The following is a 57,671-nucleotide window of genomic DNA, read 5'->3' as shown; positions in this document are numbered from 1 at the left end:
CGGACGGCAAGATCGTCTGCTGCCCGGGCGACGAACCGCTGAACCCGCTCTGCGAAGAATTTGCCAAAGGCGCCGACTGGCTCTTCCACGAAGCCTTCTGCCTCTACCGTGACCGGGAAATCTTCTCCCCTTATGAAAAACACCACAGCACCGTCAAAGATGCCTGCGAACTCGCCGAACGCCTCGATGCGCGGCATTTGATTCTGTGGCACACTGAAGATAAGACTTATCCGGAACGCGCTGCTTTGTACCGCGCTGAAGGGGAAGCCTATTATCACGGGGATTTGCTGGTACCGGAGGATGGGAGTGTGATAGAGCTGTGATTGTATCTTGCAGCTCTACCTCCTCCTCAAATGATAATACGTCATCGTCGCCGATGCCAGCAGCGTCTCCTTATCATCATAAATCTTGCATTCGCACACCGAAAATGCATAACCATTCTGTATTTCCTGCGCCCGGGCGATGATTTTGGATGTGTTTTTTCCAGCTTTCAGATAATGGATCGTGCCATCCACGGTCGGGACTGCGTAGTCGCGCCCGGTCATCGCTGCGGTGCCGCCCACGGTATCCGCCAGTGAATACAGGACGCCGCCGTGCACGATACCTAAGATATTCATATGCCACGGTTTCAATACAATCTCTCCAACTGCATAGCCCGGGCGTGCCTCGGTGATCTCCATCTCGATTTTCTTCCGGAAATCATTGGCTGCATCCGTCTCCTGTCCGCGCTTGTCCCAGACTTCTGAGAATGAGCCGGACGGCTTTTTCTTTTCTTCCTTCTTTTCCATTTCATGTACCTCCTTGTATATATGATTTACTCTCTTTTTTATTTCTCTGCAGGTCATCTATTATTTTCTTCTATTTTTTCTATCACTTTTCTCTCTGATATAATCTGTTTGTATAATCTGTTTGCCTGAATCAGCCCATCCTTTTTCCTCGCCTCAAACGCTTTTTCTCATATTTTTCCAAAGATGGACTCATACTTTCTCCCATCCTCTCATACAATCTTATCAGATTGCAAAAATGTTATTGTTCACGCATACGTGCCCAGTAACGGAATTTGCCGTGGCTTCGCATTTAAATACTATCGCACAGGAGGGATCTGTCTTGAAACGAAGTTCTGTTATCATTGCACTGGAAATCTGCGCCATTGCGGCGCTCTTTGTCAGCTGGTCCTTCCAGCGTCCGAACAGCCGTCAGGTCACGGTCGGGAATGCGTCGGAACATTTTATCCGCTGGGTGGATTTCGATGTAACCGCCGACGCCATGACACAGGCGTTCCGCTATGATGTTGATACCTGCCAGCAGGATCTCCACCTGAACTGGGTCGATCTGCTCGCCTACCTGGGGGCGCGCTACGGGGGCGATTTTTCACATTATCAGGCGTCCGATATGACGGAAGCTGCCGAACAGCTCCAAAATGGCGTTACAGTGGAAGAATTGACGAAAAATATGACCTCTTTTGCCTATTATCGTGAGGCTTACGGCGCGGTTCTGGATGGAATGGTCGGACTGTATGAAATTGAGATTCCGAAATCGGAAGCACCGGCTTTTGCACTGGCGGACGCGCAGATACAGGAAGGGGATCCGGCTGCCAATACTTCCTACGCAACGACACCAACAACAACAACAACAACAACAGCAACCACAACAGCAACCACAACAGCAACCACAACTGGTACAGACACAATCGACTCAGCCAGTCAAGCTTCACCAGAAACTTCAGCCTCATCCAACACACAAACTTCTCTCGAAACCCCAGCCCCCACTCTCTCCGATCCCGACGCTGTCCCCCTGACTCCCTCCGGTGAGGAAAAAGTCTGGGTTACCAAATATGGTCTGAAAGCGTTTCTCCCACTGGCGAAAAACTTTCCCTACAGCCACTATGACGATTTCGGTGTCTCCCGCAGCTACGGTTACCGGAGACGGCATCTCGGGCATGATATGATGGGGCAGACGGGAACGCCTGTGATTGCTGTGGAATCCGGGCGCGTCGAGGCGCTCGGCTGGAACCAGTACGGCGGCTGGCGCATCGGCATCCGCAGCTTTGACGGGAAACGATACTACTATTATGCACATTTACGCAAAGACTACCCCTACCAGTCAAACCTGAAAGAGGGCAGTCTCGTCACCGCCGGGGACGTGATCGGTTATCTCGGGCACACCGGCTACAGCAGCACTGAAAACACCAACAACATCGCTGAACCGCACCTGCATTTCGGATTGCAGCTCATTTTTGACGAATCCCAGAAAGAAGGAAACAACGAAATCTGGATTGACTGCTATGAACTGATCCGTTTTCTGGCGATAAACCGCTCCGAAACTGTCAAAAAAGATGGCACTAAGGAGTGGACGCGTGTTTATGAAATGAAAGATCCTAGTATCGATCAATTTTTCACCCCATGACAAAGTTTTCTTACCAAGTCAATCCTGTCGCTTAATATAACCCGCCACTGACAGTTTCTCACCAATATATACATATAATTATCACGTTAAAAAGCCATGCAGAGATTCTTCAATAAAAACATTCTGCAATCCATAAAAATACAGCCGGAAAAGGTGCACCCAAAACCGCACTTTCTCCGGCTGTTTTCAATAAAACTTATTATTTGATCACGCGCACGCGCATCATACCCTGAATAGCTTTCAGCTTCTCAATCGTCGCCGCGTCTGCCTTGGTCTCCAGATCAACCAGCGTATAAGCGTATTTATCACGGCTCTTGTTCGTCATGTTTGCGATGTTCATGTCAGTCGATGCCAGGATCGAGGAAATCTGTCCGATCATGTTCGGCACATTCTTATGAAGAAGTGCAAGACGACCTACGGTTGTGCACACGCCCATATCGCAATTCGGGAAGTTGACGGAATTCTTGATATTACCATTGTCCAGGTAATCCATCAGCTCTTTGACTGCCATCACGGCACAATTATCCTCGGATTCTTCTGTGGATGCGCCCAGATGTGGGGTTGCGATGACGTTCAGCATCTGCATTACTTTTGCATTCGGGAAATCGGTGATATAGCGTTTTACACGACCGGAAGCCAGCGCCTCTGCCATATCGTCGTCATTTACCAGAAGGTCACGCGCAAAGTTTAAGATAACCACGCCGTCCTTCATCTGTCCCAGGCTGTCTTTGTTGATCATCTGGCGGGTGCTGTCAAGCAGCGGTACATGAACGGTGATGTAATCGCATTCCTGATAGATCGTATCAACCGATGTGATGTGCTTTACGTCTCTGGAAAGCATCCACGCTGCCTTGACAGAAATAAACGGATCATAGCCGTATACTTCCATGCCGAGCGCTGCAGCTGCGTTTGCAACCTCTGCGCCGATGGCGCCCAGTCCGATAACACCAAGCTTTTTGCCGCGGATCTCATGACCGGCAAATTTCTTTTTCGCCTTCTCCATATCTTTGGAGATATTTTCATTGTCCTTCTGCTCCTTGCACCAGTCGATGCCGCCGACTACGTCTCTGGCTCCCAGCAGCATGCCAGCCAGCACCAGCTCTTTGACACCGTTTGCATTGGCGCCCGGTGTATTGAATACGACAACACCAGCTCCGCACACTTGTCAAGCGGAATGTTGTTGACGCCCGCTCCGGCACGTGCAACGGCACGCAGTCCCTTCGGAAGTTCCAGATCATGCATGGCAGCGCTGCGGACCAGAATGCCCTCTGCCTCCGCCAGGTTGTCAGTCATCTCATAATTTTCGGTCAGTAAACCGGTTCCCAGCTTGGAAATCGGATTCAGGCAATGGATTTTTCTCATTTTTTAACTCTCTTTTCTTTCAAAATTTCAAATCTTCCCATACGCGGGCTGTTTTTGTTTTAAAAAGTCCACTGCTGCAGCAGAAAGGAACGGATTCCCCCTCCCTTTCGCCGCAGCAATGGCATAAATTTTAAAATTGATTAATTTGTATGTTTTTTCTCAAATTCGCGCATGAAAGCAACTAATTTCTCAACGCCCTCGATCGGCATTGCATTATAGATGCTAGCACGCATACCGCCGACGGTACGGTGACCTTTTAAGTTCACAAAGCCTGCCTCTTTGGCTTCCTTGACAAACAGGGCATCCAGATCTGCATCGCCGGTGACGAACGGTACGTTCATCAGGGAACGGTCCTTTTTCTCAACGGTACCCTTGAAGAGCTTGCTCTCATCGAGGAAATCGTAAAGGATCTTCGCCTTCTTCTCGTTGCGCTCCTTCATGGCACTTAAACCACCCATTTTCTTGAGCCATTTAAATACCTTGCCGCACATATAGATGGTGTATGTAGGCGGTGTGTTGTACAGAGAGTCATTGTCTGCGTATGTTTTGTAGCGCAGCATGGTTGGTGTTCCCGGAAGAACATCCTCAGTGATCAGATCCTCGCGGATGATGACGATCGCCATACCAGCCGGACCTACGTTCTTCTGGACACCGCCCCAGAGAATACCAAACTTACTCACATCCAGCGGCTCTGACAGGAAACAGGAGGAGATGTCTGCTACCAGTGTCTTGCCCTTGGTGTTCGGAAGCTCGTGGTATACGGTTCCGTAAATAGTGTTATTTAAGCAGATATACACGTAATCTGCGTCCTCATCCACTGGAAGGTCCGAACAATCCGGGATGTAGGAAAAGGTCTTGTCAGCGCTGGATGCAATCGCGTTGGCGGTACCAAACATCTTTGCCTCCTGATATGCTTTCTTTGCCCACTGTCCGGTGATGATGTAATCCCCCACCTTATTTTTGAACAGGTTCATCGGAACCATGGCGAACTGCATATTGCCGCCGCCCTGTACGAATAATACTTTGTAATTGTCCGGAATCTGCATCAATTCGCGCAGATCCTTCTCTGCATCATCAATGATGGCCTGGAAATCCTTGGAGCGGTGGCTCATCTCCATGACGGACATGCCGCTGCCTGGTAGTCCAGCATCTCTGCCGCTGCCTCTCTCAGTACCTCCTCCGGAAGTACTGCCGGACCTGCCGAAAAGTTATAGACTCTGCTCATAATAAATCTCCTCCTGTCTTACACAAAAATGTGATAATTGCCCCCATTTTACAACTATTCGATGCGTAAGTCAATCTCATCAAACGCTTCCTCGATCGGTTTTCCAGCCGGAACCATCGGGAATACCTTGTCATCGCTGCCGATCTGGCACTCGATCATAACCGGGATATTTAAGCTGATCGCCTCGCGCAGCACCGGCTCCACATCCTCTTTCTTCGTGATACGGTATGCTTTCGCGCCCATGCCCTCTGCCACCTTGACGAAATCCATCTGATCGTAAAGCTCCGTCTGGGAATAGCGTTTTCCATAGAACAGGGTCTGCCACTGGCGCACCATACCCAGAACATGGTTGTTAAATACAACCTCGATAACCGGAATATTGTAGCGAGTTGCCGTCGCAATCTCGTTCATGTTCATACGGAAACAGCCGTCTCCGGCAATATTGATAACCGTCTTATCCTTACAGCCCATCTTCGCACCAATCGCTGCACCCAGACCGTAGCCCATGGTGCCCAGACCGCCGGAGGTCAGAAGCTGTCTCGGACGTTTGTATTTATAATACTGTGCCGCCCACATCTGATGCTGTCCGACATCGGTACAGATGATCGCATCGCCGCCGGTTACCTTGTAGATCTCTTCCATGATATACGGACCGGTCAGAACTTCCTTATTGTAGCGGAGCGGGTACATATCTTTCAGACGCTCAATGTGACTCAGCCACTCGTCATGGTTCATCGGATCCAGACGCGCGTTTAACTTACGCAGAATAATCTTGACATCGCCAATAATGCTCGCATCGGTCTGGATATTTTTGTTGATCTCCGCCGGATCGATATCTATGTGTAAAATCTTTGCATTGGTTGCAAAATGGTTCGGATCGCCCACAACACGGTCACTGAAACGCGCGCCTACAACGATCAGCAGATCGCACTCTGCCACACCGAGGTTGGATGTCTTGGTTCCGTGCATACCGATCATACCGGTATAAAGGACATCGGTTCCGTCAAATGCACCTTTACCCATCAGGCTGTCACCCACCGGTGCCTGAATTTTATGTGCAAATGCACTTAATTCATTGGCAGCATCTGACGCCACTGCACCGCCGCCGACAAAAATAAACGGTTTTCTCGCCGCCTTGATCATCTCGATCGCCTTTTCCATGTCTTCCTCACGGATCAGCTCTGTCTCGCGCTCGATCGGCTGCGGTTCCTTCGGCTCGTACTCGCAGGCCGCTGCCGTCACATCCTTGGTGATATCCACCAGAACCGGACCCGGACGGCCACTTTTAGCAATCACGAACGCACGACGGATCACATCTGCCAGCTTCGTGACATCCTTTACGATAAAATTATATTTCGTGATCGGCATGGTAACACCCAGAATGTCGATCTCCTGGAAGCTGTCTTTTCCAAGAAGCCCTGTCGTTACATTACAGGTGATAGCTACCATCGGAATGGAATCCAGGTTAGCCGTTGCAATACCCGTAACCAGGTTTGTAGCTCCCGGACCAGATGTCGCCATACACACACCGACCTTGCCGGTTGCTCTCGCGTAGCCGTCTGCCGCGTGGGACGCTCCCTGTTCATGAGAGGTCAAAATATGGGTGATTTCATCCTTGTGTTTATAAAGTGCATCATAAATGTTGAGGATCGCGCCGCCCGGATAACCGAACACCGTGTCTACCCCCTGCTCTTTCAAGCATTCAATGACAATCTCTGCTCCTGTCAATGTCTTCATCTGTCTAACCTGCTTTCCTTCCTTAAACCATTTTAAATGCATATCAAGCAGTACTTTTCGTCTCAAAAGCACCTGTCTGAAGCCCGCAATGATTACTTCTGTGTCTTCGGAACCTCCAGGATTGCGCCCCGGTTTCCGCTTGTTACAAGCGCTGCGTAACGTGCCAGGTATCCGGTCGTAACCTTCGGTTCTCTCGGCTGCCATTTCTTTCTTCTCTCTGCCAGCTCCTCGTCGGATACGAGTACGTTCAGGGAGTTATTGTTGATATCGATGGAAATAATATCGCCTTCCTCAACCAGCGCGATCGGTCCGCCGACTGCCGCCTCCGGAGAAACGTGTCCGATGGATGCACCTCTGGATGCGCCGGAGAAACGTCCGTCTGTGATCAGAGCTACGCTGGAACCAAGTCCCATACCTGCGATGGCAGAAGTCGGGTTCAGCATCTCACGCATGCCCGGACCGCCCTTCGGTCCCTCGTAACGGATGACAACAACATCGCCAGCCACGATCTTGCCGCCCTTGATCGCTGCAATCGCGTCTTCCTCACAGTCAAATACACGCGCTGGTCCCTGATGTACCAGCATCTCCGGTGCAACGGCAGAACGTTTTACAACGCCTGTATCCGGTGCCAGGTTTCCTTTCAAGATCGCAATACCGCCAGTCTGGCTGTACGGATTGTCGATCGGTCGGATAACCTCCGGATTCTTGTTGACACAGCCCTTGATATTCTCGCCAACGGTCTTGCCGGTTACGGTCATGCAGTCCAGATTCAGAAGGTTCTTCTTGGACAGCTCATTCATAACCGCATACACGCCGCCTGCCTCGTTCAGATCCTCCATATAGGTCGGACCTGCCGGTGCCAGATGGCACAGGTTCGGGGTGCGCTTGCTCATCTCATTGACCAGCTCCATGTTCAGGTCTACGCCTGCCTCATGTGCAATCGCCGGAAGATGCAGCATACTGTTGGTAGAACATCCGAGTGCCATATCCACGGTCAGTGCATTTAAAAATGCCTTTTCTGTCATAATATCTCTCGGACGGATGTTTTTCTCATACATCTCCATAACCTTCATACCAGCGTGTTTTGCCAGTTTGATTCGCTCGGAGTAAACTGCCGGGATCGTACCGTTGCCCTGAAGGCCCATGCCGAGTACCTCTGTTAAGCAGTTCATGCTGTTGGCGGTGTACATACCGGAACAGGAACCGCAGGTCGGGCAGACCTTACATTCGAATTCTTTCACATCTTCTTCCGTCATGGTGCCTGCTGCGTAGGAACCAACTGCCTCGAACATGCTGGAAAGACTTCTCTTCTGTCCCTTTACATGACCGGCTAACATCGGACCGCCGCTGACAAATACAGTCGGTACATTGACGCGGGCTGCTGCCATCAGAAGTCCCGGTACGTTTTTATCACAGTTTGGAACCATAACCAGCGCATCGAACTGATGTGCCAGCGCCATACATTCGGTGGAATCTGCGATCAGATCACGGGTAACCAGAGAATATTTCATGCCGACATGTCCCATAGCGATACCATCACAGACTGCGATCGCCGGAAATACAACCGGTGTGCCGCCAGCCATGGCTACACCCAGCTTCACGGCATTTACAATCTTATCCAGGTTCATGTGTCCCGGAACAATCTCATTATAAGAACTTACGATACCGACGAGAGGTTTGTTCATCTCCTCTTCCGTCATACCGAGTGCATTAAACAAAGAACGGTGAGGTGCCTGCTGCATCCCTTTTCTTACTGCATCACTTTTCATCTTTTCGTCTCCTTCTATCTCTTTCGACGACCTCCGCCCCTGGTGACAGGGGCGGTTTTTACGTTTATCTTTGATTTTATCGCATTTATGAAATTTTTGCAATCTTTCTATTTAATTCTCTCACAGATCAGCCTGCCCATCTCAACGGTTCCAACCTGCTTGCAGCCATCCGCCATGATATCCACGGTACGGTAGCCCTCGGTCAGTACCTGCTGTACGGCATCCTCGATGGCTTTTGCTTCCTTATCCAGATCGAAGGAATAGCGGAGCATCATCGCTGCGGAAAGAATAGTTGCGATCGGGTTTGCGATGTCCTTGCCCGCGATGTCCGGTGCGGAACCGTGGCTCGGCTCGTAGAGACCAAATTTGCCCTCGTTTAAGCTGGCCGAAGACAGCATACCGATGGAGCCGGTAATCATGCTTGCCTCGTCAGAAAGGATATCGCCAAACATGTTCTCAGTCAGGATCACGTCGAACTGTCCCGGATTCATGACAAGCTGCATCGCGCAGTTATCAACCAGCATATGGGTCAGGGTAACTTCCGGATAATCTTTAGCAACTTCCTCGACTACCTTTCTCCACAGGCGGGAGGAATCCAGTACGTTTGCCTTATCGACGCTAATAACGCTCTTGCGGCGCTTCATCGCGATATCGAATGCCTTGATTGCGATCCGGCGGATCTCATTTTCATTGTAGGTCAGGGTATCTACCGCGGTCGTCACGCCATCAATCTCCTTCGTGTAACGGTCACCGAAGTACAGACCGCCGGTCAGCTCACGCATGATAACCATATCGAAGCCGTCGCCGATGATCTCTTTCTTTAACGGGCAGGCATCTGCCAGCTCTTTGTAGAGGTATGCCGGGCGGATATTCGCGAACAGTCCCAGACCTTTACGGATGGCAAGAAGACCGGCCTCCGGACGCAGGTTCGGAGCTACATCGTACCAGCGGGAATTTCCCACGTTGCCGCCGACTGCACCGAGCAGGACGGAATCACTCTTTTTCGCGGTCTCCAGTGCCTCATCGGTCAGCGGTACGCCGTACTCGTCGATGGAACAGCCGCCCATCAGGATTTTTGTATAATTAAATGTATGACCGTAGACGGCGCCCACCTTGTCCAGCACGCCGCATGCCTCTCTCACAATCTCCGGTCCGATTCCGTCGCCCGGAATCACAGTAATATTGCAATTCATAATAAAATACCTCCCTTGTTTCAAACGGTTACTTTTTATCATATCGGATTCCGTCCTATTTTGCAATCTTCTGACGAAGGAAAACCGGTATTCCCCATATAGTAATTTGGAATTTATTCTATAACCTGGGGTTATCTGTAAAATAAAAAAGAATGTGCCTTGGCACATTCTCGCGCCGAGCGCGGTCGCTTGCGACATGTTTCTGCTTCGCGCGAGTGCGCATCATTGGCACGTTAGTGCCTTTTTGTGTAATAGGGAATTCCAAGGAATTTCCTGTTACACAAAAAAAGGACCGCCGCCCCCATCGGGAGCTGCGATCCTCTCACTTTCTTACCGTTCTTCTTAGACTTCCGGTTTCTCAACCTGAACGATTGCATCCTTACGCATCGGGATGCGGCAGTTCTTGTTGCTTCCGAACTCTACGATTACAGTATCATCGGTCATATCGATAATCACGCCGTAGAAGCCGCTGGATGTCAGAACGCTGTCGCCTACTGCTACGGTTGCCATCAGTTCTGCCTGTTTTTTCTTTTCCTTGGACTGTGGACGGATTGCCATAAAATAGAAGATGGCAATGATAAATACAAGGTAAACGATCATTCCGCTTGTGCTGCTCATGTGGTATATTTCCTCCTTTAGTTCGATTCACCCATCATGCCTGCAAGTTTCTTTGCTTTATACTCAGCATAACAGTGATGTTCGATCGCGTCGCGAATCTCTTCCATCATTTTATTATAAAAATACAAATTATGCAAGACGCATAATCTCATCCCCAGCATTTCCTTCGCCTTAAACAGGTGGCGGATATATGCGCGGGAGTAAGAACGGCATGCCGGGCAGCCGCAGCCTTCCTCGATTGGGCGCGGATCCAGCTCATATTTGCTGTTCAGGAGATTTAATTTGCCATGGTTCGTGTATACATGGCTGTGGCGTCCATTCCGGGACGGGTACACACAGTCAAAGAAATCGACGCCCCGGTCTACCGCTTCCAGGATGTTTGCCGGTGTGCCAACGCCCATAAGATAAGTCGGCTTGTCCTCCGGCAGGTGCGGAACGACTGCATCCAGAATCCGATACATTTCCTCATGGCTCTCGCCAACTGCCAGACCTCCGACCGCATAGCCATCGAGGTTCATTTTGCTGATTTCCTTCGCGTGTTCGATACGGATATCCTCGTAAATCGCACCCTGATTGATACCAAACAGGAGCTGTTCCCGGTTGACCGTATCCGGCAGTGCATTGAGGCGTGCCATCTCATCCTTGCAGCGCGCCAGCCAGCGCGTCGTGCGCTCCACTGATTTCTGTACATAGTCCCGATCGGCAAGACTCGGCGGGCACTCATCAAATGCCATCGCGATCGTCGAACCTAAGTTGGACTGAATCTGCATACTTTCCTCCGGTCCCATGAAAATCTTGTGACCATCGATGTGGGAGTTAAAATAAACGCCCTCTTCTTTAATCTTCCGCAGTCCCGCCAGGGAAAACACCTGAAATCCGCCGGAATCCGTGAGGATCGGGCGATCCCAGTTCATAAATTTGTGCAGACCGCCAAACTGTCGGATCAGCTTGTCGCCGGTACGGACATGGAGGTGGTAGGTATTGGAAAGTTCCACCTGCGTGCCGATCGTGCGGAGATCATCAGTCGAAACCGCGCCCTTGATCGCCGCCACCGTGCCGACATTCATGAAAACAGGCGTCTGGATGGTTCCGTGGACCGTTTTCATTTCCGCGCGTTTTGCGCGGCCATCTTTGTATAAAATCTTGTATTCCATCTTTTTTCCTATACTTTTTACTTCTCTGCCTTTGCCTTCTTGCCATCCGGTTTGGCATTCTTCTCCATGCGCTTTTTATTCAGCACATACCAGACAGAGCCGGACAGGCATACGGACGAATACGTACCGCAGATCAGACCTACCATCAGCGGAAGAGCAAACTCACGGATGGAAGATACACCCAGGATGTAAAGAATCAGGACCATGACGAAGGTCGTCAGCGTCGTGTTGATGCTTCGCGTCAGGGTCTGGCTGATACTGGTGTTGACGATCGTCTCAGCGGACTCTTTATTGCCCAGAAGCTTCATATTCTCACGGATACGGTCGAAGATAACGATCGTCGCGTTGATTGAGTAACCGACAATCGTCAGCATGCAGGCGATGAACGTCGAACCAACCGACCAGCGCAGCATCGCATAGCAGGTCAGGACAACCAGTACATCGTGCATCAGGGCAAGAACCGCGCCCGCCGCGAACGTGATATTGCTGAAACGGAACCAGATGTAGATCAACATGCAGATCGTCGCAATCGTAACCGCCACAATCGCATCGCGCTTCATCTCCTGGCTGACTGCACCGGAGATACTATCGGCTGTGATCTTCTCTTTATCCACACCAAACTGATCCGCCAGCGCCTGGTTTAACTCTTCGCGCTCGTCCATGTTCAGGGTACGTGTCTTGATGATAACCTCGTTGCTTCCGGCTACCTTCTGAGTCTGCGTACCAGCTTCGCCGGTAATCTTCTCTACCACTGGAACCACCTGGGAGGAAATATCTTCCAGAGACATATCCTCGTTAAAGGTAACATTTGTGGAGGTACCGCCTCTGAACTCCATGCTGTAGTTGAGCGGCACACCCATCGAAGACTGATTGTGAACCATGCTACCGACGCCTGCCAGAATGATCACGAGCGACAGAGCAAAGTAAAGCTTGCGGAATTTCAGGAACGGACGCGTCTTCATATCCTTGCGGCATCCGTAGAATTTCGCATCCTCAAAGCCCATCTCATAGAAGCAGTTCAGGCAAATTTGGTTACAAACAGCGCCGTGAACATAGAAAGCACGATACCGATTGCCAGCGTCGCCGCAAAGCCCTTGACGGTACCGGAACCTCTCCAGAACAGAACCGCTGCCGCAATCAGGGTGGTTACGTTTCCGTCGATGATCGCGGAAAGTGCCTTGGCGAAACCTGCCTTGATCGCATTCTTGACGGATGTTCCCAGACCGATCTCCTCTTTGATACGGGTGAAAATGATAACGTTCGCATCCACCGCCATACCAATCGACAGGATGATACCAGCCACGCCCGGAAGCGTCAGAGTCACCTCAAATGCAACTAACAGGATCAGGATCAGACCGACATACAGGCACAGAGCCAGAGATGCAGCCAGACCCGGAAGCAGATATACGGCAATCATAAATACAATGACAATGGCAAATCCGATCAGACCTGCCTTTAAGCTGGTGGAGATCGCCTCCTGGCCCAGCTTCGCGCCAACTACGTTGGAACGCAGCTCTTCCAGCTCCAGGGACAGGGAACCGATACGGATCGTGGACGCAAGATTATTTGCCTCTTCATAATCCGCCATGCCGTCGATCTGGCACTGTCCGCCTGTGATCGCCTCACGGACGGTCGGAGCAGAAATAATCTGGTTATCATAAATGATATAAATTGGTTTTCCGACGCCATTCGTGGTCGCCTCAGCAAATGCCTGTTTACCTTCCTCGGTAAAGGTCAGAGAAACGACATACGCCTTGGAACCGGTCGCCTTATCCTCGGTCATGCCGGCTTTCGCGCTGGCAACCTGTTTACCATCAAGGATCTGATTTCCTTCAGAGTCCACGAAAATCAGGGAACCCGGTTTTCCTAACTCTTCCAGAATCGCGTTGGCATCCGATACACCCGGAATATCTACGTTGATACGGTTATTACCCTCCTGGTAAACCTCCGCCTCGGTACTGTAATTCTGTACACGCTGCTGGAGCTTGTAGATCGTATCCGCCATATCCTCGGAAGACGGATTTTCTTCTTTCGCCTGATAGGTAATGCTGACACCGCCAGCCAGGTCAAGACCCAGCTTGATCTGATTCATCGTCGAATAGCCGAAATAGCCGAATACGCCGATGGCAATCAGAAGGAGCAGCATCCCCAGGAAGCTTTTTCCTTTTTTGTTCTTCATTCCTCTCTCTCCTTGTTCTCTACTCGTCAGAGCCGTCTGCAAGAGCAGCTTTTATCATGATCGCGCACTCGATACGTTTTTTCTGCATCTCGCACCCGATATCATACGCATCCGTGATGGAACCGTGGAAGTTGTAGGAATTGGCCGCACAGCCGCCACTGCAGTAAAATCTGGCAAAGCAATCCCGACATTTGTCTTTCGCATAGACATTGCAGAGCTTGAACTCGTCGCGGACTGCCGTGTTGGTCACGCCCGTATCCACGTTGCCGAGCAGGAAATCTTCGTTTCCTACAAACTGATGGCACGGATAGAGGTCGCCCCACGGGGTAACTGCCAGATACTCAGTTCCTGAACCGCATCCGGACAGACGTTTTGCCACGCACGGTCCCTGTGTCAGATCGAGCATAAAGTGGAAGAACGTGAAGCCGCGTCCCTCTTTGTGTCTCTTGACATACTCTGCTGCCAGACGGTCATATTCCTCGAGAATCTGCGGAAGATCCGCCTCTTTGATCGCGTAAGGCTCTTCATCCGGTGCTACGACCGGCTCAACCGACATTTTCTTGAATCCAAGATCGGCAAAATGCAGAACATCTTTGCCAAAATCCAGGTTGTTGTGTGTGAAGGTACCACGCACGAAATAATCGCGGTCTCCGCGCTTCTCTGCAAATTTCTGGAACTTCGGCACGATCAGGTCGTAGCTTCCGGTTCCGTTGCGGAATGGGCGCATCTTGTCGTTGACCTCTTTTCGTCCATCCAGACTGAGCACGACGTTTGACATCTCGCGGTTGCAGAATTCCATAATTTCATCGTTTAACAGAACGCCGTTGGTGGTCAGTGTGAAACGGAATTTCTTGTTGTGCGCCTCTTCCTGGGAACGTCCGTACTCGACTAACTGTTTAACCACCTGCCAGTTCATCAGCGGCTCGCCGCCGAAGAAATCGACTTCCAGGTTCCGGCGGTTTCCAGAATTGGCAATCAGGAAATCCAGCGCTTTCTTGCCGACCTCAAATGTCATCAGCGCTCTGCGTCCATGATACTCGCCCTCTTCTGCAAAGCAGTACTGACAGGCAAGGTTGCAGTCATGCGCGATATGCAGGCAGAGTGCCTTGACAACCGTCTGGCGCTTCTTGAAATCCATAACGAAGTTTTTGTAAATGTCAGCGGTAAAGAGTTCTTCCTGATCGATGAGCTCCTGAATGTCCTCAAACGCCTCTCTGATCTCTTCCTGGCTGTATTTCTCTTTTAATGCTGCCGCCGTCTCGTCTTTCAGGGACTGGGCAATCTGAAACGGCTTCTCGCTATCCGGAATCCGCTCCGATAAAAAGGAAATCACATCGTACAGAAGCGGATCGACCGAATGGACGGAGCCACTGTTGACATCCAGTACGATATAATATCCATTATTTATATACTGATGAATCACTGTCTTTCTCCTTCTATAAGACATAGGCAGGCAGACAACCCGGAACATATGCAGTCCTCTCCTCGGACCGCGCTCCGTCTTGTCTGCCTCCCTGTGTCAACTCTGCGTTTTCTCAGACTCCAGCTCTCCCACTCATGAAAAGCTCTGATTTATCAGAAAACGCCTCATTTGTTTTGTACTGCCAATTAGCGGTTCTGGTTCTCGCAGCTCTGGTTACCTACAGTACAGGATGTCTTACATGCAGACTGGCAGGATGTCTGGCACTCGCCGCAGCCGCCTTTCTTCATGCTGTTCTTCAGTGTGCTTGCGCTCAGTGTCTTTACGTGTTTCATCTCTATGTCCTCCTTCATTTTTTTAGTATATAAAGTCCTACAGATTATATCATATGTTGCCCACTTGTGCAAGCATTTCAATTTACCGTGTTTCTCACAGATTCCGGCTTTTTTGGAACTGTTCACGGGTAGGCACTTTTGGAACCGAAAGTGCCGTAGAAAACGTGGTGGCAGCAGGAATTTGCCGTATTGAGATGCGAAGCCACGGCAAATTCCGTTACTGGGCACGTATGCGTGAACAGTAACGCTTGTTTGTAACAATGTTTCATTCTGCAGGCATATTTGTCCTTCTTTGTTCATACGAATAGAAAAAGAATGCACACAGGTATTTTATCATGGAAAAATCAGCTATCCAGATTCTGCTCCGTTCTTCCCTCTTCTCCTACGCGGCAACCGCTGTCTTTCTGCTTCTGCTCGCGTTTGGGATGTACCGGTTTCAGTGGGGTGAAAAGGAAATCACGCTAGGAGTGCGCGGCATCTACATTCTCGCCTGCTTTCTGGCAGGACTCGTCGCCGGAAAGAAAGCAAAAAGGCGCCGGTTCCTCTGGGGATTCTGTGCCGGCGCCCTTTATTTTCTTATTTTTCTAGCCCTGTCTTTTGCGATCCGACAGTCCCTCAAGGAGACTGCCTCATCCCTGCTGCTTTCCTTCGCCCTCTGCGCCGGAAGCGGCACCATCGGCGGTATGTTTAGCTAACGCCGCCTCCGACGGGCTTAACAGGTACAGATGAATCTTATCGATCCGGTTCTTATCCACACATTCGACGACGAGGCGGACGTTTTCCACCACAACCTCTTCTTTTTCCTGTGGAAGATGGTTCAAAAGTCCGATCACCAGTCCGCCAATGGAATCATATTCGTCTGACTGGAGTTCCAGATTCAGGCGTTCATCCAGATCGTCAAGTTTGACCGAACCGTCTACCATGTATTCCCGCGGGGCGATGCGCTGTATGGACTTTTCCTCGTCTCCATCGTACTCGTCCCGGATATCTCCGACAATCTCCTCCAGCATATCTTCCAGCGTGATAAGACCGACCGTCGAACCGTACTCGTCGAGCACGATCACGATGCTGATCGCTGCTTTCCGCATCTCGCGCATCAGCTCAGCAACCTTCTTAAACTCATATGTATAGAGAGGTTTCCGCAGATATTTCCGGACAGAAAAGCCCTCTTCCCCGCCTTTTAAGAAAATATCCTTGATGTTCAGAACACCGATGACATTGTCCGTCGTCTCCTCATAGACCGGGTAACGCGTGTATTTCTCACTGCGGAATACCTCCATCAGCTCGTCATACGTCGCATCCACGTCCACAAACGTCATGTTGACCTTCGGAAGCATGACATCGCGCGCCACGGCGTCCCCAAAATCAAACACATTGTTGATCATCTTCTTCTCTTCGGACTCGATGACGCCCTCTTCGTGGCTGACCTCCACGATCGTCCGCAGCTCATCCTCCGTGATGGACTCGCCCTTTGCCTTCACATCCACGCGAAGCAGCTTCAACACTAAAAACGAGAGCTGGTTGACCACAAAAATGACCGGTGTCAGCACCGTCATGATATAATAAATGATTTTAGCGAACCGAAATGCAATCCGCTCAGCCTGTATAGTCGCAACCGTCTTCGGCGTGATCTCGCCGAAAATCAGGATTAAAAGCGTCAGAATGCCCGTCGCAATCCCTACGATCTTGTTACCCCAGATGTGGGTGGCAAGAACCGTCGCAAGAGAAGACGCATACAGGTTTACCACATTGTTGCCGATCAGAATCGCACTCAGCATTTTGCTCGGATCCTCTATGATCTTCAATACATACTCTGCCTGCTTATCGCCATTCTCCGCCAGCGTCCGCACCCGGATCTTGTTGACCGTCGTCAGCGCCGTCTCCGTCGAAGAAAAGAAAGCCGACATCAAAAGCAGAAGTATCAAAATCAATAGCTGTATCCCATCACCAGAACTCAAAAAACTCAACTCCTATCTCCCCATGTAGGGGATTACTCTTTTTTAAGGTTGATTCTACCGTATTTCATAGGTTCTGTCAATAAATACAGGCTTGCATTTCCATACTTCTGCCGTCTCCGGGAGTTTGACCGTTGAATAATAGAAAAATACCTTGCAGGCCGCATAGAACCTGCTTTTTTTTGTGTCAAAAAAATTCGGAGTCTTTTTATATTGCAAAAAGCTATATTAATAACGAGGGAAAAAGTACATCTGTTAATGTGCGTAAACTGGGAACACTTAAAGAACTCCTTATTAAACATGGACCTCATACTCTCTGCTCCACCATGCCTGATATCCCGTATTTTCGGTCACTATTTCCTTATCATTAAAGCATATTTCAGTCTCTGCCGGAATCTCAACAAAGCTTGGGCGTGACATATAAATCTTTATGTTATCCATTTGAAATATCATTTTAAGAACATTCGGACCACATTCTTCCATTGCACTTTATTTTACTTTACCCTATAATGTTTATAAAAACAATCCAATTCTTACAGTCATAAAAGATACAAACCAGCGTTACTGTTCACGGATAGGCACTTTTGGAACCGAAAGTGCCGTAAGGAAACGCGGTGGCAGCAGGAATATCATAAAGGAGATAAGCAAATGAATTTATCCCTCGGAATCGACATTGGCAGTTCCAGCACCAAGGCGGCGGCGCTGGATGAGCATGGCACTCTGCTTGGTACGCTTCAGGTTCACGCGGATGACCCGCGCACCTCGGCTTACGGTGTTCTCGGGCGTTTCCTGGATCAGCAGGGCGCTTCGTTTGACGATGTTGAAAAAATCGTCCTGACCGGGCTCGGTTCGACGTATTTCCATGAAAATATCTTCGGCATCCCGACCATCCATGCCCTGGAGCTGGATGCCATCGGGCGCGGCGGCTTATACCTGTCCGGGCTTGATGAAGCGCTGGTGGTCAGCCTTGGAACCGGCTCTGCCTTTATCCGCGCTTCCAAGACAAACGGCTTCCGTCATCTGGGCGGAAGCGGTGTCGGCGGTGGGACACTTGTCGGCATGGCGGAGCGTTTTCTCGGCGTCACCGACATTTTTCCCTCTCAGAGATGGCGCTGCGCGGCAATAAGGCCATGGCAGATCTCCGCATTGCCGACGTGCAGGAGGAAGATGTCCCGGGACTTGCCGCCGACTTAACCGCTGCCAATTTTGGGCGAATCAAAAGCGGCGCCTCGGATGCTGATCTGGCTGCCGCTCTTTTCAATATGATTTATGAAAATGTGGGTGTGATGGCGTCCCTAGCGCTCAGCCAGGACACCACCCGGAATGTCGTCCTGACCGGTTCTCTCGCCAGCCTTGCACCTGCTGCAAAGACCTTTGACATTTTCAATCAGATGCACGATGTCTTTGGAATCGACTATATCATTCCGCCTCATCCGTCTTTCGCCACGGCAGTCGGAGCGCTTTTATGTGATCCTCTGCCGGAGAACTAAGATCACGGACGGCTCCCAGCAGATCGGAGGCTGCGATCAGGGCGCTTCCTGCGAAGATGAAAAAGTCTCCCAGATTAAAGACGACCTTTTCCAGATATTTACACCGGATGCTGAAATAATCTACCACATAACCGCGTTTGAGGCGGTCATACAGGTTACTTAAACCACCCGCCGTGATGAGGGCAAAACCGATCCGATCGGCTTTTCTGCCTTCGTCCCGGCACAATAACCATGTCAGAATGCCCGCTGCCGCCGAGGTAAAGACAACCGGCACCATGCGGACCAGTTCTTTCTTTTCTTTTTTTACTCCAAAACAGAAACCGTCGTTGTGATTGCGGTACAGGCGGATCTTTCCATGGCTTTTTTCCATGTCGCGCGGAAAATCTTCCGGTTTCTGGGCTTCTATGTTTTCCTTGCAGAAATAATCGATACCGAACAGGGCAGCTATCATATACAGATATTTTTTCATAAGGGCACCTCCTCATATAAATGTCATTATCTAACTTATATTTATTATAACAAGTTTTTCCGACAGAGTATAGGGAAGCTTTCGTATTTTACCGCATATCTTATCTTAAATTCTAAAAAATCTCTATGGAAAACGCTATGAATTGCTCTTCTCTTCCAGACAACCAAACCGCTGATTTTATCGAACGTTTTTTTCCTTTTACCTATAACCAGATTTTGGAAAATGATTCCGGCTGCTATGATTTTGTCAATCATGAGTATGTGATCTGGCACCGGTCTCTGGCGGAGGCGCTGCCGCTCTCAGTCCAGCAGTATGGCTATGACTCGATCCCGAATCTTTATACCATATTAGATACATCCAGCCTGGACAGCGCAGGAATTTCCCGGACCGCAGAACAGCCATTCCTGGGAAACAAGGGGCGCGGGACGCTGATTGGGATTGTGGATACGGGGATCGATTATACAAATCCCTTGTTACGCGATCCGGATGGAAGCACGCGCATCGCCGCCATCTGGGATCAGACGGTTCCGGGCGCGGGGCTTAGCACGCCGGATCCGATCGATGCGCTGCACTACGGAAGTGTCTACCAGCGTTCCCACATCAACGAGGCGCTGCGCTCGGAAGATCCGCATTCCATCGTCCCCACCTCGGATCCTCTCCGCCACGGCACGCAGATGGCGCTGATCGCCGCCGGTTCCGAAGATGCCGATGCTTTTTTCTCCGGGGCGGCGCCGGAATCGGAACTGGTCGTTGTCCGCTTGAAACCAGCCAGAACCTATCTTCGCGATTTTTTTCTGATCCGCGAGGATGCCATCGCCTTTCAGGAGGACGACATCATGCTCGGAATCAAGTTCCTTCTTTATATTGCCAGGCAGGAGAAAAAGCCCCTTGTGATCCTGCTGGGTCTTGGCACCAATACCGGAAGCCACAGCGGCACTTCGCCGCTTGGTCTATATCTGAACAGCCTGTCGCGCGCCAGCGGGCAGATTCTGGTCGCCGCCGGAGGCAATGAAACCGGGCGCGGGCACCATTTTCGCAGTGTATTTCCTGCTTCCACCTCCTATGAGGATGTGGAACTGCGGGTCGGTCCCAGCGAACGGGGATTTACGCTGGAACTGTGGGCGCGTGAATCGGAGCTTTACAGTGTCGGATTTTTATCCCCCTCCGGCGACGAAACGGGACGCATCCGGCTCTCCGGCGACGAAGAACGCCGGATTCCCTTTCTTCTGGAAGGAACGACCATTCACCTCAACTATACCAGCTCCGAGCTGGCGACCGGAAGCGAACTGATCCTGATGCGCTTTGATGCCCCCGCCGCCGGAATCTGGAAAATCCGCGTCTACCACACGCTCTCGATTCAGGGTGAATACCATATGTGGCTGCCGGTGCACGGCTTTATCTCGGATGAAACCTTCTTTCTGCGCCCGGATCCGGACACAATCATCACCGATCCGGGCAATACAGCAGCCATCATCACCACCGCCGCCTACAGCCACCAGACGGGCGGGATCTATCTGCATTCCAGCCGCGGTTTTACCCGCACCGGAGCTATCAAGCCCGACCTTGCCGCCCCCGGCGTCCGGCTCCCGCTTCCCGATTATCAGGAGGTAACCGGAACCTCATTTGCCGCCGCCATGACCGCCGGAGCCGCCGCGATCCTGCTCTCCTGGTCTGCCTATACGCCATCAGCCCCGCGGATCAACACCTCGATTGCCAAGCGTTTCTGATCCGCGGGGCTGACCGCCGAAATTCCATCGAATATCCCAGCCGGGAGTGGGGGTATGGGACGTTAAACCTATATAACTCTTTTTTATCCATGAGAAGTTAATTAACTTCTGCTGTTTTCTCTTCACACACAAATTGCTTTTCCGGATCCTTACATCGCTAACTTTCACCACATCCATGACACCGTTCACCGATCATGTTCCTGAAAAGCTATTACCCCCGCATCTCTATCCGCGGACCGCCCTTCTTCTCCAGATACGGGCGCGTGATCACAACGGATCCGATATTCGGATCTTTCGGGATCTCATACATGATATCCATCATAAAATCCTCTAAAATTGCACGCAGCGCACGGGCACCCGTATCTTTTTCCAGCGCCCGCTCAGCGATCCACTCCAGTGCATCGTCCTCAAACACAAGTTTGACCTCATCCAGCGCCAGCAGGCGCTCATACTGCTTGAGGATCGCATTTTTCGGTTCTTTCAGAATCCGCATCAGTAATTCCTTTGTCAGCCCCTGCAGGCTCACAAGCACCGGCAGACGTCCGAGAAACTCTGGAATCATGCCAAAATTCCGCAGATCTTCCGTTGTCACCTGGCTCAAAATATCCGGATCATTGTCAAATTCATCCTTCAAATGGGAGTTGAAACCCATCGTGGAACGCTTTTTCAGGCGCTCCTTGATGATATCATCCAATCCTGGAAACGCGCCGCCACAGATAAACAGGATGTTGTTCGTATCCACAGTCGCCATCGGCGTGAGCGCATTCTTCTGGTTTGAGCCGACCGGCACCTCTACCTGGCTGCCTTCCAGAAGTTTTAAAAGCTCCTGCTGTACCGACTCACCGCTGACATCGCGGCTCATCGTATTTTTCTTTTTCGCAATTTTATCGATCTCATCGATGAAAATGATGCCGTGCTCAGCTTTCTCCACATCATTTCCAGCCGCTGCCAGAAGCTTGGAGACTACGCTTTCTATATCATCTCCGATATATCCAGCTTCCGTGAGCGCCGTCGCATCCGCGATCGCCAGCGGCACATCCAAAAGCTTCGCCAGTGTCTTGACCAGGTACGTTTTTCCGCTTCCGGTCGGTCCCAGCATCAGGATGTTGGATTTCTCAATCTCCGGCTCGCCGCCCTGCATCTGCATTCCCTGTGCCGCCGCGTTTTCCGCCTTTTCTTCCGTATTTTCATTTGCCCGAAGCTCGTCCTGCTGCCGGAGAATCACGCGCTTATAATGGTTGTAGACTGCCACTGAAACTGCCCGTTTCGCCCGCTCCTGCCCGATCACATACGCATCCAGCTGCGCCTTGATCTGGTGCGGTGCCGGAACATCCTTCATCGTCAGAAATTTCTCCGCGTCTTTTGCCTTGCTCTTTTTCTTGATCTTATTTTTCTCTGGAATCTCTGTATTCGGCATCTGCATGCCCGCAAAATCATTGAGATTCATGTTCATAAACGGCATATTTTGAAGCTTGGAAAAGTCCATGCCCGACTTGGAAATCGAGTCAAATGCTTTCTGCATACACTCATGGCAGAAATTCATCCCACCCGGCATCGTGATCATCTCTCCCGCCTTGCTCTCCGGGCGGCGGCAGACGTAGCAGATTTTCTCGTAATCATCCGAATGATCTGTACTGGTTTTATTTGTATCTGTTTCGTTTATATTGGTTGTCGTATCTATATTCTGGTTATCACTCATATTTTTATATCTCCTCCAATCTGAAAGCACCTTTTCATTTTATCATAGCTTGTGAAAAACGTAAATCATAACAGCAGCCGTCATTTCGTTTTAAAAATAAAAAAATTTCCTATGAAACAAAAAGACAGATGAATCACCGCCCTCTCTGATTACAAGAGGATCTACCGGCGGTTCACCTGCCTTCTTTTCTATATCTTCCTGATTTTATTCATTTCCGCTTCGCAACAGTTCCGTATCTTCACCGTTACGGGCAAATATCCATTCCAGCCCACTTCGCTGATGGGATATTTTCTATCTTCCCAGTTTTCTCTGCGGACTTGCCTGTGATTCACTCCGACTCTCGTTCTGGCTATCCTGGCTCTGCGGCATATCGCTCTTGGAGCCCAGTGTAATCTGTACGTTTCTCTCGACATATTTGCCATTTTCCAGACTCTGTACCGTCATGGTAACGGTGGAACCTGCCTTATAGTAAGTCAGCAGTTTCTTGAGATCATCACCATTCTTTACCTTTTCACCGTCAAACTTGGTGATAATATCACGCTCCCGCAGATCCGACTTGGATGCCGCGCCGCCCGCAACAATCTTGTATACATAGATACCTTCCGGCATGCCATACGCCTGCGCCATCTGGCTGTCGATATTCTGAAGCTGGATTCCCAGATATCCCTGCTCATTCTCATCGACAGCTACCTTCGTCGTCTTCGTCATCAGGTCGCTGATAATATCCTTTGCCTGTGAAATCGGGATCGCATAGCCGATGCCCTCAACACTGGTGTCCGAATACTTCGCCGCATTGATGCCGATAACTTCACCGTTCATATTTAAAAGTGCGCCGCCGCTGTTGCCTGGGTTGATCGCCGCATCGACCTGCAGAAGTGTCCGCTCTACGTCGTTGATGGTTAGCTTTTTATTTAAAGCGCTGACATAACCGACGGTAACCGACTGCCCCTGTCCCAGTGCGTTACCGATTGCCACAACCCCCTGTCCCAGCTTCAGGGAATCAGAATCGCCCAGATCGGCTGCCTTAATCTGTTTTCTCGTTTCTTCCGGTATATCCGAAAGCTGTACGGCAATGACTGCCAGATCCGAATCGGAATCAGTACCTTTGACCGCTGCCTTAACGCTCTGGTTATCAATAAAGGTAACCGAAAGTTCCTCGGAATCTTCAACGACATGGTTATTGGTAATAATCAGAAGTTCCGTGTCATTCTGTCCGGCAATGATTCCGGAACCGCTGCTCGGCACCTCGTACTGCTGCTGACCAAACAGCCAGTTGTCCTGTGTATAAATCATCTTGTTGTTGATCGCTACAACGGACGGCATCGCTTTCTCTACAATCGAAGAAACATCGTTGCCAATGGAGGCCTGCGTTTTAGTGCCCGCATCTGCCTGTGTCTCCTGGGAAACCTGACCGATCGTTTCCTGTGCGGTCTCACCCGGAAGAAGCCGGTTTGAAAGTGCATTCACGCCGACCATGGTTCCGCCTGCCACACAGCCAAACAAAATGCCCGACATCACAAGTGCCGCAATTTTCTTACCAGTATTCTTAGAGCCATGTCCCCGGCCACTCCGTTCTTCCGGAATATAGCTGCGTTCTGGCTGCTTCTCTGCATTCTCTTTCGGATCTGCTCCGGCTGCTGCCTCCGGTTCTCCATCGAGACTGCCCCGGTAACGGGAATCATGATAACCGCCATAATCGGAAGTTTCTTCTTTTTTAGCAGTATCGTTATTCTTTTCCTCATAAGCGCTGTCCGAATAAGCGCCCTCCGTATAATCTACATCCTGATCGTGTCTCTCATTTCTTTCATTCTCGTCATACATATATTCATACCTCCTGTTCTCAGGAATCACAGCTGCGTACTGTCCATTTTGCGAACCTTCCCGCAGCGGATTGTTCATACTCTTATATTCTGTCTCAGGCTTTCTGCCCTCTCTCTGTTTACATGAGATAGTCTATCAGTTATTTGTGATGTAATTGTGAAAATAAAATCATAAATCTGTGAAGCTTAAAAACATCTCTCGGTTTTCACTTGTCAGTCCTTCTCTCCTCTTGTATACTTAATGAAAGAAACGAATTTTACATTTTATATGAAAGGACTGTTACATCCATGATGAATACACAGGCAGTTGTCCATATCCGCAAAGGCGAGGCTCGTTCCCTGAAAGCCGGCGGTATGTGGATCTATGATAATGAAATTGAACGAATTGAGGGCGACTTTGAAAATGGCGATATCCTTCGTGTCGAAGATTTTGACGGTTATCCGCTCGGATGTGGTTTTATCAACACCCGCTCCAAGCTTACCGTGCGGATGCTTTCCCGCAAAAAGGATACTGTCATCGACGATGCTTTTATCGAAATGCGCGTCCGCAATGCCTGGGAATACCGCCGTCAGACAGTTGATACCAGCAGCTGCCGCCTGATTTTCGGCGAAGCAGATTTCCTTCCGGGCATCGTGATCGACAAATTTTCCGATGTGCTGGTCGTTGAATCCCTGGCGCTCGGTATCGACCGTCTGAAACCGCTGATTCTGGAAAAGCTCGTCAAGGTGCTTGAGGAAGACGGCATTCATATCCGCGGTATTTACGAGCGCAGCGACGCTAAGGTCCGCTTACAGGAGGGCATGGAGCGCTATAAGGGCTTTATCGGGGAACCATTTGATACAAAAGTAGAGATCGTTGAAAATGGTGTCCGCTATCTGGTAGATGTCAAGGACGGGCAGAAAACTGGCTTTTTCCTCGACCAGAAATACAACCGTCTGGCAATCCAGCGTCTCTGCCCGGGCAAACGCATTCTGGACTGTTTTACCCACACCGGCTCCTTTGCCTTAAATGCAGCCGTCTCCGGCGCCAAAGAGGTCATCGGCGTGGATGCGTCCGAACTTGCCGTCGCACAGGCGCGTGAAAATGCAGAGTTAAACGGTGTTTCCGGCACTACCACCTTTCAGTGCGCGGATGTCTTTGACCTGCTTCCGGAATTAGAGGCAAAAGGTGAGCAATTTGACGTTGTGATCCTCGATCCGCCTGCCTTCACAAAATCCCGCAGCTCGGTCAAAAATGCCATCAAGGGCTACCGCGAGATCAATATTCGCGGTCTGCGTCTGGTAAAGGACGGCGGCTACTTCGCTACCTGCTCCTGCTCCCATTTCATGACGCCGGAGCTCTTCACAAAGGCGATTCAGGAGGCAGCCCGCAGCGCCCACCGCCGCCTGCGCCAGATCGAATACCGCACCCAGGCAGCCGACCATCCGATTCTGTGGGCGGGGGATGAGACGTCCTATTATCTGAAGTTCTACATTTTCCAGGTGGTGGATGAAAAGTAAAATTACAGAATGTTTGTAGGACTATAACCAAGCAATATGAACTGCTATTATAAATCATGAATCTGCAAATCCTCTCAGAGCAATCTGAGGGGATTTGTGTTATACAATTTTCAAGGGAAAACGAAAATAGCCGCCATTACTGCAATAATGACGGCTGTTAATAAAACAGTTGTTTAATTTATTCAGGTAAACCGCTCCTCTGGCTTTTCCTTTTTTCTATCCCTAATATAACATATCTTTTCATCCAATGCAAGCGAAACCCCCTTTATAGAAATACGAACTCATAAGGGATTACCGCTGCAGCACCATACACCAAACCGGTGCCGACACCATCGAAAGCAGCGTCGTAAATACCACGCACTTCGTCGCAAAGACTTCATCCCCGCCATATTTCGCGGCAAGAATCGCCGTCGTGCTTGCTGCCGGCATCGCTGCCAGCACCACAGAAATCCCCATCACCAGCGTGTCGATATGGAACAGGAGGCAGCCGATCCACACAAGCGCCGGAATCAGGAGCAGGCGCACGGCGGCATAGTAGCAGCTGAGCGGCGTGATCATCGTCTTCATATCTGCCTCCGCCAGAACGGTTCCGACAAAAATCATGGAGACTGCCGTGTTTGCCTTGTTTAAGCTATGTACCGTATCTCCCAGGAATCCCGGAATCTGCATCTGTAAAAGCATCAGCACAAAGCCGATGAATACGGAAACAATACACGGATGCGTGCATATCTTTTTAATCAGCGTCTTCCGATCCGGCGCCTTCGTAAAATACGTCATTCCCAGCGACCACATCGCAGTTCTCTGCGGAATCAGGTAAAAAGAGGCGTAGAAAAGCCCCATCGAGCCGAAGATGCCCTCCGCCACCGGATTTCCCAGAATCCCGGCATTGGACGCCATCGTCGCGTATTTGAGGACCTTCTTCTTTTCCTCTCCCACACCCGGATACAGTACCATATTTAAGATATAACAAGCCACCTGAACCATACACGAGACGAGCAGCGCCTGTGCGCTGCTCTTTAAGATATCCATGCTCAGTTCTACTTCAAATGACTCGATGATACTGCAGGGAAGCGTCACAAAGATGACCAGATCCGCAATGACCCTTTTTCCCTCATCCGTGATAATTCCCTTCTTCTTTAAGGATGCACCCAGAATCATCAGGGAAAATAACATTCCCTGCATCCGGTACAAACCATCTAAATTCAAAGCATTTCCTCCGTTTCACACTCTCTCATCACTCAATGATGATTCCCACATCCGTCTTACTTCCCGGTGCACTGCTTCCATTCGGGGAACCGCTGCCGGAAGGTTTTTCTCTGCCATTCTCCGTCTCGCCGGTGCCAGAATTTCCGCCCGGAAATGCCGACGAAGAACCGCCAGACTCTGCCTCACTGCTCTCCCGCGCATTTTCCTTTGATGCATGCGTACCGTCCGGACGGCTTTCCTGCTCAGAAACGCCATTCTCCTGTGTTTCCGAAGCATTACCGTTCTCTTTCTCCGACTCATCGATGCCGCTCCCGGCTTCCTGGCTTTCGTCCGCGCCGCTCTCCTGCGTCGGATCCAGGATGGAAATTGTCGTCGCCTCGGTCGTCTTCGGCAATTCCTTCGTTTCTGCCTGTTTCGTGCCATGAACGCCTGTATCTGATACAATTTTCTGACTGATCGTCCGGACCGTCTCAGTCGGCGTGTATTCCTCATCGCCAAACAAGAAATGATGCAGCTCGATGACATTGCTCTCCAGCGTCTGCGGGATGACGCAGGCGCCCTTGCGTCCCATCTTCTTTTCCCTCAGCTCCGACGGGAAACCGGTCGTCTCGGTCAGATGGTAACGCGTAATATTTCGTCCTATCTTCAACAGATCATTGATCTCGATGCTGGTCGCCACCTGTGGAAATACCGTCTGCACAATATTGTTGATCGTCGCCCAATCTGCTTTTTTCATCTTCTCAAACGCGAGGGAAATAACCTTTCTCTGCCGTTCGGTACGGGCATAGTCCGTATCCATCAGACGGAGACGCCCATATGCAACCGCCTGCACACCGTCCAGATGGTTCATGCCCGCTGATTTAAGCTGGGTCGAAGCGACGCCGGTCTCTGCTCTCAGAATGAACGCATTGATATAATAAAACTCTGATTTCGTGATCTCCACGTCAATGCGCCCAGAATGTTGATCGCATCTGCAACGGCTTTCCAGTTAAAGGTCGCATAATCGTCAATATCGATATCCAGGTTCCTATTGAGCGCCTTGACAACCTGCTCCGGTCCGCCCTGCATATAAGCGGCGTTGATTTTGTTGTAGGTATTCTTGTCGCTGATATTTAAATATGAATCCCGGTACACCGAAACCAGACGTATCTCACCGGTTCCCTGATCGATGTTGCAGAGAATATTGACATCCGAGTTATTGCCCTTTCCGACCGATAAGTTACGGCTATCCACGCCGAAAACCGCGATCGTCCAGTAACCGCTCATCTGCTCCTGCTTCTCCTCCGAAATCTCGACGTTTTTGATCTCATCCGGGTTCCACGGAAGCCGCTGCATCAGATCCAGACGGCTGCTGATATACGAATATCCCGCAAAGCAGAGAATCCCGATCAGCATCACGCTCTCCAGAAGAATAAACCATATCTTCCGCTTCTTTTTCCGGCGCGCTTTCAATTTAACCGGGTCGGCGTAAATATCCGACCGGTTCATGGTCCGGGTTTTCTCCTGATTCCGGCTCTCCCGGCTGCTGCCAGGCTGCGTCTGTCCCCTCTTTGCCGCTTTCTGACCACTTCGGCTTCTATCTCCGCTCCGGTGGGATCCGTCCTCCCGGCGTTCCGTAAATGAATCCGTGATCAGTGTCAGACCATCGTCTTCCATCTCCGACGGTTTTGCCCGTCGGCTCCGGCGGTGTCCTGACCTATCTCTTTCTTCTTCATATCCCATGTGGTTTTCCTCATCAATACGCGTTTTTATTTATAAAGCCCTTAAAAACCGTCAAAAACATGATTTTAAAATCAAATCCCAGCGTCCAGTTCTCGATGTAATACAGATCATGCTCAATCCGCTTCGTGATCGAGGTATCGCCCCGGTAACCATTGACCTGTGCCCATCCGGTCATTCCCGGACGCACCTGGTGTTTGATCATATAACGCGGAATCTCTTCCTTGAATTTTTCAACGAAAAACGGGCGTTCCGGGCGCGGTCCAACCAGGCTCATATCGCCCTTCAGAACATTAAACAGCTGCGGAAGCTCGTCAATGCTCGTCTTCCGGATAAATCTTCCAATCGGAGTCACACGCGGGTCTCCCGGCGTCGTCCACTGGCTTTTCTCCTTTGCCGCCGACTGTACCGCCATCGAGCGGAACTTATACATCTTAAACGGCTTATTGTGAAGTCCCACCCGCTCCTGACAGAAAATGACCGGTCCCGGCGAAGTCGCCTTTATAAGAATCGCCGTCACCAGCATCACCGGTGAAAACAGGATGAGCGCCATCATGCCGCCGACCAGATCCATCGTCCGCTTCATCGTTGCGTTGAGCAGATTCGTGAGCGGCACATGGCGGATGTGGATCACCGGAAGTCCCTGCAGATCCTCCATAAACGGACGGGTCGGGATAAAGTTATAATAATCCGGAATAAATTTCGTATGCACACCCGATTTTTCACAGCCTGCCACGATTTTTTCCAGTTTTCCATACTCCTGGATGCTCAGGGTGATCGCGATCTCATCCAGCGTATTGAGCGCCAGAATCATATCCAGATCGTCAATTTTGCCGATCACGCGCACTCCCTTATATTCTTTGCCCCACTCCTCATGGTCATCCAGAATACCGCGGATTTTATAGCCCCACTCCGGGTTGACATTCACACGGTCAATAAATCCTTCCGCTGCCCGGCTGTAACCGACCAGAAGCAGATGCTTCTGGTTATATCCCTTCGACCGCATCGACCGGAGCGCTATCCGCAGGATATTCCGCATCAGAATCTCAGCAAAGAGATTGATGCCAAAAAACAAAAATACCATCGGACGGGAGAAGTTGTGGAAATACTCATTTTTACCGCCCAGGTAAAGCATCAGTGAGATCACCAAAAGACCGATGATGTTCGCCTTAAAAATATTGGCTAACTCCACCCGTCTTCCCTGAACCCGTTTGGGCGTGTAAAGATGAAAAAATGCGTATAAAATCAAATAAAACGGTACAATAAGAACGCCAGCCGCCAGATAGACGACTGCCATTGCGCTCTTATTATGCCCTGTTACATTAAACCACGACGTTCCATTGACGATAAACCACGCAAGTGCGTAGGCGCATGCAATGACACATGCGTCCAGCACTACGTGGAAATGGTTCAGCCGTTTCTGGTTATCTTTTATCATAGTATATCACCTGAATTCAGATTAAGCTCCCGGACCTGCCGGACCGCCGGGGCCTGCTGCATCGCTGTTTCCGGAATCCCCCGGTTCCTGAATCTCTGTGACCGGACTTTTCACACCGGAATTATCCGACGCACCCGGAGAAGTCTTTTCACTGGATGCCGATGTCTCTGCCGCTGTCGTGGTTGTAGATCCCGGTTTTGCAATGGAAGACTTCGTCTCCGATGTGCTGCCTGGTCCGGATAAAGAATCATCCGCCTCGGTTGTCTTATCCGTATGATTTTTCTTGCCGGGAGTCGTCGTTGTTCCTGGTCCCTTACTGCTGTTGCTCTTCGACTCTTCTTCCTCCCAGTCAATCCAGTCTTCATCCGGATCAAAGATCTCGTCCAATCCGATCGAGCTCTCGCTCTCGCCCTTCTTGGTCTCATCCCCGCTCTCGTCATCCGACTCGTCCGAAGCACTCGTCGATGACTTCTTAGCGGCATCCTTCGCCGCTGCCTGCGCGGCAATCCGGCTCGCCCGTTTCTTGATAAACGTCTGGGCGCTGACACCCTGATCGACCGGAACATGACCGATCAGCTTCGCATTCGTCGTAAGACCTGTTACCTGCGCGATATGGTTGCTATACTCCTTGACATTGGACGGAACCTGATAATCTTCCTCATCAAACAGGAACTTATGAAGCTCTTTTACGTTGTACTCCAGTGTCTGCGGGATAACGCAGTCGCCGATCTTTCCAACATCCTGCTCGCCTCTGGCTGCCGGGAATCCGGCGGTCTCACCGATATGGAACTTCGCGATATTGCGTGCCAGCGGAATCAAATCCGTAATATCAACATTGGTTGCAAGCTGCGGCATGATCGTCTGAATCAGACAGTTGAGTGTCGCCCAGTCTGCATTTTTTGCCTTATCAAAGGCTTTCTGAAGAATAATTCTCTGACGCTCGGTACGCGCATAGTCCGTATCTGAATAACGGATACGTCCGTATGCAACTGCCTGGATACCATCCAGATGTACATTGCCCGCATGGGTCAGCTGATGAGAACCGATACCAGTCTCCTTTACGGTCTCCGTGATGAAGGCATTGATCCAGGAGAACTCTGCATCGCTCAGCTCGACATCTACACCGCCCAGAATGTTGATGGCATCCGCAACCGCTTTCCAGTTGAACGTCGCATACTGGGTAATGTTAAGACCCAGGTTCTTATTCAGCGCCTTAACTGCCTGCTCCGGACCGCCCTGTGCGTAAGCGGCGTTGATCTTATTATAAGAGTTTTTATCGTTGATATTCAGATAACTGTCCCGGAATACCGATACAAGGCGGATCTCACCCGTCTCCAGATTGATATTGGCAATCATGTTGACATCCGCGTTCGTACCTTTTCCGACATTCATCTGCCCGTGCTGACTTCGCGAATCGACACCGAAGCACGCTACGGTCATGTAGCCCTTCATATCATCGATCTGTTCCTGGGACAGGTTGACGTTCTTAACCTGGTCCTCGTTGAAATCAATCTTCTGCATAGAACCGAAGGTTCTGTGATACATATACCAGAACGCACCGCCCAGAATCATCAATATAATCACGACAATCTCCGCCGCAATGATCATATGCTTTCTGTGGCGCGCCGATTTACGGTAATGGCTGCCGCGGCGTCCCGAACTCTTTTTTCCACTTCCAGCGCTCTTAGGACCGCTGTAGCCGGAACGTACTGAACTGCTGCCCGCCTCACCTTTTCTCTGGCTATTTTCGACTGTACTGCTGACTCTTCTGCGGCTGGTGCCGGAAGCAGAACTGCCGCGCGAAGAATACCCTGCCTGACTGGCACGGCTGCTTCTGCCCTCGCGGCGCGCCCTCATGCGCTCCAGCTCATCATCCTCATAATTCATAAGCTACCTCATCTTTCACTTGCTTGCTGCCGCTCAGACATTGTCTGATAAGCAGCCTTTCTCCGTGTTGCATCTGCTAAACCATGACCGTTCACACATCGCGCAAACTCTAAGTTACTGTCCACTCATACGTGCCCAGTAACAACTCTAACCTTTTCCTCACGATTTATCAGATGCTGCTTTTTTCTCGATCTGTCTCACAGCAAATTCATAGACATAGAGAAATGTCCCGGCTAAAAGTTCCAGCTCTATCGCCAGATAATTTTTAAGCCGTTCCGGGCGGTACGCCACTTTTTTACACTTCTTTGCCGTCCGTATGCCTTCTTTCAGACCTTCCAGATAATCTTTTCCAAACCCGAGTTTCCTGAAAAATGAATATTTCACGAAAATCCCCGCTGCGATCGGAATCGCATTTATGATAAGCTGTAAGCACGGCATATTTTTATAATTCAGATACACATTGTTGCGTGCCGCCAGCTTAACCTTGAATGAATTGTACTTGGAACCGCTGGTTCCGCTTCCGACGTGCCATACCAGCGCCGCCGGGCAGTATATATTGTCATAACCCGCAATCCGGGCTCTATAGCCCACATCAATATCTTCCAGATAGGCAAAATGCATCTCATCGAAATAGCCTATCTCCTCAAATACCTCTCTCCGGTAGATCGCTGCGCCCGCGCACGCCGAGAATACCCGGCTTGAACGGCGGTAATGCGTAAGATCCCGTCCCACGCCGCGCTGGTACGCCCAGCCAAGCAGGGAATACATATCGCCTGCATCATCCAGCCTGTCCGGATGGTACATCTGGATCATCCGACTGCTGACGGAAAAAATGCGCTCCGACTGACCGATCGCACGCACCATCTCCGCCACGAAATACTCGTCCACCCGGACGTCATTATTTAAAAGCAGCACATACGGTGTGTCTGCCGCCTTGATTCCGACGTTGACTGCACCGGAAAATCCCGTGTTTTCCGGCAGGAAAATCGTATCGATCTGATGTTCCTTCAGCCACTCCACGCTTCCGTCCGTCGAACCGTTGTCCACCACCAGCGTCCGGAAATTCGGATACGTCTGTGCATTCAGTGAACGGATGCATTCGTCCATAAACTTTAACCCATTATAATTGGGAATAATAATTGTCGTTGTAATCTCCATCCCGGGTTATACCTCCAGATGATACGGTTCTCCGATTTTCTCTTTTTTCAGATCCCTGAGGGCGAAATTGGACTTCCGCAGCGTCAGGTTCGGATTGTAGTAAGGATCTCCATCTTTAAGGATCTCCGGCCAGCGCCCCGAGAAAATCTTGATCTCCCTGTTAAAACGCGCCACCTTCTCCGGCGTATCCTCCAGTCCTCTTGACTTCGACTCATAATGATACAGCAATGCGTACGGATTGTAAACCACTAAATGATTTGATGCCCGCACTTTCATGCAATAATCGATATCGTTAAATGCGACCGCCAGCTTCTCCGTAAAGCCGCCGACCTCATCAAAGAGCGCTTTCTTTGTCATCAGGCACGCCGCCGTCACAGCGCTGTAATCCTGTGTACTCATCGCACGGTGGAAATAGCTGTTTTCCGCCTTATGAAGCCCGATAAACGTATGCCCTGCGATGCCGCCGAAACCAACCACGACGCCCGCATGCTGGATCGTATCATCCTGATAGAGCAGTCTCGCGCCAACGGCGCCGACGTCCTCACGCTGGCACAGTCCCAGCATCTCCTCGATGAAATTCTCCGCAATCAGCTCGGTATCATTATTTAAAAACAGCAGATATTCGCCCTTTGCGAAGGTCACGCCGAAGTTGTTGATCGCCGAATAGTTAAACTCGCGCTCCCAGGTTACCACATGGACATTGGAAAATTCCTTCTGAATCTTTTCATAGTATTCAAAGGTTTCCTTCTCCGTGCTGTTGTTCTCTACAATGATAAACTCAACATTGCGGTACGTTGCCCGCGTCTCAATCGCCCGCAGGCATAGATCCAGATCCGTATGGTGATCCTTATTCGGAATGATGATCGATACCAGCGGTTCCCCCTGAATTTTATATACAGAGTGATAAATGCCGTAGTCCACACCTTTTTCCACGCGCTCCGCCTCGATACCGACGCGTTTATAATGATCCATGATCGCGCGCGCACCCGCATCAAATGCGTACAGCTTGCTCTCCGGGTTGCTCGCTGTCGAATCCTTGTGGCAGCGCCAGTGATACAGCACCTTCGGGATATGGCGGATCTCCTTCGCCTTCTCCGTACAACGGAAAATGAAGTCATAATCCTGCGCTCCGTCGTATTCCTGACGGAAGCCGCCCACCTGCGCTGCCAGATCGTGGCTGACGACAAACAGATGGCAGATATAATTGACGCTGCAGAGCAGATCGATATTGAAATCCGGCTTAAAATGCGGATCAAACAAAGCGCCGCCGTCCATATCCAGCTTATCCTCATCCGAATAGAAGCAGTCGCATCCCGGATGTTCCTGTAACAGTTTCGCACACTCATAGAGAGCATTCGGTGTCAGCTTATCGTCATGGTCTGCCAGCACGATATAATCGCCGGTCGCCATATCCATTGCTGCATTCGTATTGCCGGAAATGCCCTTATTTTCGCCTAAAATTACGTATTTAAAGCGGCTGTCCTTCTTCGCATACTGCTCCAGCACCCGCTCACAGCTTTGTCCTGCCGGACTGCCGTCCGCCACGCAGACCTCCCAGTTTACGTATGTCTGTTCCGCGATCGAATCCAGCATTTCCCGCAGGAATCGCTCCGGTGTCTTAAATGCCGGAATCACGATCGAGAATTTAACCGGCGCGTCAAACACCTTTTTCCTCTGCTCCTCCAGCTCCTCCGCCGTCGCTTCGTCAGTGAATACCACTCGCCGTAATCGTAGTCATTGTCAATTCCCTGCAGTTTGTGCTTGGATTTTACCAGCAGGGCTTTCAGACCATTTTCCTTCCAGAAATCCAGGCAGACCCGCACAGTCTCCATGTTCATCAGATCGCGGATCTTCTGCATCCGCTTGTGCGCCACACTGCTGCGCTTGCGGATCAGTTCTTCATTATATTTAATGCGGATTTTGCGTCCCTCGCCTTTTGCGATCAGATAATAATCTTTTCCGCGCTCATACGGGAACTGGATATCAAATCCAAGCTCTTTTTCTACCGTTCGCCCAAAATAAATCTGGCTGACGTCGTCGCGGCGGGTCGCCACATACTGAAACCGGATCGGCTGATGTGCCCCATCTTCAACCTGATAGGTGATCTCCGTCTCCGGCGTCTTTCCGATCGCCCAGCCATTGAGCTGAATCGAATTTTCACGAATCCGAACTACATCGACATTACATTTCATGCTGTTTGCCCCCAACTTTTTTTACCGGTGTATCAAAATTCAGCCGCTCTTCCTCCACTACCAGCGGACGCTTCATGACTCTCGAATTGATCGATAAAATATACTCCCCCACCAGACCGATGAAAAAGATCTGAACCGACCCTAAAAAACACATTCCAATCAGAACCGGCGCCATACCAGCCGGAAAATCATACCAGTGAAGCAGTTTCATCACCAGATATACAATCGCCACGATCATACTGATCGCCGCGCAGATACTTCCAAAGATCGTCGCCAGGCGCAGACCGACCTTCGTATAGGAGGTCACACTGAGCATCGCAGCATCGTAGAGCCGGTAAAAATTGTTGTGTGTCTTGCCTGCGCGGCGCTGCGGCTGGATATACGGGATCTCCTTGCGCTTATAACCAAGCTCCGCCACGATTCCGCGCAGAAACGGCGTCGGATCGTCAAGCTCCCGCAGAATCTCAATAAAATCGCGGTCATACAGACCCGAACCGGTAAAATGCTCAATCTGCTCGACATCGGAGAGTTTCTTTATCATCTTGTAATAGCAGCTCCTCAGCGCATACATGATCGGGTTTTCCTTGCTTCCCGTCTTGATGCCGATGACAATCTTGTAGCCATTTTCCCACTCATGGACATATTTCGGGATCATATCGACCGGATCCTGAAAATCTGCCACCATGCTGATCACGCAGTCGCCGGTACACTGTAACATTCCATAATACGGGGAATTGAACTGTCCAAAGTTTTTGGCATTAAAAATTGCCTTGATCCGTGGATTCTCGCTGCAGATCTTCCGAAGAATCGGGCGCGTCTGGTCCGTCGAATCATTGTCGATAAAGACAAGCTCATAGTCATATTCCGGCAGATCGCGCTCCAGCGTCTCCACAACCGCCTCGCTGATCGGACCTACATTCTCTTCCTCGTTGTAGCAGGGAATTAATATACTGATTTTTTTCATACTTTTCTGATTCCTATTAATTTGCTTTTTGTTTGAACTCTTCTGTTTCGTTCCACCAAATTTCGAACACAAAAAAAAGAGAAAGCCGCTTCGGCTATACTGCCTTTATTTTAAACGTCTTTCTCTCTTTTGACAACCTACAATTTTCTTAACGATTTTTGGCTGCTTCGCTATTTACTTGGCATAAACTGATAAAATATGTCCAAATATTTACCATTCTCTCCCGTCACTCTGCACAGAGGGCAGAAAAATCATTTCTGAAAAGCCAGAATTCTCTTCATTCCTTCTTCAAAATATACCTGTGGCTTCCAGCCAACCACCCGCTCCATCTTGCGGATATCCGGGATCAGATTGACGATTCCCTCTGCATTCGGCGGGCGGACGCCAAATTCCATGCTGCCCTGCCTGCCGCACAGCTCATAGACCGTCTCGACAAACCCGCGCAGCGGTCCTGTCTCATCCATCGGACCGCCCAGATTGTAGACACATCCATGATCCGCGAGATTTCCCGCATATTCTGCCAGATCCGCCAGGGCGCGCCCCGCATCGTCAATATACATGAAGTTCCAGAGCTGCGTGCAGGCGGTCATCGTCATCTTCTCCCCTGCCCGGAAGACCCGGACACAGGAGGAAAGAAGCGACCGACGGGTGATCACCGGTCCATACGTGCTGAAAATCCGTGCATGCCCGTAATCCAGTCCCAGTTCCCGGCAGAGCACTTCCGCCTGCTGCCGTACTGCCAGTTTCGCGCGTCCATACGGGGAGGTCGGCTCGCAGACCGTCTCCTCGTCTGTCAGCTCGCTCTTGACGCCATACTCCGCCTGCGAACCTGTAAAGAGAAACCGCCGGCATCCGAGGTCTTTCGCCACGCGGACGGCATTCAGCGCGTCCTGCACGCTCTCCTCCTGGACTGACTCATTTTTCCGTGAATCACTCCCTGCACCGCGCCAGCCCATATGGAGAAACACATCGCATCCGCCCGGAATCCGTTCCGGCAGTTTCGAGAGATTCCCCAGATCCTCCTCCAAAATCGTGAGTCCCTGCGGAAATTTTCCATTTTCCCGCAGCAGATCCGCTTTCGTCGAATGTTCCCGCAGTACGGCGTATACCTGATGTCCGCGATGTAACAGCTCGCGCACCGCCCCCAGACCTACAAAGCTGGTGGCGCCTGTGACAACTATCTTCATTCTATCGTTTCCTTTACTATTTTTTAATACGCGGAATCAGCATGATACGGTCCATCTCCTCGTCCGGCAGGAATGGGGACAGATCCTCCAGCGGCGGCGATACAAGCGTTCCGTCCGGCAGTCTCTTCGCCGCGGACTTTGGCTCAAAGTTCTGATCCAGCGTTACAAATACCTCGCAGATCACCGGACCGTCCATCGCCAGCGTTTCTTCTACTTTCTCGCCCAGCTCCTTGTTTCCATGAATCGATACATATGGGAATCCATACGCCCACGCCAGCTTTTCCATACTCGGGAATCCAAGATCGCCGCTGTCCACGCCGATACCGATGAGCGGCTCGCCGAAGAAATTCTTCTGGGTCTGGCGGATGGAATGGTAACCGCCGTTATTGATAATGAAGATCTTGATCGGCATCCGGTGGCTGACAACTGTCTCAAGCTCCTGTAAATTCATCTGAATACTGCCGTCTCCGGTGATCAGGATAATATCCTGGCTGTGATCTGCCACGCACGCGCCGATCGATGCCGGAAGTCCGTAGCCCATCGAAGCGATGCCGGAGTTCGAGATAAATCTCTGTCCCTTTTTCACAATATTTGCGTGTCCACACACAACATTTGCAGATCCATTCCCCACAACCACGATCTGGTTCTCATTTAAACGGCGGCTCATCTCATACGCAAATGCATATACGTTTGCCTCTGTCTCCGTGCCGCCGTTCATGTGCTTCGGCAGAACCACCGGATAATCATGCTTCCAGCCCTGGCAGATACGCAGCCACTCTGCCTGCGCGTCCTTGTACTCCTGCGTCATCGAAGCCGCGCCGTCCGCTTTTCCTTCCTCCGAAAGAACCTCGTCCATCACGGTCAGAAGATCCTTCACATCCGCGTGAACCGGCATGTCCACATGCAGAGTAGGCTTTTTCAGCTCTTCTGCATCGATATCATTCACAATCACATACGCCTCGCGCGCCCAGGTAGTAAAACGGTAACCGACCTGGCGAAAACTCAGACGGCTTCCGAGCGACAGCACCAGATCGCTATTCTGGATCGCGAAGTTGCCCGGGCGATCGCCGACGTTACCGCCTTTTCCGATGTACAGCGGGTGTTCGTCATAAATACAGTCGATGCTGTCCGCGCCGGTCACAACCGGGATTCCCAGCTTTTCAACCACGCGCATGAAAACATCGTGCGCCGCGCCGATACGGATACCATTTCCGGCATTGATCACCGGACGTTTGGAGGTGCGGACTTTCTCGATGATCGCACGCGCCGTCTCCTTCGTCACACGTGCCGGAAGTTTTGCACGAAATTCACCTTTTCCGGCGGTATCCTCCGGAATCTCGGACGCGCTCTCTGCCGCCCAGCCGGTTCCGCCCGCCTCATAATCCTCCGGATCAAAGCCGATCAGATCGTCTGTCTCGATCATTGCCGCCTGCACATTCAGCGGAATATCCAGCCAGGTAGGACCCGGACGACCGTTGTAAGCCAGATACAGGGCTTTTTCCACACAGAAGCGGATACGCATCGGATCGATCACCATCTCACAGTATTTTGTCATATTGGCAACCGATTTGGTGATATCATACTCCTGATCGCCCATCGCGCGCAGGTGAAGTCCCGTGCTGCGCGCTGTCGTGTCATAACGCACCTGTCCGGAAATGACAAACATCGGGATTGAATCCAGAAATCCGCCCGCAACGCCGTTCATCGCATTGATGCCGCCAGGTCCCGTCGTCACGCACACTGCCGCAATCTTGTTGTGGATGCGGGCATACGCCTCCGCTGCCATCGCACATGCCTGCTCATGATGATTGTAGAGGCAGTGAAGTCCTTCCTGATGCCCCAGCGCGTCATCCAGATGCATCGCGCCGCCGCCCGTGATCATAAACACATCCGTGATGCCGGATGCGAGAAGCTTTTCTGCTATATAATTAGAAAGTTTCTGTTTCATTTTGATTTCCTCCTGAATACCTTGTCAAGTGGTCATACTACATCATAAGAACGTATTCTCACCCGTCCACTCACGAACCCGCGCTATCGCGCTCTACCGCCCTGCTTCGCATGGCTGTTCGTTCGTTAATGGCGCAAGAAAAGAATATGTCCGCTTCGCAGCCGCATTCTTTTCTTCTGCGCTCATTATACCATGACCACTAAATTCGTGAAACACCTCATTAAGTGGTCAGGTATATGTTCTCACTAGACTCGAAAATACCTCGTCAAGTGTTCACATTATATCACACATATTTCTCTTTTCATAGCCAGCACGGCGTTTTCCCTTCTTCTGAAACGTTCTTTTGTTACTGCGAACAGTTACGGTCTTTTTTCTCAACTTATATTTTTCTTATGTTGTCTTGTGTTTTTCCTATTTCTTTTCTATAATAAAGGTCGGCATCCGGTTCACGTCGGTATGCCTGAATCGTTACGGTTCAGTTTACTTTATGTAACTGCATTTTTATCATACAGAGGAACGTCTTATGAATCGATTAGCACAGAAAAAAAAGGTCTGCGCGCTGATTCCGGCGCGGCTTAATTCGGTTCGCTTTCCGGGAAAGGCATTGAAACAGATTGATGGGATTCCAATGGTTGTGCGGGTTCTCGCGGCGGCGCGGGGCAGCGGTGTATTTGATGCCGTTTACGCTGCGACCGACAGCCCTGAGATTGCTGCTGTTTGTCAGACATATGGATTTGAGGCGGTTTTTACCTCCCATTCCCATCAGAATCCGACCTCCCGCATTCAGGAGGCGGTGACGATTCTGGAAGATTCCAAGTCTGCTTCTTCGCGGAAATTTGATTTTTATGCGATGATCGGCGGGGATGAACCGCTTCTGACACCGGAGATTCTGCAAAATTTTATGGAGCAGGCGCTTACTGTTATTACCTCAAAAGAAAATGTACAACGTCCATTTCTCATCAATGCCATGGCAGATATCCCGAACGATGCCGAGACAGCCGATCCATCCAACATAAAAGTGGTCTGCCGCCCGGACGGCACAGGGCTTTACATTTCCCGTGCGCCAATTCCATTCCGCAAGGGGACGCTTGACAAACCTTCCCGGAAATTTGTGAGTATCGGGCTTTATACGCGGGAATCGCTCGATTTCTTCTGCCAGAGCAGACCGGGCATTCTGGAACAGATCGAGGGCGTGGATTTGCTGCGTTTCCTCGAATATGGGAAAACGATCCTATTTCTTCCCATCTGCGGATATACGCTTTCCGTAGACACCCCCGCCGACCTTGAAACAGTACAGGCGATTTTACACAGGAGGACTAGCACCCTATGAATAAGAAAACATACCGCGGCGTGATCTTCGACCTCGACGGCACGCTGCTCGATACATCCGAAGGCGTCTTTGCGAGCGTGCGCCACACGGTAGAAGCACTTGGAAAACCTGCCCTCGACGAGGCGACACTCCGCACCTTTATCGGACCGCCCGTCAAGCTGTCGCTCATCCGCCTCTATGGACTGGACGAGGACGCCGCGAACCACGCAACCGAGATTTTCCGCACCCAGTACAAGGATCACGACCTGCTGAAAGCCGAGCCATACGCCGGTATCAAAGACCTGATCCGCGCACTCCGCGCACAGGGCTGCAAGATCGGGGTTGCCACCCTGAAACGTGAAGATTATGCGCTGACCCTGCTGGAACATTACCATTTCACAGAACTCTGTGACTCCATCTGCGGCAGCGATTTTGCCAGCAAAATGACGAAGGCTGACGTTCTGCACAAGTGCTTAAAAGCTTTGGAGTTGTCTCCATCCGAGGCAGTTCTTATCGGTGATACCTCTTCCGACGGAAAAGGTGCCAAAGAGGCAGCTGTCGATTTTATGGCAGTTACCTACGGCTTCGGACCAGATACCGCGGAGGCATGGCAGGAATATGCGCCGGTTTATACGGCAAAGGATACGCATGATATCGGGGCATTTCTGGGAGTCAATTTTTAAAATTACAAACATAACAAGAGGACAAACATCATGAAACAAGTCAAATTACTCGACTGCACTCTCCGTGACGGCGGCTACGTCAACGACTGGGAGTTCGGTCACGACAATATTGTTACTATTTTTGAACGTCTGATCAGCGCGGGTGTGGACATTCTGGAAGTTGGTTTTCTGGATGACCGCCGCTCCTTCGACCGCAACCGCACGATCATGCCGACAACCCAGTGTGCCGATCAGATTTTCGGCAAGCTGGACAAGGGAAATACGATGATCGTCGCCATGATCGACTACGGAACCTGCGATATTTCTAATTTAAGCCCGTGTTCTGAATCCTACATCGACGGCATCCGCGTCATTTTCAAAAAACATGTGATGCATGAGGCGATCCAGTTCTGCCACGAAGTCAAAAAACTGGGCTACAAAGTGTTTGCACAGGCGGTTTCGATCACCAGCTACTCCGACCGTGAGCTTCTGGATCTGGTTGACCTTGTCAACGATCTGGAACCGTATGCGATGTCCCTTGTAGACACCTACGGTCTACTGCATCAGGATAACCTGCTGCACTATTTCCAGCTCTTAAACTACAACTTAAAACCATCGATCGCGATCGGCTACCACTCCCACAATAACTTCCAGCTCGCATACTCGAACAGCATGGAAGTCTTACGCGAACCGGCAGACCGCACCGTTTTAGTTGATGCCACCCTGTACGGCATGGGAAAAAGCGCTGGAAATCTTCCGATCGAACTCATTTCCATGTACATGAACACCGTATTCGGACGCAATTTCAATGTCAGTCAGATGCTCGAGGCGATCGACATCAGCATCATGCCGTTCTTCCGAAAGAGCCCATGGGGATACAACCTGTTCTTCTATATTTCCGCCTCCAACAACTGCCATCCGAACTACGTCCGCTTCCTGATGGATAAGCACACCCTGTCGCTTAAATCCATCAATACGATTCTGGATGCGATTGAGCCGGAGAAAAAACTGCTCTACGACAAAGATTACATTGAAACACTGTACCGCAGGTATCAGAGCACAGAATGCAATGACGAAGCCGATATTCAGGCATTGAGTGCTTCCTGGAGCGAGCGCCCGCTTCTGCTGCTCGGTCCGGGAAAGAATCTGGAACTGGAAAAGGAGACAATTCTTTCCTATATTAAGGCGCACAATCCGATCACAATCTCCGTCAATTTTATCCCGGAGGGAATTCCAATCGATTATGCGTTCTTAAGCAATTCCAGGCGGTATGTCCAGCTCAACAACCGCCTGCTCGAGCACGCCGACGCCCAAGGACGCCCGGTGCGCGTCATCGCGACCTCGAACGTGACGAATGTCAAAGATACACATTTTGATTACACCTTAAACTATAATTCCCTGATCGACCAGAATGCAGAGATCATCGATAATTCCTTTGTCATGCTGCTGAACGTCCTGACCAAAACAAGCGTCCACCACGCCGCCTGCGCGGGATTCGACGGATATACGGTCGATGGAGACAACTACTATAATTCCGCGATGGACTACCGGATCGCGCGGGAAAAATCACAGAGTATTAACCAGTATGTGATAGATACGCTGGAGAGGCTGGCAGGAACGCTGACGCTGGAGTTCCTGACGGATTCGAAATATGTAAAATAAAAAATTATATTTTCATATAGAAAAAGGGGTGTTCCAGCTGGTTCACCCCTTTTTCCGTTACTGTTCACGCATCGTGCCCAGTAACGGAATTTGCCGTGGCTTCGCATTTAAATACGGCAAATTCCTGCTACCACCACGTTTTCTTACGGCACTTTCGGTTCCAAAAGTGCCTACCCGTGTACAGTAACCTTTTTCCACATCTCTCCACCCTTTCCAGCAACGCACACTATCTTTTTACGCATAATCCCCGTATAATAAGCCCCGTAATGCAGCGATGGATTTTCGCATTTTCAAAAAGGAGAGATTATACCATGCGTAAGCAAACTAAAACTTTAGCTGTTTTATCCGCTGCGGCTTTGTTCGCGGCTGCTGCACCTATAATGACAAATACGGGAACTTACAGAGTTCTGGCGGCTCAGAGCGGCTGGACAGAGGAAGATGGTCGTCTTTATTACTACGATGAGGACGGCTATAAAGAGACAAACACATGGAAAAAGCGGAATGGCGACTGGTTTTATCTCGATGAGGAAGGCGAGATTGCTACCAATCAGAGAGTCGATGACTATTTCGTCAACGATGAGGGGCACATGGCAAAGAACCAATGGGTTTCGGCTGAAAATGAGATCAGCTATGACAGCCCGGATTCTCCGGACGGCGGCTCCTGGCTCTATTTTGGCAAGGACGGCAAGATTGTAACTGCCAAATGGATGAGCATCAACGGAAAAACCTACTATTTCGACGAGGACGGACTGATGCAGACCGGGCTTCTGGAGCTGGACGGACAGACCTACTACCTCGGCGAGGAGGATGACGGCGCCAGAAAAACCGGATGGATCTGCTGGAAACCATCACGAAAGACACCGACGATGAAGATATCTGGTGCTATTTTGACACCGAAGGACGCATGATCGTAAACCAGATGGACCGCAAAATCGACAATGGCTACTACACTTTCATCGACGGCCAGATGCAGACAGGCTGGATCAATGTCGCGGAAGCTGGCTTTGTAAGCTCCAGCACACCTTCAAACGAAGCAGCAACAGCGGACAACTCTGCCACAGACACTGTCAGCTTAAACGATTTCCGCTATTACGATCCGGAAAATGGCGGACGCCGGGCAAGCGGCTGGTACACCATTGAAGGGGCACCGGGCATCAGCGAAGAAGAAGAGCCATTTTCCTTCTTCTTTAAAAACGGAACCGCTTACTTTGCCGAGAAGGATCTTGCTATTTTCACCATCAATTCCGAGCGCTACTGCTTCAACGAGCGCGGTGAAATGCAGACCGGACTTCAGAGCCTGAAACAGGCGGATGGCAGCTTCGCCTCCTACTACTTCGGCGACGACGGCGTGATGCGTACCGGCAAGCAGACCATTTACAATGATGATTTAGAAGAAAACCAGATCTGGTATTTCCAGACCAAAGGCTCTCTCAAAGGACAGGGCTACCATGGCGAGCGCGATAACCAGGTTTATGTAAACGGTCTTTTAAAGAAGGCGGATCCGGAACTCCGCTATGAGCCGGTTTCCATCGGTGAAAAACGCTACCTGGTAAACACCAGCGGCACCATCCAGAAAGCAACCTCTTCCTCCTCTTCCGCTTCCCGTCCGGAACTCGGAAAAGGGTTCAAGGATATCAAAGACAGCAATGATACTGTCTGGACAGTTGACACATCTGGAATCATCCAGTAGAATATAATATTGCATCCGTTCAAATACCGCAGGACACTTTTGTGACACCGCGGTATTTTTTCTAAAAGATGTCTTTTTTTATCGTTTTGAAATTTTTTTTGGAAATTTTTAAATTTTTTTCTAAAAACCAGTTATAATGTTCTCGATTAAACCGTATTATAATAAGGGGGATATTTTCATTTTTCTCCTAATGACTCAACTCTTACTTCTACGGAGGCAACTCTATGCGTGGTTTAAATGTTTATTGCTGTCCAAACTGTGGACATTATGGATTCTTTCAGCTCGTTGCCAATGCGGTGTGTCCGCATTGCTCAATTGCCATGACTCCTCTTCCCATTCCGTATCAGGATTTCATGGACTTAGACTATCCACAGCGGCAGATCCTGATTTCCAGACACATGATTAATGCGGCGATCCCTTTGGATTCTAAAGCCAAACCGGCGAACAAGGCTAAGGCACCAGAGCAGACAAAGCCATCCGGCCGGAGCAAATCACTGGATGATGAAAAATCGTCGGTTCAAAATGCAGCACCCGATAACACCAAACTGATGACAGATCCTTCTGCAGCACCGGGTAAAACAAAATCGTCTTCCACTTCCTCGAAGATCCATCCGGATATTTCAAAAGATTCCGACAAGGAAACGCTCTATCAGGAAGTATTGGCTCTAAGAGAGAAAAACGAGCAGCTGGAGCAGACTGTCTCCTGGATGCATGATTTAATCTGGGAATTGACGCGCCGACTACATATTACACAGAGTAGATAAAAAATGCCGCATGATTCATTCTGGTTTGATAACATACCTTCTGAATCATGCGGCTTTCATATTCGATCTACTATTTAATTTTTGATTTGATTTTTCACCTGCTCCATCTGATATAAATGAGCCTCTTCTTTTCCATCTTATCCAGGCTCTCCGCTTATCCCGCCTTCTCCGTCTTACAGAGTATGTAGTGGTCAATCATCCGGTTTAAGCTTTGATTCATCTGATCCAGAGTTTTAGATAACTCCCTCAGTTCACGCTTTAATTCTTCATTTTCCTGCTCTAAAACGACCAATTTTTTAGCTTCATCCATAAACTCTCCTCCTTTTAACCGCCTGTTCTTCCATTCAGATGACCACACTGCATAACGCAGCTCTGCCAGGCGATCCTATCGTTTTTTCGTTTCATATTATTTATAAACCGATTTTAAGAAAAATAAAAGAGTCTATCGATCGCAAATTTCGACACGGAGCATCGCTCAGCTACTGTTCACACATTACTTTAAATTCTCAATCGACAAAGTTCGTCATTTCGGCTTTTCCGACGAATCTGCCCGGATTTGCCGTCTATTTGAGCTATTCTGCCTGTTCTGCTTTCTCTCTTGTGAGTGCAAGCCCAATCGCCAGCATCGCCCACATAATCGGCGTCGCGATCGGGAGGTTGATATTAACAACTGCCTGTGCTCCATAGCAGAGCACCGCCAGAACAGGCGCCAGAATCCAGGCGCACTCTTTCCATTTTCTGCACATTCTCACGCAGGCGCCGCCCAGAAACGCAAGATAGGATGCAAGCGCAAACGGTCCCATTGTGACGAGGTACTGGAAATATTCGTTGTGGGCGCTCTCATAGAAAACCCCATACCGATCCAGTGCATCCTGTCTGAAATCCCAAGTCAGAATTCCATATGTGTCTGGTCCAAAACCAAACAACTGATGCAGGAACGGCAGTTCGCGATAGGATTGCCATCCAATTCTCCAGCAATATCCCCGGTTCGTCCCCCAGTCATCATCAAAAACAAGATACTGGGACAACGTACTGTACCGTTCCGCATGTCCTCCCAAATTTGCATCATAGAGGACAAATGCCACTGCCAGGCATCCAAGAATCAAAACGGCACACCAGCCACGCCAAATCCATCGTCCCGGTTTGCTCTCTGGATTCGTCTGTTCCATCTTCCGTTTCCAAACCCAGAGAACCCCCGCCAGAATCCAGAATAAACGACAACTCCCTCCAGATAACGATAGCGCACCAACACGCCAAACACACCGCCCAGACCGATGACCTGATCGGCATATACTTTATTGACCGTATCTACTGCCTTAATCACGGTCACAAACATAGCCACCAGAATACCATAATCTGCGATGCCCCGCCATGTCGTAAATAAAAACAGCGGCATCACTGCAAACAGCATTCCAAGTGATAAATATGCATTATCACTCTGTCCGGTAATCAATGCAAAAAAAGCCAGCGCCGAAACCAGATAATACCAGATACGGCGTCCCACTTTTCTCTCACTTACAAAACAGCCGCAGCAACCGCCATCGTAAGCGCCACAAACGCCGTATACGTGTTGATATTTCCCAATGTAGATACAAACAAGTTTCCCTGTTCATTGCTCACGCCCTTTTTCCATCCCAATAAATCCATCTGGAAATAATCTGTGATTCCAAACAGGCAGACCAGAACAGACGACGCCAGAAACACATCCAGGTACCATTTTCTCATCCGACCATACTTGCTGATCACAATCGTTCCCAGCACATACAGCGTAATCAAAAAAAATCCGCTGAATCGTCCCTCATTGCCCCAGAACGACTCATACACATAGTCCGACAGCACCGTCGATATCAATGCCAGCCCCCAGAAAACTGCCAACGCCTTATAGGCAAATGGCTGCTTTTTTAATTCAGACGGTCGAAACGCGCCGAAAAAGCGCCGCACATGCGCCCCGCCAAACCGCTTTAAATCCGCGCACTCAAATACTATCGCTGCGATCAGGCATGACGCCAGCATCGCAACCGTGCTAAGCCAGTAAAACTGATATTTCGATACCAGAATATCATAATAATAATTATGGAAATATAGCGGAAATGCCCCAAACACCACACACAGATACACCGACACAATCCATGAAAAAACCTTTCGGACTTTTCCTTCCCATGCCTGCTCTGCCAAAATGGATGCAGCCGGAGCTCCCTGCTCTCTTGCAATCTCTGTCTGTTCCATCACATTCTTCTCCTTTTCTTATTCGTAAAACCAGAGAAACGGCTTGTATCAGTATAGCATTTCGTTTTGTGGATAGCAAGGAAGGAAATCTTAAATTTCCCCTATTATCTCGTTACTGTTCACGCATACGTGCCCAGTAACGGAATTTGCCGTGGCTTCGCATTTAAATACGGCAAATTCCTGCTGCCACCACGTTTTCTTACGGCACTTTCGGTTCCAAAAGTGCCTACCTGTGAACAGTAACACTTTATCTGCCCATCTACCATTGCGCCACCTTATCTCATGGCATTTTCGGTTCCAAAAATGCCTGCATATGAACAGTCACTGTACATCCTCTTACCCTTGTGGCTTCCATTTACATAAATTTTGTCAAATCCAGACATTTTAAGCGGTTTACCAGGATTCCTCCGAGAAGCCCAATCAGCGCCCCCGCTGCCGTTCCGGCTGCCAGAAGCACCGGAAGATAGTAGAACAGACTCGCATTTTCCACCACCAGCGCCGCCACGATAAGCTGCCCGATGTTGTGTCCCGCACCACCCAGGATGCTGACACCGGTCACGCCGAACCAGTCCAACCGGCGGAACACCACCATCAGAAGAAGGCTGACCGCAGCACCTGCCAGACTATACAGCATCATCGACAGGTTTCCAAACGTAAATCCTACCAGCACGATACGCACCAATGCAATCGCCGCTGCCGCACCGGCTCCCAGCAGATACAGGCTCACGATCGACGCCAGATTCGCCAATCCCAGCTTGACCCCCGGAACGCCCAGGTTGATCGGTATCAGGGTCTCAACATAGCTCAGCAGAAATGCCAGCGCTGTCATCATTCCATATAAAGCGATTTTTCCGGCTCTGGATGTGCCTGCTCGTCCTTTTTTCTGCATTTCTTCCTCCTCTGTATACCTCTATGAATATATTAGTAAAAATTTTTAGTTTTGTAAAGCGCGTAACTGTTCACAGATAGAAATTTTCTGAACTAAAAATTCCGTACGATACAGTTCTGGCGTTACTGTTCACGCATACGTGCCCAGTAACGTTCTGGCTGCCGGTGCATTTAGTTTCTGGGCCGTAATCTTGACTTTCCTATCAACCTTTGTTAGAGTAGTTGCAGACATTTTTGCAAACATAGTTTCAAACCGAATTTTCGATATTTTTAAGAATGGAGCTCTTTATGAAAAAAAAGGATTTATCCGCGCTTCTGACACTTCTTGCCGTCGTATTTTTGGGCTGCGGCGCGGCGCTTCTTTTCAGCAAATCCCGCCGGGAGCCGATCAGCCGTTCCGCGTTTCTGCTGAATACATTTGTCAACATCACACTCTATGATTCGCAGGATGAAGCGATCCTTGACCACTGTGTGGACATGTGCCAGGAGTACGAAAACCGTTTCAGCAAGACGATCGAGGGCAGCGAGCTTTACAAGTTAAACCACCGCAGCGCCGACGAGACGACTTTTACCGTCTCCGACGATATGGCGGCGATGATTTCTGAAGGACTGCATTACAGTGAGGTTTCCCATGGTGCCTACGACCTGACGATCGAACCGCTCAGTTCTCTCTGGAATTTTACCAGCGACGAGCATGTGATCCCGGCGGAGGATGACATAACAGCGGCGGCAGAACGCGTCAACTGGAAAAATGTGAAACTTGACGGAAATACTTTAACCTTCCTCTCCCCGGACACGACGATTGACCTCGGCTCCATCGCCAAGGGCTACATTGCCGACCGCATGAAAGACTATCTGACCGAATCCGGCGTCGAAAGCGCCATCATCAACCTGGGCGGCAACGTACTCTGTGTCGGTGAGCGCACAAACCACCAGCCGTTCCGCATCGGGCTGCAGAAACCGTTTGCCGACTATGCAACGGTTTTTGCCGATCTGAATATTGATGACATGTCCGTTGTCTCCTCCGGCGTCTATGAGCGCCATTTTGAGAAAAACGGTGTCAATTACCATCACCTGTTAAACCCGAAAACAGGCTATCCGTACCAGAACGGACTGGTTTCCGTGACGATCGTCTCCCCGCGTTCGGTGGATGGCGATGTACTCAGCACGACCTGTTTCTCGATGGGACTGGATAAGGGCCTGGAACTCATCAATTCAATGGATGGCATTTATGCTTATTTTATCACGGATGATTATAAACTGATTTACTCGGATGGAGCGGAGGCATTTATTGATGAAATCAAAGAAAAATAGAAATGATTTTGTTTTGATTCTGGTTCTTCTTGCCGTCATACTCATCGGTTTTCTGGTTGTGCGCTTGCAGCGCCAGAAGGATGCTTTTACCGTTGATGTCAGTGTCAATGGAACAACCGTCGCCACCTACCGGCTGGATGAGGAGATAGACACCTGGATCGACGGGTATCAGGGGGGACAAAATCATCTGGTGATTCAAGATGGATGTGCCCGGATCGAAGAGGCAGACTGCCCGGACAAGCTCTGTGTGAAGCAGGGAACCGTTTCAGAGAGTGGGGAATCGCTGGTTTGCCTGCCGAATAGGGTGGTTGTGGCGGTTAAATAGATATGGTTTGCCAACACGGACGGAAACGCCCAGCGGGTACACATAATTGCGCCGCTGGGCGTTTTCTGTTTATTTTATTCCACAAATTTGATCGATTTTAAGCAGCTCTTCCTCGCTCAACGGTGCCCCATCCAACATTTTCAGATTATCTAATATCTGCTCCGGTTTGGACGCACCGATGAGAACGCTGGTTACCACAGGATCCTTCATGACCCATTTGAGCGCCATCTGGGAGAGTTTTTCGCCTCTCTGTCCGGCCATCTCGTTGAGGGCGCGGATCTGGCTGATTTTTTCTTCGGTGAGCTGGTCTTTTTTGAGAAATCTGCCGTCGGTCATGACGCGGCTGTCGGCTGGGATGCCGTACAGATAACGGTCGGTTAAGGTTCCCTGTGCAAGCGGGCTGAATGCAATCAGACCTTTCTTTTCTTTGACAGCAGCTTCTTTTAAGCCGTTGTTTTCGATCGTGCGGTCAAAGATGCTGTAGCGGTTCTGATTGATGACGAACGGGCATTTCAGATCACGCAGGATCGCAGCGGCTTCCTGCATTTTTTGTCCATTGTAGTTGGAAAGTCCTGCATAGAGAGCTTTTCCGCTCTTAACTGCCTGATCGAGTGCTCCCATCGTCTCCTCAAGCGGCGTCTCCGGGTCCATCCGGTGATGGTAGAAAATGTCTACATACGGAAGTCCCAGGCGTGTAAGGCTCTGATCGAGGCTTGCAAGCAGGTATTTACGGCTGCCCCAGTTTCCATAAGGGCCGTTCCACATCTCGTATCCGGCTTTCGTGCTGATGATCAGCTCGTCTCGATATGGCATGAAATTTTCCTTTACAATCCGTCCCAGATTTTCCTCAGCACTTCCCGGCTCCGGTCCATAATTGTTGGCAAGGTCAAAGTGCGTGACGCCATTGTCAAAAGCGGTAAAACACAGCTTCCGCATTGTCTCATAGACGCCGGTGCTGCCAAAATTATGCCAGAATCCCAGCGAAACTGCCGGGAGTCTGAGTCCGCTGCTGCCGCAGCGGTTGTAGGTCATTCCATCATATCTTGTGTCTGCTGCCTGATACATATACTCTTTCCTTTCCTACTCCCGTCCAGCCTCTGCCTGAACCTCGCGGATAGCTGCGTCGATCTGTGCCTCTACGGATACCGGCTTCTGGACCGGTGCTTCCGGCTGCTTCTTTACTTTCTGTACGGTCAGCGGCATATTAACGCCCAGCGGATTGAGAACGATGCCCTTTGCCTCCTCCGGGAGTACCTGAGCCAGCTTGAGCGCATCTACGACAACCGGGCGGAATTTCTTCTCACGGTTGAAACGCTGGAACTCGATCACATCCGTAAAGATCGGCTGGAAAATATCTCCGCTCTTTAATTTAACCAGCGGAATGCCATTTCCTTCCTCTGGAAGAGGCACGATATAGCGACCCTTCGTGAAGTGCGCGCCGATCTCCTCCTGTAAATCGTTTAATTCCGGCGTAATCTCCTGATTTGGCTGACGGCGCAGATCCTGCATATAGTAAAGCATCGTCAGGTGCAGCTCCGGGTTCTCCACCCAGACTTTTCCATTCTTGCTCTCCTCCGGGTCTTTGCGTCTTACAAACTCGGTCAGCTGAATCATCTTCTGCTTCTCGCCCACGTGTACCTGGATAGCATTGACACCCATCGTGTAAAGGCTGGTATAGAAAAGCAGAAGGCTCTTTCTGTCTACCTTCGCGATTCCTACCGGAATCTGCTGCTCTGCCAGCTTCTGTGCGCCTGCCTTTGCGCCCTCTTCGTCCGTAAACAGCAGGATGGCATCATCCATTGTTTCCGGATCACAGTATACATACGGCTCTTTCGTACATCCGGAAAGAATGGCATATAAGGAATCTGCCTCTCTTAACTTCTGTGCGAAGATATCCGGCTCCTGTTCATTCGTATTTGTCTGCTTTGTCTCGTTTTCCATCCGTCTAATCTCCTTTTTATTGAATCGTCATCAATGCCTCAAAATCAGCCCGTGCAAATCGGTGGTAAATCGTGTGCCCCATCTCCTCACGGATGCAGTAATCATATGCATCGATGCTGCTGTCTGTAAAATAAATGACATAATCAAAATCCATGCCGTCCGGCATCTGCCGGCACTCATACGCGCCGAATTTTTCAAACACAGCGGTAATCTCTTCCTTTGTGCAGGCGTGCTTTTCCCGAAACAACTGGATCAGCTCTTTTAAAAACGGCGGTTCCGGCACCTGCTCATGGACATACTCCACAAAATCCGGCGGGATCGTAAAGACGATCCGATCGGCGTGGATCCGAATCTGGGTATCTCCCATTTTCTCCTTCTTCGCCTCCAGATCATGCCGTATCTTCTTCGCCAGCTCCCGGATATCCGTCTCCTGCATCTCCAGCATCGCATTCAGGGAAGAAAGCGGATAATAAAGGCGCATCGTCTCCCTGGCATAACCAAGTTTTAGCTGCGCCTCTTTGATCTGATCCGTCATATTTTGAATTAAAGCTTCCAGTTTCATGTCATACTCCTGCCTCGGAAACGAAACCTCCGTCCCCGGCATCTTTATTGGGTCGATTGAATCATTGATAAGTACCTTTTTCACAATCTCTCTCATTATAACAATTTACCGAAAATGCGTCAATATGCGGATATTTGCTTTTTCGGTTTCTGTTCACGCATAGTTACTGGGCACGTATACGTGAACAGTGACACGCATATGTGCCCAGTAACAGACCTCTACAAATAGCAGGTCGTAAAATGCGCCTCGCCCTCGTCATCCAGATCCATGAGCATGTAGCTCGGGCGTCTGCCCTCCTGGCGCGGAAACGAAAGACTGCCCGGATTCAACACAGTCAGATCCCCGCGCCGCTCCAGATACGGCTTGTGGGTATGTCCAAACATCGCAATCTGCACGCCGCGATCCTGTGCCTCATCGATCAGGCGCTCCGTCCCAACCGATACGCTATAAAAATGACCGTGGGTCAGAAATGCGCGGTATTTTCCAATCGAAATCTCCTTCTCGCGGTCCAGATGGGAGAAAAAATCATTATTTCCCAGCACCATATAGACCTCGCAGTCCGGGTTCTGCTCCTTACACCACGACGTAATCATGTCCTCACTTCCCTCGGCGTCACCCAGATGAATGAACATGTCAAACGGTGCTTCATTCTGGATGACTTCCAGCAGATTACCATCCGACGGTGAGTGTCGCTTGTAATTAATATCTTTTTCATCACTCGCCAAGCGCCTCCTTCAGCGCATCCTTCATCCGCTCCAGCGCCTTGCCCCGGTGGCTGATACGGTTTTTCTCCTCCATCGTGAGCTCTGCTGACGTTTTGCCGTACTCCGGCAGCCAGAGAATCGGATCATATCCAAATCCGCCGTTTCCAGCCGCTTTCTTTGCAATCTCGCCCTCCATCGCCGCTTCTGTGTGAAGCACTCTGCCATCCGGCAACACTGCCGCGATATTGCACATAAAACGGGCGCTCCGCTCTTTTCCTTTTGCATCCTTCACGCGCTCAATCAGAATCCGGTTCTTTTCCTCATACGCTGTGTCCCCTAAATACCGCGCTGAATAAACGCCCGCTCGCCGTTTAAATAATCTATCACCAGTCCAGAATCATCTGCCAGCACAATGCCGCCCGTCTTCTCCCAGACTGCCTTCGCCTTGATCTCTGCATTCTCGCGGAAGGTGGTTCCATTTTCCTCGATCTCGCCTTCAAATCCAGCCTCGCGCATCGTAACAATCTCACGGTTTAAATCCTTTAAAATCTCACGGATCTCTTTCAGCTTTCCCGCATTTCCCGTCGCAAATATAATTTTCTCGCTCACTTTTCCTCGCTCCTTTATCCTCAAACAGCATGGCTTTTCATATCCCGACATTCCGAATCACCGTTCTTCAAAAACAGCTTCCGCCATACCTTCACATCCGTACCAGCAATCAATTCCAGGAATCCACATTCCTCGTATACGCTTTCAAACACACATTGCAGTTTTGCTCCGCCTCCACGCGCTCCCAGGAGGAACCGCGGTAACTGATATAGCCTTCACCGTCGCTTAAATCGACCGTCAGTCCCTTATCCGACGAACTGTACTCGATCGCCACCGGATGAATCGCTCCCGGCGTCGTGATCTCGACAATCACGGCAAACCGTTCGTCTGCCTCCAGCGTCACCGTCTTATCCAGCAAAACCGTATAATATCCGGCGTTCGCAACCTCCCCGGAAGCCACCTTTCTGCGCCGCCCGAACTGGGAGCTGCCCTCGGCGTCCGTCACGGTATATACCTGATACGATGTATTTTCCCCGGTTGCATAGAAGCCGACTGCCTCCAGCTCTTCTTTCTCCTCTGCCGTATAAATATTGGCAAAAAATGCCGATTCTTTTCCGTAACCGAGCTGCCCGACCCAGCCGCACAGATCTGTCTGGTAAATGTGGTCGTAATTATCTGCCGACTCGATTCCGGAATAGAGAATGTTGTGGATCCCAATATTTGTATCATAGTAGGACACGTAAAAATACCCATCGTCCCCAAATTCGCCGCCCCAGCTGTTGGCGCAGATAAACGCGCCATCCCCCTCCGGCGGCTGGTTAAAATTGTCTCTCGAATAGTGGTCATCCCAGCCGATGATCACAACGTCATGATTGGGCTTCTCATCGCCATTATACCAGTACGCCCCTGTCTCTTTCCGGTAATAATGCGTATCGTCGCGGTCACCGACCATCGCCGTATACAGGGAGCTCTGAACGCCTCCGTACAGATAAACCGCCCGTTTAACCGCCTCATAATCCTTCTCCGGCAACACCTGTATCTCCTGCACATGACAAGCAGGGCTTAAACCGTCAGGCGAATAGCCGTCGCCGTATGGATCCTCTTCTTCCAGCACCGGTCCCTGCCACGCCAGCAGATACGCCATCGACATCGTATACTCGCCCCCGGCATTCTGTGAAAAATGGAGCTGTTCCGGAGGGACATATGATCCTCCGAAAAGCTGACATTCCACTCCGGCCGGACACGACTTTCCAGCGCCATCACCGATGCAAACGCCCAGCACGTTCCGAGACTCCCCTGGTTTTTAACCGCCGGTGCCCGGCCAGCCTTCCGGTAATCATAGGATTCCGGCAAAAACGTGGCTGGATCCTCTGACCCAGTCAGTTCCATTTTCCGGTTCTCTGCATCCCAATTTTCTTCATAGGAAAATACCTCCGTCACCGCCTCAAGCGGCACATACAGGATTCCATTTTCCCACTCTGGGGCTGCTACAATCGTCTGGCTCTCCTCCCCAAGCAAAAGTTCCGGGCTTCCGACCGTCATCTCCGCATGAGTATTGCCGCGCTCCATCACAAGCCGGTTTCCATCGTATAGAAGCGCCGCACAGGAAAGCGCGTCCGGCAGCATCCCATACGGTATCATAAACTGCCCGTCCTGCGACATTCTCAAGCTTCCAAGCTGCGGATCGACCATTGTTCCATCGACTTCCAGCGTGATCAGGCTGTCATTAATCTCCTCGGCCATCTGCTCATACCACTCCGGCTGCCACTCGGCGCTCTCCTCCGTCTTTTCCACCTGCTTCGGAATATGAATCAGACGGTTCTCGCGTACCAGAAATCCCAGCAGAAGCACCAGAAGCGCCCCATAGAAAACATTACGCTTCAACCTGATCCCCCGTTTTTCTTCTCGGCGGCTTCGGACCCATAAACTGATAATAATACGTCTTCATCATACCATTGTAGATTTTCCGGTTCTTGTCCGCTTTCCTGCCAATATAGCGCTCTGCGTCCTCATACGCGGTAATCAGGTACATCGACCAGGAATCCAGCGCCTTAAACCGTTCACCGATCGTCTTATAGAGCGCTGGAAGGTTCTTTTTCTCCTCGATACGCTCGCCGTAAGGCGGGTTTGTGATAATAAAGCCATATTTCTTCGGATGGCTCAGCTGCGCCACCGGGCGCTCCTGGAAATGAATCATGTGATCCACTCCGGCTCTCTCCGCATTTTCCCGCGCCGCCTTGATTACCTCTCCGTCAATATCGTAGCCCTGAATGTCTACCTTTACGGTATCATCCACCATCTCGGTCGCTTCATCGATCGCGTCGTACCAGCATTTCTTCGGAATCAGGTTTGTCCAGCTCTCCGACAGGAAGGAACGGTTCATGCCCGGTGCCATATTTGCCGCGATCATCGCCGCCTCGATTGGGAAAGTACCGCTTCCGCAGAACGGATCGACCAGAATCCGGTCCGCTTTCCACGGAGTCAGAAGAATCAGCGCCGCTGCCAGTGTTTCCGTGATCGGCGCCTTACTCGTCATCTGACGGTAACCGCGCTTGTGCAGCGACTCGCCGCTCGTATCGATACCGACTGTCACCTGATCCTTATAGAAAAAGACGCGCAGCGGATATTCATTGCCCGTCTCCGGCATCCGGTCCAGATCGTAATATTCCTGCATATGACGGGCAATCGCCTTTTTCATAATTCTCTGGATATCTGACGGGCTGAACAGCTTACTCGAAATAGACGACGCCTTTTTAACCCAGCATTTACCGTCCTTCGGAAGATATTTCTCCCACGGAATCGCACGGGTCGCCTCAAACAGCTCGTCAAAGGTCACTGCCTTGAAGCTTCCCACTTTTAAAAGGACGCGCTCCGCCGTCCGCAGAAAAATATTCGCACGGCAGATCGCCTCCGCATCGCCGATAAAGGTTACGCGACCATTTTCCACCTCGGTAACCTCATAGCCCAGATCCACTACCTCTTTTTTTAACACTGCTTCCAGTCCAAAATGACAGGGAGCAATCAGTTCATATCGTTCCAATCTTTTTTCCTCTTATCTCTCTGTGGATTCATTGCCAAATCATTTCATGCAAAGAATCCTTTTATTTTCATTACAGTCTTCACCATTTTTATTCTAGTTGACTGGTCTGCATCTGTCAATGAAAAGCCGCGGCAAAAGTGTCTATCTCAGGCTGCACTGATACTGTTCACGCATACGTGCCCAGTAACGGAATTTGCCGTGGCTTCGCATTTAAATACGGCAAATTCCTGCTGCCACCACGTTTTCTTACGGCACTTTCGGTTCCAAAAGTGCCTACC

At 50.3% G+C, this 57,671-nt stretch carries 49 protein-coding genes and 5 pseudogenes (1 of these 54 running past the window's edge); 15 read left to right on the top strand and 39 right to left on the bottom strand.

Annotation, left to right across the window (positions count from 1 at the left end; translation table 11 throughout):
- Nucleotides 1–323 carry the end of an MBL fold metallo-hydrolase gene (locus DWZ16_RS09595; RefSeq protein WP_118522677.1) on the top strand. The gene continues 490 nt to the left of window position 1, outside the view, so only the last 323 of its 813 coding nucleotides appear in the window; the start codon falls outside the window, past its left edge; it ends in the stop codon at nt 321–323.
- 15 nt (nt 324–338) lie between these two features.
- Here the strand turns inward: DWZ16_RS09595 and DWZ16_RS09590 are convergent, their stop codons facing one another.
- On the bottom strand, nt 339–788 hold the full coding sequence (locus DWZ16_RS09590) for a PaaI family thioesterase (protein ID WP_182427328.1): 450 nt from the start codon (nt 786–788) through the stop codon (nt 339–341).
- Between the two features lie 319 nt (nt 789–1,107).
- Here DWZ16_RS09590 and DWZ16_RS16215 point away from each other — a divergent pair, with 319 nt between their 5' ends.
- On the top strand, nt 1,108–2,406 hold the full coding sequence (locus DWZ16_RS16215) for a M23 family metallopeptidase (protein WP_333490967.1): 1,299 nt from the start codon (nt 1,108–1,110) through the stop codon (nt 2,404–2,406).
- Between the two features lie 199 nt (nt 2,407–2,605).
- Here the strand turns inward: DWZ16_RS16215 and DWZ16_RS09575 are convergent.
- The 10 genes and pseudogenes from DWZ16_RS09575 to scfA form a co-directional block, all read right to left on the bottom strand.
- Nucleotides 2,606–3,768: pseudogene (locus tag DWZ16_RS09575) on the bottom strand (phosphoglycerate dehydrogenase).
- Nucleotides 3,769–3,908: 140 nt separating this feature from the next.
- Nucleotides 3,909–4,993: pseudogene (gene serC, locus DWZ16_RS09570) on the bottom strand (3-phosphoserine/phosphohydroxythreonine transaminase).
- A 54-nt stretch (nt 4,994–5,047) separates the two neighbouring features.
- On the bottom strand, nt 5,048–6,730 hold the full coding sequence (gene ilvB / locus DWZ16_RS09565; protein WP_107001471.1) for a biosynthetic-type acetolactate synthase large subunit: 1,683 nt from the start codon (nt 6,728–6,730) through the stop codon (nt 5,048–5,050).
- A gap of 92 nt (nt 6,731–6,822) precedes the next feature.
- Complete coding sequence (gene ilvD / locus DWZ16_RS09560; RefSeq protein WP_107001470.1) at nt 6,823–8,499, bottom strand: dihydroxy-acid dehydratase; 1,677 nt, start codon at nt 8,497–8,499, stop codon at nt 6,823–6,825.
- 107 nt (nt 8,500–8,606) lie between these two features.
- The gene (leuB, locus tag DWZ16_RS09555) at nt 8,607–9,692 is read right to left on the bottom strand and encodes a 3-isopropylmalate dehydrogenase (protein ID WP_117796026.1); all 1,086 of its coding nucleotides are present in this window, start codon (nt 9,690–9,692) and stop codon (nt 8,607–8,609) included.
- Nucleotides 9,693–10,034: 342 nt separating this feature from the next.
- Nucleotides 10,035–10,310, bottom strand: coding sequence for a preprotein translocase subunit YajC (gene yajC / locus DWZ16_RS09550; protein WP_022359870.1), 276 nt, complete (start codon nt 10,308–10,310; stop codon nt 10,035–10,037).
- A gap of 17 nt (nt 10,311–10,327) precedes the next feature.
- Nucleotides 10,328–11,464: a tRNA guanosine(34) transglycosylase Tgt gene (tgt, locus tag DWZ16_RS09545; RefSeq protein WP_022359869.1), complete on the bottom strand. Its 1,137-nt coding sequence runs from the start codon at nt 11,462–11,464 to the stop codon at nt 10,328–10,330.
- A gap of 17 nt (nt 11,465–11,481) precedes the next feature.
- Nucleotides 11,482–13,643 (bottom strand): annotated as a pseudogene (secD, locus tag DWZ16_RS09540) (protein translocase subunit SecD).
- A gap of 19 nt (nt 13,644–13,662) precedes the next feature.
- Nucleotides 13,663–15,066, bottom strand: a complete 1,404-nt coding sequence (scfB, locus tag DWZ16_RS09535; RefSeq protein WP_107001519.1) for a thioether cross-link-forming SCIFF peptide maturase — start codon at nt 15,064–15,066, stop codon at nt 13,663–13,665.
- A 185-nt stretch (nt 15,067–15,251) separates the two neighbouring features.
- Nucleotides 15,252–15,398, bottom strand: coding sequence for a six-cysteine ranthipeptide SCIFF (gene scfA / locus DWZ16_RS09530; RefSeq protein WP_022359867.1), 147 nt, complete (start codon nt 15,396–15,398; stop codon nt 15,252–15,254).
- A gap of 335 nt (nt 15,399–15,733) precedes the next feature.
- Here scfA and DWZ16_RS09525 point away from each other — a divergent pair, with 335 nt between their 5' ends.
- Nucleotides 15,734–16,093, top strand: a complete 360-nt coding sequence (locus DWZ16_RS09525; RefSeq protein ID WP_107001467.1) for a TIGR04086 family membrane protein — start codon at nt 15,734–15,736, stop codon at nt 16,091–16,093.
- Here DWZ16_RS09525 and DWZ16_RS09520 read toward each other — a convergent pair.
- Nucleotides 16,028–17,356: an HlyC/CorC family transporter gene (locus DWZ16_RS09520; RefSeq protein WP_107001466.1), complete on the bottom strand. Its 1,329-nt coding sequence runs from the start codon at nt 17,354–17,356 to the stop codon at nt 16,028–16,030. The genes DWZ16_RS09525 and DWZ16_RS09520 overlap by 66 nt on opposite strands.
- Before the next feature lie 645 nt (nt 17,357–18,001).
- Between DWZ16_RS09520 and DWZ16_RS16210 the strand changes: the two genes are divergently transcribed.
- On the top strand, nt 18,002–18,547 hold the full coding sequence (locus DWZ16_RS16210) for a BadF/BadG/BcrA/BcrD ATPase family protein (RefSeq protein ID WP_243021990.1): 546 nt from the start codon (nt 18,002–18,004) through the stop codon (nt 18,545–18,547).
- On the top strand, nt 18,484–18,843 hold the full coding sequence (locus DWZ16_RS16205; protein ID WP_243021989.1) for a hypothetical protein: 360 nt from the start codon (nt 18,484–18,486) through the stop codon (nt 18,841–18,843). Before DWZ16_RS16210 ends, DWZ16_RS16205 begins: the two co-directional genes overlap by 64 nt.
- On the opposite strand, the gene DWZ16_RS09505 is transcribed toward DWZ16_RS16205, so the two are convergent.
- Entirely contained in the window at nt 18,773–19,312 is a 540-nt protein-coding gene (locus DWZ16_RS09505; RefSeq protein ID WP_118522675.1) for a signal peptidase II, read from the bottom strand. The two genes, DWZ16_RS16205 and DWZ16_RS09505, sit on opposite strands and share 71 nt — an antisense overlap.
- Nucleotides 19,313–19,449: 137 nt before the next feature.
- Here DWZ16_RS09505 and DWZ16_RS09500 point away from each other — a divergent pair, with 137 nt between their 5' ends.
- On the top strand, nt 19,450–21,039 hold the full coding sequence (locus DWZ16_RS09500) for a S8 family peptidase (protein WP_243021988.1): 1,590 nt from the start codon (nt 19,450–19,452) through the stop codon (nt 21,037–21,039).
- Nucleotides 21,040–21,250: 211 nt separating this feature from the next.
- Here the strand turns inward: DWZ16_RS09500 and clpX are convergent, their stop codons facing one another.
- Together clpX and DWZ16_RS09490 are read right to left on the bottom strand one after the other, a co-directional pair.
- Nucleotides 21,251–22,738 carry an ATP-dependent Clp protease ATP-binding subunit ClpX gene (gene clpX / locus DWZ16_RS09495; RefSeq protein WP_118522674.1) on the bottom strand — a complete coding sequence of 496 codons (1,488 nt, stop codon included), beginning with the start codon at nt 22,736–22,738 and terminating at the stop codon, nt 21,251–21,253.
- Between the two features lie 291 nt (nt 22,739–23,029).
- Nucleotides 23,030–24,559: a S1C family serine protease gene (locus DWZ16_RS09490; protein ID WP_118522673.1), complete on the bottom strand. Its 1,530-nt coding sequence runs from the start codon at nt 24,557–24,559 to the stop codon at nt 23,030–23,032.
- A gap of 290 nt (nt 24,560–24,849) precedes the next feature.
- Between DWZ16_RS09490 and DWZ16_RS09485 the strand changes: the two genes are divergently transcribed.
- On the top strand, nt 24,850–26,058 hold the full coding sequence (locus tag DWZ16_RS09485) for a class I SAM-dependent rRNA methyltransferase (protein ID WP_118522682.1): 1,209 nt from the start codon (nt 24,850–24,852) through the stop codon (nt 26,056–26,058).
- 291 nt (nt 26,059–26,349) lie between these two features.
- Here DWZ16_RS09485 and DWZ16_RS09480 read toward each other — a convergent pair whose 3' ends face one another.
- The 11 genes from DWZ16_RS09480 to DWZ16_RS09440 all read right to left on the bottom strand — a co-directional run bounded on the left by DWZ16_RS09480 (nt 26,350) and on the right by DWZ16_RS09440 (nt 39,757).
- Nucleotides 26,350–27,264, bottom strand: coding sequence for an AEC family transporter (locus DWZ16_RS09480; RefSeq protein WP_182427327.1), 915 nt, complete (start codon nt 27,262–27,264; stop codon nt 26,350–26,352).
- Nucleotides 27,265–27,292: 28 nt separating this feature from the next.
- Nucleotides 27,293–28,207, bottom strand: a complete 915-nt coding sequence (locus tag DWZ16_RS09475; protein ID WP_412694327.1) for an LCP family protein — start codon at nt 28,205–28,207, stop codon at nt 27,293–27,295.
- The gene (locus DWZ16_RS16855; RefSeq protein WP_412694326.1) at nt 28,159–28,986 is read right to left on the bottom strand and encodes an LCP family protein; all 828 of its coding nucleotides are present in this window, start codon (nt 28,984–28,986) and stop codon (nt 28,159–28,161) included. Before DWZ16_RS16855 ends, DWZ16_RS09475 begins: the two co-directional genes overlap by 49 nt.
- Before the next feature lie 13 nt (nt 28,987–28,999).
- Nucleotides 29,000–30,421, bottom strand: coding sequence for an undecaprenyl-phosphate glucose phosphotransferase (locus DWZ16_RS09470; RefSeq protein WP_118522672.1), 1,422 nt, complete (start codon nt 30,419–30,421; stop codon nt 29,000–29,002).
- A 21-nt stretch (nt 30,422–30,442) separates the two neighbouring features.
- On the bottom strand, nt 30,443–32,308 hold the full coding sequence (locus DWZ16_RS09465) for an LCP family protein (protein WP_118522671.1): 1,866 nt from the start codon (nt 32,306–32,308) through the stop codon (nt 30,443–30,445).
- Nucleotides 32,309–32,467: 159 nt separating this feature from the next.
- Entirely contained in the window at nt 32,468–33,466 is a 999-nt protein-coding gene (locus tag DWZ16_RS09460) for a glycosyltransferase family 2 protein (protein ID WP_022359149.1), read from the bottom strand.
- A gap of 6 nt (nt 33,467–33,472) precedes the next feature.
- Entirely contained in the window at nt 33,473–35,185 is a 1,713-nt protein-coding gene (locus tag DWZ16_RS09455) for a glycosyltransferase family 2 protein (RefSeq protein ID WP_412694325.1), read from the bottom strand.
- Complete coding sequence (locus tag DWZ16_RS16850) at nt 35,098–35,658, bottom strand: hypothetical protein (protein WP_412694324.1); 561 nt, start codon at nt 35,656–35,658, stop codon at nt 35,098–35,100. The genes DWZ16_RS09455 and DWZ16_RS16850 overlap by 88 nt, the downstream gene beginning before the upstream one ends.
- On the bottom strand, nt 35,648–36,622 hold the full coding sequence (locus tag DWZ16_RS09450) for a glycosyltransferase family 2 protein (protein ID WP_107001455.1): 975 nt from the start codon (nt 36,620–36,622) through the stop codon (nt 35,648–35,650). The genes DWZ16_RS16850 and DWZ16_RS09450 overlap by 11 nt, the downstream gene beginning before the upstream one ends.
- Nucleotides 36,623–36,873: 251 nt before the next feature.
- Nucleotides 36,874–37,809, bottom strand: a complete 936-nt coding sequence (locus DWZ16_RS09445; protein ID WP_118522670.1) for an NAD-dependent epimerase/dehydratase family protein — start codon at nt 37,807–37,809, stop codon at nt 36,874–36,876.
- Nucleotides 37,810–37,825: 16 nt separating this feature from the next.
- Nucleotides 37,826–39,757, bottom strand: a complete 1,932-nt coding sequence (locus DWZ16_RS09440; protein WP_107001453.1) for a thiamine pyrophosphate-binding protein — start codon at nt 39,755–39,757, stop codon at nt 37,826–37,828.
- Between the two features lie 523 nt (nt 39,758–40,280).
- Between DWZ16_RS09440 and DWZ16_RS09435 the strand changes: the two genes are divergently transcribed.
- The 6 genes from DWZ16_RS09435 to DWZ16_RS09415 all read left to right on the top strand — a co-directional run bounded on the left by DWZ16_RS09435 (nt 40,281) and on the right by DWZ16_RS09415 (nt 45,844).
- Nucleotides 40,281–41,087 (top strand): 3-deoxy-manno-octulosonate cytidylyltransferase, encoded by an 807-nt coding sequence (locus DWZ16_RS09435; RefSeq protein WP_118522669.1) that lies wholly within the window; start codon nt 40,281–40,283, stop codon nt 41,085–41,087.
- Nucleotides 41,084–41,749, top strand: a complete 666-nt coding sequence (locus DWZ16_RS09430) for an HAD hydrolase-like protein (protein ID WP_022359155.1) — start codon at nt 41,084–41,086, stop codon at nt 41,747–41,749. Before DWZ16_RS09435 ends, DWZ16_RS09430 begins: the two co-directional genes overlap by 4 nt.
- 30 nt (nt 41,750–41,779) lie before the next feature.
- Nucleotides 41,780–43,390 carry an aldolase catalytic domain-containing protein gene (locus DWZ16_RS09425; RefSeq protein ID WP_118522668.1) on the top strand — a complete coding sequence of 537 codons (1,611 nt, stop codon included), beginning with the start codon at nt 41,780–41,782 and terminating at the stop codon, nt 43,388–43,390.
- Nucleotides 43,391–43,701: 311 nt separating this feature from the next.
- Nucleotides 43,702–44,298 (top strand): hypothetical protein, encoded by a 597-nt coding sequence (locus DWZ16_RS16845; protein WP_412694323.1) that lies wholly within the window; start codon nt 43,702–43,704, stop codon nt 44,296–44,298.
- Nucleotides 44,220–45,080: a hypothetical protein gene (locus tag DWZ16_RS16840; RefSeq protein WP_412694322.1), complete on the top strand. Its 861-nt coding sequence runs from the start codon at nt 44,220–44,222 to the stop codon at nt 45,078–45,080. The genes DWZ16_RS16845 and DWZ16_RS16840 overlap by 79 nt, the downstream gene beginning before the upstream one ends.
- A gap of 224 nt (nt 45,081–45,304) precedes the next feature.
- Complete coding sequence (locus DWZ16_RS09415) at nt 45,305–45,844, top strand: hypothetical protein (protein ID WP_118472959.1); 540 nt, start codon at nt 45,305–45,307, stop codon at nt 45,842–45,844.
- 154 nt (nt 45,845–45,998) lie between these two features.
- Here DWZ16_RS09415 and DWZ16_RS15460 read toward each other — a convergent pair whose 3' ends face one another.
- From DWZ16_RS15460 to DWZ16_RS09405, 5 genes are all read right to left on the bottom strand, one after another.
- Nucleotides 45,999–46,154: a hypothetical protein gene (locus DWZ16_RS15460; protein WP_182427326.1), complete on the bottom strand. Its 156-nt coding sequence runs from the start codon at nt 46,152–46,154 to the stop codon at nt 45,999–46,001.
- Nucleotides 46,155–46,416: 262 nt separating this feature from the next.
- Nucleotides 46,417–47,013 carry an O-antigen ligase family protein gene (locus tag DWZ16_RS16200; RefSeq protein ID WP_243021987.1) on the bottom strand — a complete coding sequence of 199 codons (597 nt, stop codon included), beginning with the start codon at nt 47,011–47,013 and terminating at the stop codon, nt 46,417–46,419.
- Complete coding sequence (locus tag DWZ16_RS16195; protein ID WP_243021986.1) at nt 46,947–47,348, bottom strand: hypothetical protein; 402 nt, start codon at nt 47,346–47,348, stop codon at nt 46,947–46,949. The genes DWZ16_RS16200 and DWZ16_RS16195 overlap by 67 nt, the downstream gene beginning before the upstream one ends.
- A gap of 11 nt (nt 47,349–47,359) precedes the next feature.
- Nucleotides 47,360–48,070, bottom strand: a complete 711-nt coding sequence (locus DWZ16_RS16190) for a hypothetical protein (protein ID WP_243021985.1) — start codon at nt 48,068–48,070, stop codon at nt 47,360–47,362.
- Nucleotides 48,071–48,425: 355 nt separating this feature from the next.
- Nucleotides 48,426–48,959, bottom strand: coding sequence for a Gx transporter family protein (locus tag DWZ16_RS09405; protein WP_022359343.1), 534 nt, complete (start codon nt 48,957–48,959; stop codon nt 48,426–48,428).
- A 287-nt stretch (nt 48,960–49,246) separates the two neighbouring features.
- Here DWZ16_RS09405 and DWZ16_RS09400 point away from each other — a divergent pair, with 287 nt between their 5' ends.
- Together DWZ16_RS09400 and DWZ16_RS09395 are read left to right on the top strand one after the other, a co-directional pair.
- Nucleotides 49,247–50,272 (top strand): FAD:protein FMN transferase, encoded by a 1,026-nt coding sequence (locus DWZ16_RS09400; protein ID WP_118522667.1) that lies wholly within the window; start codon nt 49,247–49,249, stop codon nt 50,270–50,272.
- Nucleotides 50,253–50,597, top strand: coding sequence for a NusG domain II-containing protein (locus DWZ16_RS09395; protein ID WP_181357182.1), 345 nt, complete (start codon nt 50,253–50,255; stop codon nt 50,595–50,597). Before DWZ16_RS09400 ends, DWZ16_RS09395 begins: the two co-directional genes overlap by 20 nt.
- 69 nt (nt 50,598–50,666) lie before the next feature.
- On the opposite strand, the gene DWZ16_RS09390 is transcribed toward DWZ16_RS09395, so the two are convergent.
- The 8 genes and pseudogenes from DWZ16_RS09390 to DWZ16_RS09360 form a co-directional block, all read right to left on the bottom strand.
- Entirely contained in the window at nt 50,667–51,662 is a 996-nt protein-coding gene (locus tag DWZ16_RS09390) for an aldo/keto reductase (RefSeq protein WP_118522666.1), read from the bottom strand.
- 15 nt (nt 51,663–51,677) lie between these two features.
- Nucleotides 51,678–52,538 carry an SseB family protein gene (locus tag DWZ16_RS09385; RefSeq protein ID WP_118522665.1) on the bottom strand — a complete coding sequence of 287 codons (861 nt, stop codon included), beginning with the start codon at nt 52,536–52,538 and terminating at the stop codon, nt 51,678–51,680.
- Between the two features lie 16 nt (nt 52,539–52,554).
- Nucleotides 52,555–53,184, bottom strand: a complete 630-nt coding sequence (locus tag DWZ16_RS09380) for a DUF3877 family protein (protein WP_181357183.1) — start codon at nt 53,182–53,184, stop codon at nt 52,555–52,557.
- 134 nt (nt 53,185–53,318) lie between these two features.
- Nucleotides 53,319–53,815: pseudogene (locus DWZ16_RS09375) on the bottom strand (metallophosphoesterase).
- Nucleotides 53,815–54,413 (bottom strand): annotated as a pseudogene (gene rdgB, locus DWZ16_RS09370) (RdgB/HAM1 family non-canonical purine NTP pyrophosphatase). The pseudogenes DWZ16_RS09375 and rdgB overlap by 1 nt, the downstream one beginning before the upstream one ends.
- Nucleotides 54,414–54,522: 109 nt before the next feature.
- Complete coding sequence (locus DWZ16_RS16835) at nt 54,523–55,503, bottom strand: lectin like domain-containing protein (RefSeq protein WP_412694321.1); 981 nt, start codon at nt 55,501–55,503, stop codon at nt 54,523–54,525.
- Nucleotides 55,416–56,237, bottom strand: a complete 822-nt coding sequence (locus DWZ16_RS16830) for a stalk domain-containing protein (RefSeq protein WP_412694320.1) — start codon at nt 56,235–56,237, stop codon at nt 55,416–55,418. Before DWZ16_RS16830 ends, DWZ16_RS16835 begins: the two co-directional genes overlap by 88 nt.
- Nucleotides 56,227–57,393, bottom strand: coding sequence for a THUMP domain-containing class I SAM-dependent RNA methyltransferase (locus DWZ16_RS09360; RefSeq protein WP_107000505.1), 1,167 nt, complete (start codon nt 57,391–57,393; stop codon nt 56,227–56,229). Before DWZ16_RS09360 ends, DWZ16_RS16830 begins: the two co-directional genes overlap by 11 nt.
- Nucleotides 57,394–57,671: the final 278 nt, after the last annotated feature.

The organism is Clostridium sp. AF29-8BH (assembly GCF_003478145.1).
Taxonomy (GTDB): Bacteria; Bacillota; Clostridia; order Lachnospirales; family Lachnospiraceae; genus Otoolea; species Otoolea fessa.
The sequence above is the reverse complement of the archived record's forward strand: the minus strand, read 5'-3'. Positions and strand labels throughout refer to the sequence as shown.

Excerpts from the sequence above, each read along its gene's own strand:
- DWZ16_RS16840 (WP_412694322.1), top strand. The coding sequence starts at position 44,220 with ATGGATCTGCTGGAAACCATCACGAAAGACACCGACGATGAAGATATC.
- DWZ16_RS16205 (WP_243021989.1), top strand. The coding sequence starts at position 18,484 with ATGGCAGATCTCCGCATTGCCGACGTGCAGGAGGAAGATGTCCCGGGA.
- DWZ16_RS16850 (WP_412694324.1), bottom strand. The coding sequence starts at position 35,658 with ATGAAATGTAATGTCGATGTAGTTCGGATTCGTGAAAATTCGATTCAG.
- DWZ16_RS09430 (WP_022359155.1), top strand. The coding sequence starts at position 41,084 with ATGAATAAGAAAACATACCGCGGCGTGATCTTCGACCTCGACGGCACG.
- DWZ16_RS09525 (WP_107001467.1), top strand. The coding sequence starts at position 15,734 with ATGGAAAAATCAGCTATCCAGATTCTGCTCCGTTCTTCCCTCTTCTCC.
- DWZ16_RS09445 (WP_118522670.1), bottom strand. The coding sequence starts at position 37,809 with ATGAAGATAGTTGTCACAGGCGCCACCAGCTTTGTAGGTCTGGGGGCG.
- DWZ16_RS16200 (WP_243021987.1), bottom strand. The coding sequence starts at position 47,013 with ATGGAACAGACGAATCCAGAGAGCAAACCGGGACGATGGATTTGGCGT.
- DWZ16_RS09440 (WP_107001453.1), bottom strand. The coding sequence starts at position 39,757 with ATGAAACAGAAACTTTCTAATTATATAGCAGAAAAGCTTCTCGCATCC.
- DWZ16_RS09435 (WP_118522669.1), top strand. The coding sequence starts at position 40,281 with ATGAATCGATTAGCACAGAAAAAAAAGGTCTGCGCGCTGATTCCGGCG.
- DWZ16_RS16845 (WP_412694323.1), top strand. The coding sequence starts at position 43,702 with ATGCGTAAGCAAACTAAAACTTTAGCTGTTTTATCCGCTGCGGCTTTG.
- DWZ16_RS09415 (WP_118472959.1), top strand. The coding sequence starts at position 45,305 with ATGCGTGGTTTAAATGTTTATTGCTGTCCAAACTGTGGACATTATGGA.
- DWZ16_RS09405 (WP_022359343.1), bottom strand. The coding sequence starts at position 48,959 with ATGCAGAAAAAAGGACGAGCAGGCACATCCAGAGCCGGAAAAATCGCT.
- ilvD (WP_107001470.1), bottom strand. The coding sequence starts at position 8,499 with ATGAAAAGTGATGCAGTAAGAAAAGGGATGCAGCAGGCACCTCACCGT.
- DWZ16_RS16835 (WP_412694321.1), bottom strand. The coding sequence starts at position 55,503 with ATGTCGATGGCGTATCTGCTGGCGTGGCAGGGACCGGTGCTGGAAGAA.
- DWZ16_RS09385 (WP_118522665.1), bottom strand. The coding sequence starts at position 52,538 with ATGGAAAACGAGACAAAGCAGACAAATACGAATGAACAGGAGCCGGAT.
- DWZ16_RS09485 (WP_118522682.1), top strand. The coding sequence starts at position 24,850 with ATGAATACACAGGCAGTTGTCCATATCCGCAAAGGCGAGGCTCGTTCC.
- yajC (WP_022359870.1), bottom strand. The coding sequence starts at position 10,310 with ATGAGCAGCACAAGCGGAATGATCGTTTACCTTGTATTTATCATTGCC.
- DWZ16_RS09465 (WP_118522671.1), bottom strand. The coding sequence starts at position 32,308 with ATGAATTATGAGGATGATGAGCTGGAGCGCATGAGGGCGCGCCGCGAG.
- DWZ16_RS09500 (WP_243021988.1), top strand. The coding sequence starts at position 19,450 with ATGAATTGCTCTTCTCTTCCAGACAACCAAACCGCTGATTTTATCGAA.
- DWZ16_RS09460 (WP_022359149.1), bottom strand. The coding sequence starts at position 33,466 with ATGGAGATTACAACGACAATTATTATTCCCAATTATAATGGGTTAAAG.
- DWZ16_RS09470 (WP_118522672.1), bottom strand. The coding sequence starts at position 30,421 with ATGATAAAAGATAACCAGAAACGGCTGAACCATTTCCACGTAGTGCTG.
- DWZ16_RS09490 (WP_118522673.1), bottom strand. The coding sequence starts at position 24,559 with ATGTATGACGAGAATGAAAGAAATGAGAGACACGATCAGGATGTAGAT.
- DWZ16_RS15460 (WP_182427326.1), bottom strand. The coding sequence starts at position 46,154 with ATGGATGAAGCTAAAAAATTGGTCGTTTTAGAGCAGGAAAATGAAGAA.
- DWZ16_RS09590 (WP_182427328.1), bottom strand. The coding sequence starts at position 788 with ATGGAAAAGAAGGAAGAAAAGAAAAAGCCGTCCGGCTCATTCTCAGAA.
- DWZ16_RS09390 (WP_118522666.1), bottom strand. The coding sequence starts at position 51,662 with ATGTATCAGGCAGCAGACACAAGATATGATGGAATGACCTACAACCGC.
- DWZ16_RS09505 (WP_118522675.1), bottom strand. The coding sequence starts at position 19,312 with ATGAAAAAATATCTGTATATGATAGCTGCCCTGTTCGGTATCGATTAT.
- DWZ16_RS09450 (WP_107001455.1), bottom strand. The coding sequence starts at position 36,622 with ATGAAAAAAATCAGTATATTAATTCCCTGCTACAACGAGGAAGAGAAT.
- tgt (WP_022359869.1), bottom strand. The coding sequence starts at position 11,464 with ATGGAATACAAGATTTTATACAAAGATGGCCGCGCAAAACGCGCGGAA.
- ilvB (WP_107001471.1), bottom strand. The coding sequence starts at position 6,730 with ATGAAGACATTGACAGGAGCAGAGATTGTCATTGAATGCTTGAAAGAG.
- DWZ16_RS09425 (WP_118522668.1), top strand. The coding sequence starts at position 41,780 with ATGAAACAAGTCAAATTACTCGACTGCACTCTCCGTGACGGCGGCTAC.
- DWZ16_RS09400 (WP_118522667.1), top strand. The coding sequence starts at position 49,247 with ATGAAAAAAAAGGATTTATCCGCGCTTCTGACACTTCTTGCCGTCGTA.
- leuB (WP_117796026.1), bottom strand. The coding sequence starts at position 9,692 with ATGAATTGCAATATTACTGTGATTCCGGGCGACGGAATCGGACCGGAG.
- scfA (WP_022359867.1), bottom strand. The coding sequence starts at position 15,398 with ATGAAACACGTAAAGACACTGAGCGCAAGCACACTGAAGAACAGCATG.
- clpX (WP_118522674.1), bottom strand. The coding sequence starts at position 22,738 with ATGAGTGATAACCAGAATATAGATACGACAACCAATATAAACGAAACA.
- DWZ16_RS16210 (WP_243021990.1), top strand. The coding sequence starts at position 18,002 with ATGAATTTATCCCTCGGAATCGACATTGGCAGTTCCAGCACCAAGGCG.
- DWZ16_RS16855 (WP_412694326.1), bottom strand. The coding sequence starts at position 28,986 with ATGGGATATGAAGAAGAAAGAGATAGGTCAGGACACCGCCGGAGCCGA.
- DWZ16_RS16190 (WP_243021985.1), bottom strand. The coding sequence starts at position 48,070 with ATGGAACAGACAGAGATTGCAAGAGAGCAGGGAGCTCCGGCTGCATCC.
- DWZ16_RS09395 (WP_181357182.1), top strand. The coding sequence starts at position 50,253 with ATGAAATCAAAGAAAAATAGAAATGATTTTGTTTTGATTCTGGTTCTT.